The 40409-nt window shown below is 55.0% G+C and carries 44 protein-coding genes and 1 tRNA gene (1 of these 45 only partly in view); 5 read left to right on the forward strand and 40 right to left on the reverse strand.

The window, feature by feature from the left end; translation table 11 throughout:
• A protein-coding gene (locus MTHE_RS08855; RefSeq protein ID WP_217417059.1) for a THxN family PEP-CTERM protein crosses the window boundary here: on the forward strand, positions 1–7581 show its 3' portion. Its footprint begins 507 nt before the window's first position; only the last 7581 of its 8088 coding nucleotides appear in the window; its start codon lies off the left edge, out of view; the stop codon is at positions 7579–7581.
• Positions 7582–7656: 75 nt separating this feature from the next.
• Here MTHE_RS08855 and MTHE_RS08860 read toward each other — a convergent pair whose 3' ends face one another.
• From MTHE_RS08860 to MTHE_RS08890, 7 genes are all read right to left on the reverse strand, one after another.
• A complete protein-coding gene (locus MTHE_RS08860) occupies positions 7657–8301 on the reverse strand; it encodes a gamma carbonic anhydrase family protein (RefSeq protein ID WP_011696835.1) in 645 nt (214 codons plus the stop codon).
• A 158-nt stretch (positions 8302–8459) separates the two neighbouring features.
• Positions 8460–9518 carry a lysylphosphatidylglycerol synthase transmembrane domain-containing protein gene (locus MTHE_RS08865; protein WP_175265963.1) on the reverse strand — a complete coding sequence of 353 codons (1059 nt, stop codon included), beginning with the start codon at positions 9516–9518 and terminating at the stop codon, positions 8460–8462.
• Between the two features lie 128 nt (positions 9519–9646).
• Complete coding sequence (locus MTHE_RS08870) at positions 9647–10747, reverse strand: glutamate-cysteine ligase family protein (protein WP_011696837.1); 1101 nt, start codon at positions 10745–10747, stop codon at positions 9647–9649.
• Complete coding sequence (locus MTHE_RS08875) at positions 10728–11234, reverse strand: YkgJ family cysteine cluster protein (RefSeq protein ID WP_011696838.1); 507 nt, start codon at positions 11232–11234, stop codon at positions 10728–10730. The genes MTHE_RS08870 and MTHE_RS08875 overlap by 20 nt, the downstream gene beginning before the upstream one ends.
• A gap of 1 nt (position 11235) precedes the next feature.
• Positions 11236–12243, reverse strand: coding sequence for an ATP-grasp domain-containing protein (locus MTHE_RS08880; RefSeq protein WP_011696839.1), 1008 nt, complete (start codon positions 12241–12243; stop codon positions 11236–11238).
• Positions 12240–12848, reverse strand: coding sequence for a RimK-like ATPgrasp N-terminal domain-containing protein (locus MTHE_RS08885; RefSeq protein WP_232840860.1), 609 nt, complete (start codon positions 12846–12848; stop codon positions 12240–12242). Before MTHE_RS08885 ends, MTHE_RS08880 begins: the two co-directional genes overlap by 4 nt.
• A 197-nt stretch (positions 12849–13045) precedes the next feature.
• Positions 13046–15055 (reverse strand): thioredoxin domain-containing protein, encoded by a 2010-nt coding sequence (locus MTHE_RS08890; protein WP_011696841.1) that lies wholly within the window; start codon positions 15053–15055, stop codon positions 13046–13048.
• 332 nt (positions 15056–15387) lie between these two features.
• On the opposite strand from MTHE_RS08890, the gene MTHE_RS08895 reads away from it, so the two are divergent.
• Both MTHE_RS08895 and MTHE_RS08900 read left to right on the forward strand, forming a co-directional pair.
• Positions 15388–15951, forward strand: a complete 564-nt coding sequence (locus MTHE_RS08895; RefSeq protein ID WP_011696842.1) for an HVO_0476 family zinc finger protein — start codon at positions 15388–15390, stop codon at positions 15949–15951.
• Positions 15948–16580 carry a protein-L-isoaspartate O-methyltransferase gene (locus tag MTHE_RS08900; protein WP_011696843.1) on the forward strand — a complete coding sequence of 211 codons (633 nt, stop codon included), beginning with the start codon at positions 15948–15950 and terminating at the stop codon, positions 16578–16580. The genes MTHE_RS08895 and MTHE_RS08900 overlap by 4 nt, the downstream gene beginning before the upstream one ends.
• 164 nt (positions 16581–16744) lie before the next feature.
• Here the strand turns inward: MTHE_RS08900 and MTHE_RS08905 are convergent, their stop codons facing one another.
• The 31 genes from MTHE_RS08905 to MTHE_RS09055 form a co-directional block, all read right to left on the reverse strand.
• A complete protein-coding gene (locus MTHE_RS08905) occupies positions 16745–17698 on the reverse strand; it encodes a carboxypeptidase-like regulatory domain-containing protein (RefSeq protein WP_011696844.1) in 954 nt (317 codons plus the stop codon).
• Positions 17699–17880: 182 nt separating this feature from the next.
• A complete protein-coding gene (locus MTHE_RS08910; RefSeq protein ID WP_175265965.1) occupies positions 17881–19278 on the reverse strand; it encodes a hypothetical protein in 1398 nt (465 codons plus the stop codon).
• A gap of 134 nt (positions 19279–19412) precedes the next feature.
• A tRNA-Ser gene (locus MTHE_RS08915) sits at positions 19413–19510 on the reverse strand.
• Positions 19496–20533, reverse strand: coding sequence for an RNA-guided pseudouridylation complex pseudouridine synthase subunit Cbf5 (locus MTHE_RS08920; protein WP_175265966.1), 1038 nt, complete (start codon positions 20531–20533; stop codon positions 19496–19498). The genes MTHE_RS08915 and MTHE_RS08920 overlap by 15 nt, the downstream gene beginning before the upstream one ends.
• 4 nt (positions 20534–20537) lie before the next feature.
• Positions 20538–21056: a (d)CMP kinase gene (cmk, locus tag MTHE_RS08925; RefSeq protein ID WP_011696847.1), complete on the reverse strand. Its 519-nt coding sequence runs from the start codon at positions 21054–21056 to the stop codon at positions 20538–20540.
• Positions 21053–21658, reverse strand: a complete 606-nt coding sequence (locus MTHE_RS08930; protein WP_011696848.1) for a DUF106 domain-containing protein — start codon at positions 21656–21658, stop codon at positions 21053–21055. The genes cmk and MTHE_RS08930 overlap by 4 nt, the downstream gene beginning before the upstream one ends.
• Positions 21655–23268: a preprotein translocase subunit SecY gene (gene secY, locus MTHE_RS08935; RefSeq protein ID WP_011696849.1), complete on the reverse strand. Its 1614-nt coding sequence runs from the start codon at positions 23266–23268 to the stop codon at positions 21655–21657. The genes MTHE_RS08930 and secY overlap by 4 nt, the downstream gene beginning before the upstream one ends.
• Positions 23265–23639 (reverse strand): uL15m family ribosomal protein, encoded by a 375-nt coding sequence (locus MTHE_RS08940; RefSeq protein WP_011696850.1) that lies wholly within the window; start codon positions 23637–23639, stop codon positions 23265–23267. The genes secY and MTHE_RS08940 overlap by 4 nt, the downstream gene beginning before the upstream one ends.
• Positions 23640–23643: 4 nt before the next feature.
• Entirely contained in the window at positions 23644–24099 is a 456-nt protein-coding gene (locus MTHE_RS08945; protein WP_011696851.1) for a 50S ribosomal protein L30, read from the reverse strand.
• Between the two features lie 2 nt (positions 24100–24101).
• Positions 24102–24713: a 30S ribosomal protein S5 gene (locus MTHE_RS08950; RefSeq protein WP_011696852.1), complete on the reverse strand. Its 612-nt coding sequence runs from the start codon at positions 24711–24713 to the stop codon at positions 24102–24104.
• Between the two features lie 4 nt (positions 24714–24717).
• Positions 24718–25227 (reverse strand): 50S ribosomal protein L18, encoded by a 510-nt coding sequence (locus tag MTHE_RS08955; protein ID WP_011696853.1) that lies wholly within the window; start codon positions 25225–25227, stop codon positions 24718–24720.
• A 6-nt stretch (positions 25228–25233) separates the two neighbouring features.
• Positions 25234–25692: a 50S ribosomal protein L19e gene (locus tag MTHE_RS08960; protein ID WP_011696854.1), complete on the reverse strand. Its 459-nt coding sequence runs from the start codon at positions 25690–25692 to the stop codon at positions 25234–25236.
• 1 nt (position 25693) lies between these two features.
• Complete coding sequence (locus tag MTHE_RS08965; protein WP_011696855.1) at positions 25694–26080, reverse strand: 50S ribosomal protein L32e; 387 nt, start codon at positions 26078–26080, stop codon at positions 25694–25696.
• A gap of 6 nt (positions 26081–26086) precedes the next feature.
• The gene (gene rpl6p / locus MTHE_RS08970) at positions 26087–26620 is read right to left on the reverse strand and encodes a 50S ribosomal protein L6 (protein WP_175266104.1); all 534 of its coding nucleotides are present in this window, start codon (positions 26618–26620) and stop codon (positions 26087–26089) included.
• 6 nt (positions 26621–26626) lie between these two features.
• The gene (locus MTHE_RS08975; RefSeq protein WP_175266105.1) at positions 26627–27019 is read right to left on the reverse strand and encodes a 30S ribosomal protein S8; all 393 of its coding nucleotides are present in this window, start codon (positions 27017–27019) and stop codon (positions 26627–26629) included.
• 6 nt (positions 27020–27025) lie between these two features.
• Positions 27026–27169: a 30S ribosomal protein S14 gene (locus tag MTHE_RS08980; protein ID WP_011696858.1), complete on the reverse strand. Its 144-nt coding sequence runs from the start codon at positions 27167–27169 to the stop codon at positions 27026–27028.
• Entirely contained in the window at positions 27166–27675 is a 510-nt protein-coding gene (locus tag MTHE_RS08985; protein ID WP_011696859.1) for a 50S ribosomal protein L5, read from the reverse strand. The genes MTHE_RS08980 and MTHE_RS08985 overlap by 4 nt, the downstream gene beginning before the upstream one ends.
• Entirely contained in the window at positions 27672–28373 is a 702-nt protein-coding gene (locus MTHE_RS08990; RefSeq protein WP_011696860.1) for a 30S ribosomal protein S4e, read from the reverse strand. Before MTHE_RS08990 ends, MTHE_RS08985 begins: the two co-directional genes overlap by 4 nt.
• Before the next feature lie 5 nt (positions 28374–28378).
• Positions 28379–28729: a 50S ribosomal protein L24 gene (gene rplX, locus MTHE_RS08995; protein WP_011696861.1), complete on the reverse strand. Its 351-nt coding sequence runs from the start codon at positions 28727–28729 to the stop codon at positions 28379–28381.
• A gap of 5 nt (positions 28730–28734) precedes the next feature.
• Positions 28735–29133, reverse strand: coding sequence for a 50S ribosomal protein L14 (gene rpl14p / locus MTHE_RS09000; protein ID WP_011696862.1), 399 nt, complete (start codon positions 29131–29133; stop codon positions 28735–28737).
• Complete coding sequence (locus tag MTHE_RS09005) at positions 29130–29450, reverse strand: 30S ribosomal protein S17 (protein WP_011696863.1); 321 nt, start codon at positions 29448–29450, stop codon at positions 29130–29132. Before MTHE_RS09005 ends, rpl14p begins: the two co-directional genes overlap by 4 nt.
• Positions 29447–29737, reverse strand: a complete 291-nt coding sequence (rnp1, locus tag MTHE_RS09010) for a ribonuclease P protein component 1 (protein WP_011696864.1) — start codon at positions 29735–29737, stop codon at positions 29447–29449. Before rnp1 ends, MTHE_RS09005 begins: the two co-directional genes overlap by 4 nt.
• Complete coding sequence (rpmC, locus tag MTHE_RS09015; protein WP_011696865.1) at positions 29737–29940, reverse strand: 50S ribosomal protein L29; 204 nt, start codon at positions 29938–29940, stop codon at positions 29737–29739. The genes rnp1 and rpmC overlap by 1 nt, the downstream gene beginning before the upstream one ends.
• Positions 29918–30748: a 30S ribosomal protein S3 gene (locus MTHE_RS09020; RefSeq protein WP_011696866.1), complete on the reverse strand. Its 831-nt coding sequence runs from the start codon at positions 30746–30748 to the stop codon at positions 29918–29920. The genes rpmC and MTHE_RS09020 overlap by 23 nt, the downstream gene beginning before the upstream one ends.
• Before the next feature lies 1 nt (position 30749).
• A complete protein-coding gene (locus MTHE_RS09025) occupies positions 30750–31208 on the reverse strand; it encodes a 50S ribosomal protein L22 (protein ID WP_011696867.1) in 459 nt (152 codons plus the stop codon).
• 9 nt (positions 31209–31217) lie between these two features.
• On the reverse strand, positions 31218–31628 hold the full coding sequence (locus MTHE_RS09030) for a 30S ribosomal protein S19 (protein ID WP_011696868.1): 411 nt from the start codon (positions 31626–31628) through the stop codon (positions 31218–31220).
• A gap of 12 nt (positions 31629–31640) precedes the next feature.
• Positions 31641–32351, reverse strand: a complete 711-nt coding sequence (locus tag MTHE_RS09035) for a 50S ribosomal protein L2 (protein ID WP_011696869.1) — start codon at positions 32349–32351, stop codon at positions 31641–31643.
• Positions 32352–32361: 10 nt separating this feature from the next.
• Positions 32362–32610: a 50S ribosomal protein L23 gene (locus MTHE_RS09040; protein WP_011696870.1), complete on the reverse strand. Its 249-nt coding sequence runs from the start codon at positions 32608–32610 to the stop codon at positions 32362–32364.
• Positions 32607–33362 carry a 50S ribosomal protein L4 gene (rpl4p, locus tag MTHE_RS09045; protein WP_011696871.1) on the reverse strand — a complete coding sequence of 252 codons (756 nt, stop codon included), beginning with the start codon at positions 33360–33362 and terminating at the stop codon, positions 32607–32609. Before rpl4p ends, MTHE_RS09040 begins: the two co-directional genes overlap by 4 nt.
• A 12-nt stretch (positions 33363–33374) precedes the next feature.
• On the reverse strand, positions 33375–34382 hold the full coding sequence (locus MTHE_RS09050) for a 50S ribosomal protein L3 (RefSeq protein WP_011696872.1): 1008 nt from the start codon (positions 34380–34382) through the stop codon (positions 33375–33377).
• Positions 34383–35216, reverse strand: a complete 834-nt coding sequence (locus tag MTHE_RS09055; protein ID WP_011696873.1) for a putative RNA uridine N3 methyltransferase — start codon at positions 35214–35216, stop codon at positions 34383–34385.
• A 161-nt stretch (positions 35217–35377) separates the two neighbouring features.
• Here MTHE_RS09055 and MTHE_RS09060 point away from each other — a divergent pair, with 161 nt between their 5' ends.
• Together MTHE_RS09060 and MTHE_RS09065 are read left to right on the forward strand one after the other, a co-directional pair.
• Positions 35378–36175 carry a slipin family protein gene (locus MTHE_RS09060; RefSeq protein WP_011696874.1) on the forward strand — a complete coding sequence of 266 codons (798 nt, stop codon included), beginning with the start codon at positions 35378–35380 and terminating at the stop codon, positions 36173–36175.
• A gap of 12 nt (positions 36176–36187) precedes the next feature.
• Positions 36188–37453, forward strand: a complete 1266-nt coding sequence (locus tag MTHE_RS09065) for an NfeD family protein (protein ID WP_011696875.1) — start codon at positions 36188–36190, stop codon at positions 37451–37453.
• Here MTHE_RS09065 and argB read toward each other — a convergent pair.
• Together argB and oadA are read right to left on the reverse strand one after the other, a co-directional pair.
• Positions 37446–38315, reverse strand: coding sequence for an acetylglutamate kinase (gene argB / locus MTHE_RS09070; protein ID WP_011696876.1), 870 nt, complete (start codon positions 38313–38315; stop codon positions 37446–37448). The two genes, MTHE_RS09065 and argB, sit on opposite strands and share 8 nt — an antisense overlap.
• Before the next feature lie 131 nt (positions 38316–38446).
• Positions 38447–40150 (reverse strand): sodium-extruding oxaloacetate decarboxylase subunit alpha, encoded by a 1704-nt coding sequence (oadA, locus tag MTHE_RS09075; RefSeq protein ID WP_011696877.1) that lies wholly within the window; start codon positions 40148–40150, stop codon positions 38447–38449.
• Between the last annotated feature and the right edge of the window lie 259 nt (positions 40151–40409).

Raw genomic sequence — 40409 nt, forward strand, 5'->3', positions numbered from 1 at the left:
TGTCCGGGTGGAACACCTGTATCTGATTTTATAACTCAGGAGAAAAAGAAAAACGAAGCGTATCTTGTTGGCAGGGTTCTTCTAAAAAGACCAGCTATAGGTGTTGTGAAGACAGCATCTCTTGATGGTACATGTCCTGGCACGGATCCAGTTACTGCTGGTATAGGCGCTACGGTGACCTACTGTTATCAGGTCCAGAACACAGGAGATGTCAAATTAACAGATGTGAGTCTCACGGACGACAAGTATGGCACTATAACGCTTGATAAGACGACACTTGAGCCAGGCGAAACAGCAGAAGGTACATCGACACATACGGTCACGCCATCAGATTATCCGTTGTTGAAGAATATTGCAACAGCGACAGGCAAAACGCCCATAGGATCCACTATTAGTGCCGTAGATGACTGTAAGGTCAATGTTGTCTGCACACCTCTCACAGTTTCAGTTAGTCCGACATCGGGCGAGCTGAACTGCAATGTAAACGAGGTCGAGCTCGAAGCAACTGTTTCAGGAGGCAAACCGGATTACTCGTACCAGTGGTACAAGGACAACAGTCCGATAACAGGAGCGACCGGTTCGAGCTACACAGCGACAGGAGCAGGTAGCTACAAGGTCGTGGTGACCGATGCAAACGGTTGTACCGGGACGTCGGATGAAGTTCCAGTGACCAGTGTCGGTTCGCCGAGTGTGAGTGTTGGACCGACATCGGGCGAGCTGAACTGCAATGTAAACGAGGTCGAGCTCGAAGCAACTGTTTCAGGAGGCAAACCGGATTACTCGTACCAGTGGTACAAGGACAACAGTCCGATAACAGGAGCGACCGGTTCGAGCTACACAGCGACAGGAGCAGGTAGCTACAAGGTCGTGGTGACCGATGCAAACGGTTGTACCGGGACGTCGGATGAAGTTCCAGTGACCAGTGTCGGTTCGCCGAGTGTGAGTGTTGGACCGACATCGGGCGAGCTGAACTGCAATGTAAACGAGGTCGAGCTCGAAGCAACTGTTTCAGGAGGCAAACCGGATTACTCGTACCAGTGGTACAAGGACAACAGTCCGATAACAGGAGCGACCGGTTCGAGCTACACAGCGACAGGAGCAGGTAGCTACAAGGTCGTGGTGACCGATGCAAACGGTTGTACCGGGACGTCGGATGAAGTTCCAGTGACCAGTGTCGGTTCGCCGAGTGTGAGTGTTGGACCGACATCGGGCGAGCTGAACTGCAATGTAAACGAGGTCGAGCTCGAAGCAACTGTTTCAGGAGGCAAACCGGATTACTCGTACCAGTGGTACAAGGGAGATTCGCTGATAAATGGAGCAACTGGTTCGAGCTATACAGCCAGAGAAGCAGGTATCTACAAGGTCGAGGTGACCGATGCAAACGGCTGTACCGGGACGTCGAATGAAGTTACAGTGATCAGAGTCGGTTCGCCGAGTGTGAGTGTCAGTCCGGCATCGGGCGAATTGAACTGTAATGTAAACAGCATCGAGCTCACAGCAACGGTTACTGGAGGCGAAGAGCCGTACTCGTACCAGTGGTACAAGGACGACAGTCCGATAACAGGAGCGACCGGTTCGAGCTACACAGCGACAGGAGCAGGTAGCTACAAGGTCGTGGTGACCGATGCAAACGGTTGTACCGGGACGTCGGATGAAGTTCCAGTGACCAGTGTCGGTTCGCCGAGTGTGAGTGTTGGACCGACATCGGGCGAGCTGAACTGCAATGTAAACGAGGTCGAGCTCGAAGCAACTGTTTCAGGAGGCAAACCGGATTACTCGTACCAGTGGTACAAGGGAGATTCGCTGATAAATGGAGCAACTGGTTCGAGCTATACAGCCAGAGAAGCAGGTATCTACAAGGTCGAGGTGACCGATGCAAACGGCTGTACCGGGACGTCGAATGAAGTTACAGTGATCAGAGTCGGTTCGCCGAGTGTGAGTGTCAGTCCGGCATCGGGCGAATTGAACTGTAATGTAAACAGCATCGAGCTCACAGCAACGGTTACTGGAGGCGAAGAGCCGTACTCGTACCAGTGGTACAAGGACGACAGTCCGATAACAGGAGCGACCGGTTCGAGCTACACAGCGACAGGAGCAGGTAGCTACAAGGTCGTGGTGACCGATGCAAACGGTTGTACCGGGACGTCGGATGAAGTTCCAGTGACCAGTGTCGGTTCGCCGAGTGTGAGTGTTGGACCGACATCGGGCGAGCTGAACTGCAATGTAAACGAGGTCGAGCTCGAAGCAACTGTTTCAGGAGGCAAACCGGATTACTCGTACCAGTGGTACAAGGACGACAGTCCGATAACAGGAGCGACCGGTTCGAGCTACACAGCGACAGGAGCAGGTAGCTACAAGGTCGTGGTGACCGATGCAAACGGTTGTACCGGGACGTCGGATGAAGTTCCAGTGACCAGTGTCGGTTCGCCGAGTGTGAGTGTTGGACCGACATCGGGCGAGCTGAACTGCAATGTAAACGAGGTCGAGCTCGAAGCAACTGTTTCAGGAGGCAAACCGGATTACTCGTACCAGTGGTACAAGGACAACAGTCCGATAACAGGAGCGACCGGTTCGAGCTACACAGCGACAGGAGCAGGTAGCTACAAGGTCGTGGTGACCGATGCAAACGGTTGTACCGGGACGTCGGATGAAGTTCCAGTGACCAGTGTCGGTTCGCCGAGTGTGAGTGTTGGACCGACATCGGGCGAGCTGAACTGCAATGTAAACGAGGTCGAGCTCGAAGCAACTGTTTCAGGAGGCAAACCGGATTACTCGTACCAGTGGTACAAGGGAGATTCGCTGATAAATGGAGCAACTGGTTCGAGCTATACAGCCAGAGAAGCAGGTATCTACAAGGTCGAGGTGACCGATGCAAACGGCTGTACCGGGACGTCGAATGAAGTTACAGTGATCAGAGTCGGTTCGCCGAGTGTGAGTGTCAGTCCGGCATCGGGCGAATTGAACTGTAATGTAAACAGCATCGAGCTCACAGCAACGGTTACTGGAGGCGAAGAGCCGTACTCGTACCAGTGGTACAAGGACGACAGTCCGATAACAGGAGCGACCGGTTCGAGCTACACAGCGACAGGAGCAGGTAGCTACAAGGTCGTGGTGACCGATGCAAACGGTTGTACCGCAGAGTCCAGTGCGACAATAACAGAGGTCGAGTGTATTACTAAGATCATAGTCGACAAGGTTACAGACCCAAGCGGCTCGACTGAGAGCTTCGAGTTCACAGGCTCCTGGAGTGGAGGCACGACATTCTCTCTGACCGACGGTGCCGATCCTTACGATAGCGGGCAGCTTGAACCAGGCGAGTACACGGTAACCGAGATTGTGCCTGATGGCTGGGACCTGAGCAGCATAGAAATCGATGGTGATACAGATGGTGGATCCACCTCCACCACGTCAGGCTCCACTGCCACAATCGATCTTGATGCAGGCGAGACGATCAGAGTCACGTTCACCAATACCCTCAAGACAGGCGGTCAGGGCAAACTCGACGTCAGCGGATACAAGTTCAACGATCTGAACGGGAATGGTAATTGGGATACAGGAGAGCCTGGAATCGAGGGCTGGACGATTTACCTCTCGGACGGCACAACAACGATCTCGACTACTACCGGCTCAGATGGGAGCTACTCCTTCACAAACCTGCCCGCTGGAAAGTACACGATAACAGAGGAGGAGAGGGCAGGATGGAGCAGAACACTCCCTGCAGATCTCGGAAGCTATGAGATCAACTTTGACGGCGAGGAGGACAGGAGCGTAGCGGACCAGAACTTCGGAAATGTTCAGACTGTACAGCCGCAGGCCAAGCTTGCGATAACCTCCACTCCTCAGGATCCCTGCAGCAATACGCCTGTGGTTGTAACAGTGAGCTGTGAGAACCTGCAGGGCGATCTCTGCGGCAGCATCGCCAGCATGACTCTGTACTACGATTCCTCCTCAGTGGAGATGACGAAGGGTTCGAACGGCAGATGGACCGCGACGGTGCCAGGCCAGTCTGCAGGCACCACACTCAGCGTTTACGCAGTGCCGAAGGACTCCCAGGGCAATTTCATAGAATCGATAGGGACGACCGCGACCGTGGAAATAACCTGGGTGGACTGCGCAATCGATATCGAGAAGACTGCTGATAGGGAGACCGTGGAGCCTGGCGACACCATAACATACACTCTCACGGTGAAAAACACCGGCAGCGCGACGATAAATGATGCCACAGTGGTCGACACGCTCCCGCCAGGCACGCTGTACAAATCCGCGGATCCAGAGCCGTCAGGCGTCAGCGGCAGTGTCGTCACGTGGAACCTGGGGGCTCTCGAGGCGGGCGCATCTGTGGTCATCACCCTGACCGCGACGGTCGAGAGCGACGTATGCACGCGCCAGAGCTTCACGCCATCAGATGAGCAGAACCAGAAGCGCGGTCTGGCTCCACCTGTGACAGGAGAGGAGAGGCTCACCATAATGGCAGCATCTCCCGTCGACCAGGAGCTGATCGATTCTCTATATAGAAATATGACCAGACTGGAGGCGAAGCTGAACTACGTCAGGAAGTACAGGGACACGTTCGATAAGGTGAACGCCTCTCTGGTCATCAGCAACGTCACTCTGAACGGCTCTGTGTACAAGCTGATGAACTACACCAACACCACAACCGGAGATGTTCTCACAGAGGCCTACAACTCCTCAGGAGCTCTTGCATGGTCCCTCCTTGTGAGGCCTCAGAAATACGACTCCCTGCGCACAGAGTACGTCAACGGCAGGGTAGTCTCTGAGAACTACATCACAAGAGAGCCATGGGAGGGCCTCCTCATCGAGTACGACAGGCCATATCCAGGGTACACGAACCTCACGGTCACTTACTATCCGACGGGCGATACGCTTGTCGTCGTCAGGGATCTCTACGGGAATGTGATCAGCAGGGAGTACAAGAAGCTGCCAGGAGTGCCGCCTGTGCCCCTGGAGCTCGAGAACTGCGCCACGGTTAAGGGCAGAATAGGCGAGATAGAGGTGAGCGACAGCTCCTGCGCCATAGTCACTTTGATATGCCCATTACCGGTGCAGGGAAAGCTCACACTGGATAAAAGGCCCTCCGTCGAGGTCGCATCTGTCGGCCAGACGATCACGTACACATATACGATCACAAACGGTGGGGAGATAACGATCTCTAACATCTACGTATACGATGATCGGCTTGGCAGGATCAATGCAGATCCCATAACCCTCGACCCGGGAGATACCACCGAGGTCACCGCGACATATGTTGTAAAAGCCACAGATGAATCTCCGATAAAGAACATCGCAACAGCAAAAGGCGAGGATCCGAATGGCGATCCTGTGGTCTCGGACCCGGCTGAGGCTGAGGTCATGATCGCTAGTGAGGTCCTCTTCAACAAGACCGCTGAGCCGAAGGTGGTCGAGCCTGGAGACACGATAACGTACACGATAAGGTATCAGAACAGGGGGGGCACATTACACGACGTCCGCATTGTGGATTACTACCCGAACGAGGTTTATTTCATAAGCGCGACCCCTGCGCCGACGAGCGGGAACAATGTATGGTACATAGGGGATCTCGCTAGTGGCGAATCTGGCGAGATAGTGATACTCGTGGGCGTTGCACAGGAGCTGGGCAACATGAGCTTCAGGATGGACCAGAGCGTTAGCGGCTCAGGTTACGTCAACGTTTACAACAACCTCTGCACCACCCCGCCGAGGATAGTGAACAGGGCTGAGATGGTCTACAGGCTTACTCAGAATGGAGAGAGCACAAAGGTCACTACAGCCGCAGAGGTCCAGCTCGGACCGCCTGCCACATGCGCCAAGATCAAGGAGCACGGGAGCGGGTCGTACGAGACTGATGATCTTGTGAGATACGAGCGCGGAAACCGCACGATAACATGGAACAAGAGCCTGTCAGCGACGCATTACCCGACATCGTTCTCTCTTCCAAGAAACAGAAGCTTGAACTACACGACGCTCTGGGTCGAGAAGCAGAAGGCCAAGAACTACGCGACAGACGCATCATTCAGCGAGGAGTACACGTATGCCAGGGACATAAAGCGCGATAGCTCCCTCCAGATGGACGAGAACGGCTCCAGGCTCATGATCGATACGGAGTTCACAGGCATGGGTCATGTTGGAATACTCAAAGCCAGGGAGGGCAACCTGACGAAGAACGCCTTGGACAATGCTGTTTACGAGAGCAGGGAGGACTACGTCGGCAGCTTCAGGTTGTATCAGAAGGTCGATGAGTACGGCGAGCACCTCCGCTCCGAGAGCGAGGCGAGCGGCACGGGCTTTGCATCTGTGGATAAACGTCTTGGATCTGCCCAGCGCTCCTACGAGTCTGGCACTGGCAGCTACGAGAGCTCCCAGCTCATGGACACCCTTAGCAGCTACATGCACAAGGAGATCAGCCTCGAACACGCGCCTGCGAACTACACGTACTCACAGGGCATGGGTGTGAACTACACCGGCAAGTGGTACGAGGGGATGTGGTCAAAGACGGATAAGAGCCTGATCAGCGAGAGCTTCTCATCGCTTAACACCCTCGAGAAGGAGACGTACGCGAGGGGCCTGAACGAGATGGAGACCGAGGCGGAGTTCTCAGGAAAGGCTGACTTCAGGGTCCTCTACCAGGATCTGAGCGGCAGGGAGGGAAGAACTGTTGATCTCGTCGATCAGTACATCGGTGATTACAAGGTGAACCGCAAGGTCTCGATAACAGGTGTATCCAGATACAGCTACCCGCACATCTCTGTGAGAAAGGAGGGCTCCGTCGACCTGGCGAACAGCACATACGCTGATTACAGGATCATCGTTGAGAACGACGGCAACGTCAATCTTGGGCCTGTATACATCCTTGACATCTTCCCGCCTGGCACGGAGTACGTGGGATCATCTGCAAGACCTGGTGAACTGACATCAGAGTATGCGAACTGGACGCTCCTGCACCTTGGAATAGGCGATACCGCAACGATCTCGCTCACTCTCAACATAACAGAAGAGGTATCGAACCTGGTCAACAGGGTGATCGTTTCAGGAGCGCATGACGATGAATGGGTCACGGCCAGAAACTTCTCCTCGATAAAGGTCGACTGGCTCGAGTGCTGTCCGGCGGAGCTCACGGCAACTAAGACAGCGGCAGTGCACAACGACACTGTGAGTTACAGGATCTCGCTGAGCAACAGAGCGAACTACACGATGGTCGCGTTCGTGATCGATTACATACCATCAGATATGCAGCTGATCAACTACTCGCTCACGCCCTCCCAGATACGAGAGAACAGGATCGAGTGGGCGATACTCGATCTCAGGCCCGGAAAGAGGATCGATATCGATTACAACATGAGAGCGCTCAGGAGCGGCACGTTCACGAACAGGGCCAGGGTGGAGGCCTACCCGATCGATGGGCCAGGATCGGTCGAGGCAGATCTGGCGGCCAGAGCATACGTCGGAGTCGAGATAAAAGAGCGGGAGAGAGAAGGGTGGACAGTGCCGAAGTGCATGGGTCTGAACTGCACCGAGTCGTACAGGGACGACTGGATGTCATGCAGCACATGTGCACCGGAGTAGAGCAGAAGGACGGCGGGAGGTCATCCCGCCACTCATTTGTTTTCTCAGATGCTCAGAGTTGTTTTTCTGAGCTTCTCAGAGCAGGATGTTATCTGAATGCTGGTGGCTGCCCTGCTGGCCCCTTCCTTTTGCGAGCAGCTTCTCCCTGTGGAGGTACATCGCAGCCCTGTTCGCGTACTGCCTGTTCGTCGAGATCACCCGCTCCCTGAGCTCCGGCGTAACCTTTCTGATCTCTCTCGCTGGCACACCAGCCCACAGCGTCTCAGGCGGCACCTTCGTGCCCTCGAGCACAAGAGCGCCCGCAGCAACTATTGCGCCACTGCCCACAACAGATCCGCTGAGAACGGTGGCGCCTATGCCCACCATCGCCCAATCCTCTATATGAGAGGCATGCACAGTGACCCTGTGGCCGAGCGTGACGTGATCCCCTATGATACATGGCGTGTCCGGCTCCACGTGCAGCACCGAGCAGTCCTGGATGTTGCTCTTCTCCCCGACCTCTATGTAGGACTCATCTCCTCTGAGAACGCATCCATACCATACAGAACTTTCCCGCTTCAGAACAACCCGTCCGATAAGAACAGCGCCGGGGCTCACCCATGCGGTCTCATCCACAACCGGCTCGCACCACAGCGCCTCCCAGTCAGATCTCTCAGAGGGATACGGCAGATCGGGCGGTTCAGGCACTGAGGCTGCAGGCCATATGCTTTTTTCGCTCATGATGAAACAGGATAAAATGGATCCGAGATATCATTTGCGATCTGCAGCAGTGGTTTGCAGCAAACGTGTGGCTCAGGCTTATGGACAGGATCGGGATGGCAGCGCGTCCTGCGAGGCGCGAAGGGGCCACTGGCAGTGGATGTGATCATCAGGAGATTTCAGGCGGCGTGTTTCATCTTGAGCTGCGATGTTTTGTCTATTCTCTTCAGAAGGTATGCGGTCGCAGCGCCTCCCGCGATCGTAAGGAACCAGAGCTGTATCAGTCTGGAGAGTATTGTCGCAGCGACAGCGTAGCTGGTGGGAACCCCGATGGCGCTGAAGAGCGTTATCATCACTATGTCGACAAGCCCGATGCCGCCGGGAAGCACCAGAGGAAGCATCTGGATGAATATCATCACAGCGTAGACCGCGAATATCGCCCACATCGATACTTCGATACCCATCGACTTGAACGTGACAAACGCGACCAGATTCATGCAGAACCAGGCTGCGAACGCCCATGCTGAGCTCACAATGATCGTCCACCTGTGCTCCGTGAAGCCATTCATTGCAGAGTGGAATCTCCGGACTATGCCGATGCACAGGTTTCTGTCCACCCTGCGATTGAACACCTTCTCGATGAACTCGATCAGCCTCGATATGATCCCTTCAAGCCAGCCGCTCGAGAAGCATATGCCTACGAATATCGCATTGATGCCGAAGAGAACAAATGCGATTCCCGAGCACGTCGCGATCGCCCACGCTGGCGCGTTCGTCTCGAACACTAGGTAGACCATGCCGATCGCGATTCCAAAAAAGAACGGCACGGCAGTGATTATGCGCGTCGCGGCGACCGTTGCCGAGGACCGATCAATCCCAGGAGACGCAAGCTTCTCCAGGAAGTATATCCTTGCGGTCTCGCCTGAGAAGCTCCCAGATGGTATGAGATTGTTGAGGAATATGCAGGATAGGTACATCAGAAACGCATCCGAGACCGACATACTGCAATCAAATTTGATGGCAACACGCCTCCAGGCGAGGCCGTCGAAGAGCACGCCGAGGAGCGCCAGGATGAATCCGAGAGAGAAGATGCGGAGATCCACGGATCTCATGCTATCCGCTATCTCTGAGAAGCCGACATGGTAGAGGTACGTGAGATACAGCGATGTGCCGACCACCACCAGGGCGATCGACTTTCTCGCGTTCGGCGTGGGAAGCTCTATCCCATCTCGATACACACTGAATGGAACGATCTGAAGATAAAAATAGCTTATCGTCGTGAGGGCCTGCCAGCTCGATGAAGGTGAATGCTGCCGGTAAAAATATTGAGGGGGCACCGAAGAGAGGCGTTCCCGGTGAAAGGCGATCAGATGGAGAGCAGAGGAGTGTTCGTCCTCAGCGCACTCTCCGCATCCCTTAGAAGATCTTGCATGCCTTCCATCTGCCGGTATCTCCTAACAAGAACCTCTGCGAGGCTACCGTTATCGATGCGCTCTTTGATCAGCGGGAGATATGCCATCTCATCAGGAGACGCGTGCCTTTCCGCCTCTATGTAAAGCCTCTGGAGCTCGGGTTTCATCTCTGATGTGCCTCTCCTGATGGCGAGATACATCATCTCCCTCAGACTCTCTTCATCATCCTCCAGGGAGATATCGCTTCGCAGAAGTGCATTTAGGAAAGCGGTCACACCCATATCAGATCTTATGCACTCCTGCTCATCTATGGCTTTGACCTCAAGACATCTTCTTTTAAACCTGACGATAATCCCCCTGGAGTTCACCCACTCCCTGCAGAGCAGATCTGCGCCTCTTTCCTGGAGTTTCCTGTATATCACTCTGTTTATTATAACATAATCCCTGATGCTTCTGATTCTCTCAGGTATCACATCATGGCATATCTCCGGGATCTCCCGCTGGTTCTCCATGTAGAAAAGAAGCCTGTTATCCATGTATCCTGTGAATCTGCCCTCAACAAACGGGGATGCTGCAGATATCGCTATCAGGTAGGGCAGCAGGGCTCTCAGCCTGTTGAACATCTCCACCAGCATATCGCTTCCGGCGTATGAGATGTTAATCTGTAGAGCCTGAATGTTCAGCCAGCCGTGCTGTTTTATGTTGAAGAGCCTGTCATAGATGTGGTAGTACTCGGCCTCGTCATGCTCCCAGAAGGTAGTCTGGTCCAGTGTTAGAAGGGGATGCATCCCCAGCCCGAGGAATCTGTACTCCCCGAAGCAGCTGTAAAGCCTCCTGACTCCACCATAAAGCAAAGCCTCCAGCTCCTGAAGGCTCTCAGCCGGTGGCGGAACCAGCTCCAGGACGTGCTTCTGGAGCTCCTTTGAAAGGCGTAGAGCGCCAAAATCTATCTCGTGCTCGACCCTCCCACTCAATCTTTTTATGAGCAAATCTGAGATTGGGAGGGGATTGAAGCAGAGGTCGTTTATGGAGTACTCATGCTCTGTGCCTATCATATGAGATCTCCATGACCTTGAACGTCTCAGGCTCCTCTATTTTAAGAACAGCTGCGAGTTCATCCTCTCTCATATTCTCAATCAGATCGAGGATCTTCTCAACCGCCAGCTTTAGCTGTCTCTCGTACGCCTCTCGATCTCTGAGAAGATAACCTGCGAGGGGGCATATGCTCTCCCTCTTGAGGTAGATCTCCACCCTTCCGTCCATCATATCGAAGGTGAAGGGACCTGCTGAACACGTCTCAGGCTTGAGATGATGCAGCCTGCACCTTCCATTCTCCAGGAGCACGCATGACCCGTCATCCCTCGCCCTGAGCCTCTTGTAGCCAGCGTGTTCGATATCATCAGGGCGTAGACCTGCGGAGATCAGAATCTCCGCACGCTTCTCCGTAAGAGGCGGCCTTGCATCGATGCAGCAGATGCCACCGCATGAGCTGCAGATGTTGCTGAATACATCAGAATCTACATCAGAATCCACTTCGGTCACCTCATCTCTCGAAGTCGATCCTGTATGCCAGAGGTTCCTCGGATCCGAGCACGTTCTGGGTGGATGGGTCGAACCTCGCATCTCTCATGTAGCTCTGCAGCCCTGATGGCATGTAGCTGAGCGTGTCCGCATACTGATCGCCGTTTATGAGGTATGATATTATCCTCCTGTATATCTCAGGGTAGCAGACATCCTCACCGCCATCGAGCGATGGGTTGTCGTTGACCTCTATGACGTAGAGACGGCCGTTGCTCTCCTTGATGTCCACTCCGTACAGCCCCTTGCCTATGGCCTTTCCCGCCTCAATCCCCAGATCTATGATCTCCGACGGCACATCCTCCGGCGGAACGCTCTCCACCCCACAGTAAACGAGATGACCGTTCACAGATGCCTGGATCTTGAAGGTCTGGGCTGGGATGACATATCTGCATGCGTAGAGGAACTCTCCATTGAGCACGCCAATCCTCCAGTCGAAGCTGCTCGGCACGTACTCCTGCACCACGATCCAGTCCGAGAGCCTGAGGAACCGCTTCGCTATCCTCATGAACTCCTGGACGTTCGACGCCTTCTCGACCCTTGCCGAGAACGATGTCGAAGGTTCCTTTAACACCAGCGGCGTGCCGAGCCTCTCGAAGAGCGCCCTGGCGTACTCCGGCGCTATCTCCCTCTTGCTCGGGAAGACCGTCCTGGGTATGGGCAGCTTCTTCTTCATCAGGTGGAGGTACATGTTGATCTTGTCGGAGCATATCTGGATCGATGCTGGATCGTCTATTACAGGGATCCCGTAAAGGCTCGCGATTCTAGATGCGACATACGTCGCATTCATCGGATCCGTGTTGGCTCTTATGAACAGAGCATCGAGCTTCGGAATCCTGTTTATGTCCACCGGGAATATGAACTCCGCAGTGTGTCCCATGCTCTCGGCAGCATCTCTGCACTTTATGAGCGCGGTGAGCTGCTCTGAGCTGCTAAGCGTTTGTCTGTTGACGAATATTCCCAACCTGCTCAACTGCTCACCCTCTTCTCAAGGATGCTCTTCATCAGATCCCTCTCCTTTTCGGAGAGCTGGGAGTACATCACAGGTGCAAGTGATGACAAACGATATCCTCCAAGATCTCTGACGAGCACGAGGCTCACCAGTGGTATGTTGAAGACCGCATAGATCTTCTCAGCCAGCGTCTCTATCTCATCAGAGCAGTCGATCGTTCTTCCGAAGATGGAGGTGTACACTGCCACCTCTGCCTCATCGCTTATCTTCTGATAGCAGAACGGGTACTTGCCGTAGTTTGTCACGTGCTTTATCGCCTTCTTCGCGCTTGTGAAATCCTTCACGACAAAATGTTCAGAGGGTGTGGAGAAGTAGTTCAGCCCGTAGACTATCGCTGGAAGAGTTATGTATGCGTAAGAGACGACCCACTCGCATACAGGTATCCCTGCCATTCTTGCTTTCTCGAGACATATCGGCACAATGTAAGCATCGAGAACCGCACTGCTGCTTGGAACTGTCCTGATTCCCTCGAACTCGTTCTGCACTATCGTGTAGTATGGCTCTGTCTTGTAGAAGTAGCTCTCGTTGATTATGTATACTGTCCCATTTTTATTTAATGTATACATAATATTCTTCTTTGGAATAGTGTGACGTTTGTTCATACGAGCGGCCACCAGCTCTGGAAAACAGTCTGGATGCAGCCAGTTGGCCTTATCACCACTCCACTACGGTGTTTTTTATGGTATCTGCGCTCCATAAGGAGATCCTCGGCACCACAGTGTGCCGGACGGCTTTACTGTAGATGTCTGGAAGTATTTAGAGCTTACCCTGATGCATTCTCAGAACTTCTGAGTTCTCTAACATCGAGAAGCTCGATCATACTTCTTATATCTGTTGCCGGAAAGCTGCATGTGTATCTGCTGCAGACATACGCGGTGGCCTTTTTATCCACAGGTCTCAGAGAAGATGCCCACTCCGGAGGTCTATCACCTGATACCACGACCTTTCTCGGTGCGTAGACGGACCAGAGCGCGCGCAGCATAGTTCTTGTATTATCCGCATCGCCCACGATTGCGATCTCATGCGACGGGCCGAGCGCGAGATCGAGAGCGATCAGGAGTCCCACCTGCGCAGGCAGGGAGGCCATGCTGATGTGCCTGAGGCTCATCGAAGCGATCTCCTCCAGATCCGGCCTGCCGAGGATTTTCCCGAGCAGGAGCATGTCCATGGTGGCCATCGAATAGCCTGATGGGATCGCACCATCGCGGATCTCCTTTCTTTGCAGGATGATGTCACTCTGCTCCTTCATCGTGTAATAGAACCCTCCATCCGGATCTGAGAAATGGGAGACCATCTCATCACACAAGATCTCAGCTCTCTCCAGATACCTTCCGTCGAACCCGGCCTGGTAAAGCTCTATCAGCCCAAAGATGAGGAAGGCGTAATCGTCCAGAATCGACACCCTGCTTCCCTTATAGGAATGCATCAGCATGCCGTCTCTGTGCATGCTCGACAGCACGAAATCCGCTGCCTCGGATGCTATGCGGAGCCATCTCTCATCTCCCAGAACCTGGGCACCTCTGGAGAATGCCGCTATCATCAATCCATTCCAGTCCGCAAGCACCTTCTCATCTCTGAAGGGTTTTCTCCTCAGAGATCTTGCATCCAGAAGTTTTCTTCTTATGGGCTCGCTGGTGTGCTTGAACTCGCTCAATTCGCCTTTCAGCGAGATCCTGAGGACGTTCTTTCCATCGCTCCCGCCGATTGGCTCGAGGACGAACACCTCCAGCGCTTTTTTCAGATCATCACCAAGAGCATCTCGAAGCTGATCCATTGTCCAGAGATAATATCCTCCCTCGATGTTATCGCTCTCTGCGTCCAGCGCTGAGCAGAAAGCGCCATCGGGTGATCTCAGATCCTCAGCAACGAAACCGAGTATCTCATCTGCCACAATCGCGTAATCCCTCTTTCCTGTGGCCTGATACGCCTCAAGATAAACCACAGACATCAGCGCCTGGTCGTAGAGCATCTTCTCGAAGTGGGGCACGCCCCAGCTCGAATCAGTTGAGTACCTGTGGAAACCATATGCGAGCTGGTCGTATATGCCGCCGCATCGCATCTCCCTGAGAGTCAGCTCCACCATCTCCAGAGCTTTCATCTCCCCTGTTCTGTGCCAGTACCTGAGCAGGAACAGCAGATTCTGTGCCAGGGGGAACTTCGGGGCTCTCCCAAACCCTCCGCTGGTCCAGTCGAAGATCCCAGAAAGCTCGAGGTACGCTCTGCTCAGAGTACTCTCATCCGCATTCGACGCCTGGAGATGCGTATCAGCCTTTCGCATGGCGTTCAGCACCTTGAATCCGAGAGATGTGAGCTCGGATCTCCGATTTCTCCAGAGCTCCTCCACCAGCGGTATGAGCTCCCTCAGCCCCATCATACCGAGCCGCCCATCCTTCGGGATATATGTGGCTGCAAAAAAGGGAATGCCATCCGGGGACATTATGATCGTCAGAGGCCATCCGCCCCTGCCGGTGATGATCTGGCAGGCCTCCATGTAAATGGCGTCGATATCCGGCCTCTCCTCCCTGTCCACCTTCACGCATACAAATGCCCTGTTCAGCATCTCAGCGATCCTCTCATCCTCAAAAGACTCCCTTGCCATCACGTGGCACCAGTGGCACGTGGAGTACCCTATGGAGAGAAATATCGGCCTGTCCTCAGCTCTGGCACGCTCGAAGGCCTCAGGAGACCAGGGATACCAGTCCACGGGGTTGTATGCATGCTGGAGGAGGTAAGGACTTGACTCTCCAGCAAGACGGTTGGGCTTGCGATCCATATGTGGTTTAATGCTACATTCATGTAAATTGTTTTCTGTATTTGTTGGGTGGATGCATTTTGCATCACCATTTCCAGCAGTGCCCAGAAGATCACGCTCTGAAGGTTTTCAGGCTCACGTCACCAGATTATCAATACAATCAGAACGCTTCCATTGGGCGATCTACCTACCCGAAGACTGCTAGCGTCTCTGGATGTGTCCGAATAAGAGCTGAATTCAGAAATCTGCGGCTTGCTGCTTTTTGGGTGGAGGAGATACTCAATCCTTATTCGGACACGTCCGCGTCTCTGATAGTCATGTTTTTGTATTATTGTGTAGTTAAACACAAAAACATGGAAGGTGACATAATCTGCCCTGCCTGCGACTCCGCCACTGAGCACACTGTTTTACATGCGGGCAGGGATCTCGTGGTGAGGTGCGAGGTCTGTGGCACGGTGCACTCGGTGGCACCTCACCCTCATGTTAGGATGACGCCTCTAAAGGTCATCGTGAGCTCCGGACCGAACTCGAGAGTGTACCGCGTAAGTGTCCCTCGTAATGATATGCTCTCGGTTGGCTCTGAGATAGTGGTCGATGATGGGCGGAGCGATGTTGTTGTGGCGGAGGTAACTGCTATTGAGACAGACAAGAGGGTGAGCCATGCTCTTGCCAGGGATGTGAAATGCGTATGGTCGAGGGCCGTGGATGATGTTGTGGTCAAGATCTCTGTGTACAGGGCTGGCCGGACGAGATCATTCAGGATCATGACGAAGGGCGACGAGGTTTTCGCGGTCGGTGATGTCCGAGAGGTCGAGGGTCTCAGGTACAAGATAGTGAAGATCAAGGGGCGCAATGGTGGGTTTCCGGAAAGCTCTGAGGCCAGGGATATCATAAGGGTGTGGGGGCGCCAGCTTTGAGGAAGGAGAGGCTCATCGAGAGCCTCAGGAACTATGTGAGCGAGAGGGTTGTGGAGGCGATGTCTAGGGTGCCCAGGGAGCTCTTCGTTCCCGAGGAGCTCAGGCCCATGGCGTATGAGGATCGCCCACTCCCCATAGGCCACGGCCAGACGATATCTGCGCCCCATATGGTGGCGATGATGTGTGATCTTCTGGATCTGCGGGAGGGCATGAAGGTCCTCGAGGTCGGCGGAGGCTGTGGATATCATGCGGCTGTGATGGCGGAGCTGGTTGGCCCATCTGGGCATGTCTACTCGGTGGAGCGCATTCCGGAGCTGGTTGAGATGGCACGACGGAATCTGGAAAGGGCGAGATACAGAAACGTGAGCATGATCTTAGGAGATGGGACCCTGGGGTACAGCGAGCAGGCACCATACGACAGGATAAGCGTCGCGGCATCCGCGCCTGATATACCGGAGCCGCTGAAAGAGCAGCTCAGGCCAGGCGGAAGAATGGTTATCCCCGTCGGCTCATACTCACAGGACCTTCTTGTCGTTACAAAGAATCATGATATAAGGGTCGAGCGGGCCATGGGCGTCATATTCGTTCCGCTCATAGGGAAGTACGGCTTCAAGGACTCGTTCTGGTGAGATGCACAGCATCGGTGGAGCATCTCACCGATGATGCGCCTGCTGATTCTCAGATCTATTCAACGAGTGTCTCAAAACAGCCTGATGCACCCTGCACAGGCATAATCGGCCGTCACACCAGATTGCTGCACACCAGATTGCTGTTTTGAGACGATTTTGGAATTTCAAATGAGATTCTGAACACCATTTCCCTGTCCCTGGCTCGAGTATCCCTGGATCGCAGCTGGTACCGCTGAAATCCCGGTGTTCGTCTGTGTTGATGGAGCGGACACAGGCGAATACGAGACAGGAACAGGTTGCCCTGTTGGAATCCCCACGATCGTCGGTGCTGCAGATACCGTGCCGAGCCAGACCTTGGCCATCACCTGAGTGAACGTGTATCCAGGGGCAACTGCAGTTATCACATAATACCCGGAGGGCAGATCCATGCCGTAATACCCGAGCATATCAGTGGTTATGGTGAAGCTTCCCCCCTCCCCGCTGGAGATTACGACCCTTGCCCAAGGAATACCAGCGCCGTTCTGGTCAACCACACGCCCGACTAGGCTGTATGTTGTGGGATACCTTCCGGGATCGACGAGCACCGATACGTTATTTGTGAGCAGCCCGCCCACCCGCATGACGTAGAGATGGTTTGTCAGCAGATCAGCCTGGGCTCCTGTTATTCTGTACCAGCCAGGCATCATGAGACCTGTTGAGTAGACCATTCTGCCGTTATCATAAAGCAGGAGATTGCCCGGAACAGATGTGTATACCCACAGTATTATCGGGTCTCCGAGAATCACAGACGCCCGGGTTGTGAGCATGCTGCCCTGCTGAACGTATAGAATGTTCGGCAGCCTCAGCTCATCCTTTATGGTCAGCCCCTCTGCAATGGGATCCATCCTCTCGATAACCATCTGCTGAGAATCAAATGGAGCATACGGGTCCCACTCAGGTCGCTCCACAGCAAATGGGTTCAGGTAATCTGGCTCAACAGTCGTGACGGCCTGCTGCGGCGTGCTCCATGGGGTCAGCCAGTCAGGCTGCTTCGTTCCGGCAGCCCCGAAGGCCTCACAGGGTCCTGCAATGAGATTGAGCAGAATCGCGAGCAGAATGATGTGCTTTACATAGTCCATACCGACTCCCCAGCAGAGTAGAGAGTACTGGAAGATAAATATTGCGTGATGTCAGGAATTATTCGTAAAGCGCATGCAGCACGGCATTCAGCGAAATGCCATCGATGCACTCTGTCTTCTTTGAATACAACTCAACCTGTACATACGCTATCGATCTGTGCTCTCGATCTGCACATTTCATTTCAGCAGTCGAACGCATATGGGCCGCATGTTTTAGATGTATCTGATCTGCATCCGAATGTATGGCATTCAGAGGATGAGCCACTATCAGGCCAGACGTAGATGTATATGTAGTTAGACCAGTCGGTTGTGCAGTAGGCGAGTATGTGCCATCCCACCTTCTCACCGTAGAACCATGTCGGGAACCAGCCTGTGGTCTTGTAGCCGAAGCCCTTCACACTTGGAGAGCAGTAATATCCCCTGGGGAAGCTGCCACATGGGGCCCATTCGTACGACCAGTATCTTCCAGGGCGCCTGATGTTCGACCAGAGCGGGAGCCACTCGCCCTGAACAACACCGGCAGCTGTGACAAGCTTGTTCGGCCATACCTGTATGTAATATTCATTGCAGCCGCACCTCTTCTCTGGACAGCTGCAGGATGCAACTTTTGGGAATACTGGATTGAGATCAGCATAGCATTCATCTCCCGAGCATCCCGGATAGATCTTGTTTGAGTCCGGAAGGATCAGTTGCTCTGTGTTCACATCAGGAGGCGTTGGCGCGCCCTGAACGCTGGATTCAGAGGTTGATTGGACAGACTGGATGACATTAGAGCTCTGGACGTTGGATACGGATTGTATTATGTTCGTATTCGAGTGTATCACGGAGGTCGGCCAGACATAGATGTAGATATAGTTCGACCATCCGTTGCAGTAGTAGCTGATGATGTGCCAGCCGGGAGCGTCACCATAGAACCAGCCGCGCTTGTACCCGGGCCACGACCAGCCCCACCACCGGACCTTTGGGGCCGAGCTTGAGGGATACCATTCATATGTATACAGGTTCCCTGCGGAGGCTATCTGCGCCCAGAGGGGAAGGTATCCGCCAAGCCAGCATCCGCCTACAGTTCTGAGCCCTGAGGACGTCTGGACATAAAGCCTGTTTCTGGATGTCGATGAGCCCGGCCAGTACCAGGCACCGCTGGTGTCGAATGAAAGACCTGCAGGAGGTGTTGCTGAGCTGAAGTCGAGACTCCCATCAGGCTGGAAGCTATCAGCGCTCGGCTCCTGGAGCTTCAGATCCGTCGGGGTCATGCGCTCTGCATAGGGTCCCTGCGCCTCAGGGGCTGCCGAAAAACCGCCGAGGATGTTCTCAAGGCTTCTCCACGGCTGCTGGTCCGGCAGCTGCGAGCCTGTTGATGGTGATTGAGATCCAGGATACTGCGTGCTCTGCGGGTAGCCCTGCCCGCTCATCGCTGATGGGCTGTCGAGAGGTGTAAAATCGGAATAGCCCTGGACACCGCCATCGCCTATGGCACCGAAGGCGACATTGATGAGCGCAAACGCGATAAGGATACAGGCATAGAGCTTCAACGTGACCCCGACCTCATATGCTACTCCAGGAAAATATGAGCACTTCATCTATATATATTTTGGGAGGGGCCCGGTTTCCCTGGAACCCAGCTCGAACCTCGCGACCGGAAACCACACGAGTGGAGAAGCTGAACGGTTACCGCTCAAAAGAGGATCCGATAGTATTGCATGTTGTATAAAAGCGCCGAGGGTGAGATTCGAACTCACGAGACTCTTTCGAGTCACCAGCTCTCCAGGAGGCTCACTCCAGGCTGGCGCCCTACCACTAGACGACCTCGGCACTGTGCTTCCAGCGTCTTGGGTAAACACCGGGATCCATTATCACCCTTTCGGTCGACGCGACTATTCCGCTCTTCGCCACCATCATCTCATCGCTCGAGAGCTTCGCCCTGCCGATTGCAACCGCCTCACCCTTGAGGGTGTAGATAACAACGAAATCACCCTTGTTTATATCTGTTTCCAGGCTCAACAGACCCGGAGCCGCCAGGGGTGCGCCGTGGCAGATCGCATCAACTGCATTATCAGATATTACGAGACCGGGAAGATGCCTGAGGGCCCTCTCAACCGGCAGAACAGCTCTCCTCAGAGCGCTCTCATCCCCGCTCTCGCGCCAGATCTCGTACGCATCTTTGAGATTGTGCAGCGTGACGAGAGTCTCGTCCTCCGCGAATGGCCCGGCCTTTGTCCTTCGCAGCTCCTCCATGTTTGCGCCGCATCCCAGCGCGAGCCCCATGTCGTAGCATAGCTTTCTGATGTACGTTCCGGCCTCGCATCCGACCTTCATCAGCACCCTCTGGCCCTCGATCTCCAGGACATCGATGTAGTATATCTTCCTGGTTCGCAGATTTCTGGCGACGCTCGACTTCAGTGGGGGCCTCTGGTATATCTCACCCGAGAACTCCTCACAGACTTCCAGGATCTTTTTCCTGGGGACCTGCTCATGAGTCCTCATCAGACAGACGTACTCCTTGCCGGCTGTGAGCAAAAACTCCACAACCCGTGTCGCATCACCGGTGAGCACCGGCAGTATGCCTGTCACCCTCGGATCCAGGGTGCCACTGTGCCCTGCCTTCTCCAGCCCCAGAATCCTCTTGACCCAGGCGACGACCTCGTGGCTCGTCGGCCCCGAGGGCTTGTCGAGATTTATCGCGCCGAGCCTTAGATGCTCCTGGAGAGGTCGTCTATCTGGAAAGCAGCCATAAGATGAATTCGTGGAGCCCTCACGCCTCACCAGCCTATCCCGGATGCGCTCTGCGGGAAGCCTGGCTCTGGGGATCCCTGCTCTGTGAGATCTGGATGTCATAATTCTATTTCAGCGCCCTGATAGCTGCGAGTGCGATCGAGAGCGTGCCTCTCTCGTCCCATCTGCCTGTATCGATTATGAGATCGTATATGCTCAGATCGTTGATGTCTATGTTGTAGTACATCTTGTATCTTCTGGCCTCGCACTCCTCCCGCGCCCTGGCCTCTGATAGGGCCTCCTCAATAGACTTGTTCTCCCTCTTTGCTATCCTGCTGGCCCTCACGCTCAACGAGGTCTTGAGCATGATCTTCAGGTCTGCATCGAGCATGTGTCCTGCAAGCCTGCCCTCGAAGATCCCGCTGCCACTCTTCGCCAGACTCCGCTGTGCATCATCTATCAGGTAATCGATCTCCGGGCCCTGCTCTGCGAGCCTCCCGAGCTCCTTCAGCGAGAGGCCACGTTCGGCTGCGATTCTCCTGAAGAGATCGCCTGAGTTGACCCATCTCACGCCGAGCACCTCGGAGAGACCCCTCGCAAGCGTGCTCGTTCCAGAGCCGGGTGGCCCGCTGATTGTTATTATCATTCCATACCGCCGATGTCAAGCGCTTTTCTTATTATCTGGGATATCGGGATCGAGCAGACGAAGTACCAGTAGAACCAGTAGAGTATCGGCCCCCAGACGATGTGTTTGATGTTCTGCTCTCCCCAGAACGGGAAGACCATGGTTATGCTGTGCTGGTCTATGTACAGATACGCCCACATGAAGAGCGGCACAGAGACGATTCCGATGTACGCCATTGGCTTGAGCTGCATCTTCATCATCTTCCCCTGGTCGCCCATCATCTCGAGCTGCTTGTTCTGGAGATGCTGAACGCGGGCCTGATCGCCTGCGAGCTGGGCTGCCCTCAGCTCAGCCTGGAACTCCCGCATCCTCATCTGCTGCTCCCTAAGGAAATCCCAGTCCATCGTGTACTTTTGTATGAGGCTTGCGTACAGGCCTGTTATCGCGGCGAGCACGAAGAGCACCATGTGGAACGGCAGTATCTCTGGAAGCCATCCTATGACCAGCTCCATGGCCATGCCTATGGCAACTCTGAACTCATGGCTCACCATTATGCCGATTGTCAGCGCAGCGCCCACGCTGAGCGCAACCGTATCGATGGACTCTGCTATCCTGGACCTCATGCGCTCTCTCCGAAGATACGCTGCATCATCGGGTACATCTCCTGGATCTGCTCGCTGGCGATCTGCTCATAGAGCCTGTACATGATCGAAACCGCTAGCAGAAGGCCGGTACCTCCAGCGCCTCCAAGCGTTCCCAGAAGGCTCGCTATCACGGTGAGCAGCCCGATAATCGCGCCGCCTATGACAGTCACCTTTGGTATGTATCGCTCCATGAGCCGCTCTATGCTGACCGGGCTTCTCCTGTATCCCGGTATCTGGAGGCCAGATGCATGAATCTTTGCAGCAATGCTCTTCGCCCCCATCCCGGTCGTCTCGATCCAGAATATGGCGAATATTATGCCTCCGATTATCAGGAATGCTGTGTCGGTGAGCAGGTGCAGCCAGATCTGCCATCCGGCTATCGGATTTATTCCAAGCTCCACCAGTCCTGGTGTGGATTGTGACACCATGCTTGGGATCCAGTCGCTCGGTCCGTGTATCGGCGAGAGATAGTACATCAGCCCTGAAACAGGTTGAGGTGATGTCGCGCTTATCGGAGCACCTGTGGCGGCATCGAACTTCGCCGATGAGAGGAACGTCCCGAGCCAGCTCTGGTATCCGGTGTAGACGATTCTGACTCCCTCCGCGGTAGTCTCAGCTGTCGTCACCGTACCGAGCTTTGCAGTGAGCAGCGCGCCGAGCATCTCGATGTTGGCCTGAAGCGCCCTCACGAGGATCATCGGCAGAACGCTAGCGTATACGAGCTTTACAGGGAACCTGCCTCTGGCCCCCCTAACCCTGCTGTGTGCAAGCGGGATTTCGATTCTGGTGCTCTCGACTAACACGACCAGAAGGATTATCCCCACTGTGGATATCAGCGCCAGGAGCCCGCCTGTAACGAATATGAACTTCAGCCCCTCCGCTGTGAAGATCTCATCCAGCCCTATAAGACCCAGCCTGATAATCGATATCCATTTGGGGACGATTCCGATGGGAAGACCACCGTCGCCTGTGGCCCAGTTGAACAGACCTGTGACAAGCTGCTGACTCACTCCCGCAACTATGAAGAGACCTACACCGGAGCCGATTCCCCATTTGGACACGACCTCATCCATGTAGAGTATCAGAACACCGCCCAGGCAGACCTGGAGGAATATGATCAGCGAGATGATGGATAATGATACACCAAGCGATGTGGCAAGTGCCTGGTCCGGAAGCAGGTAACCTCCGGTGATCTGCGGGAGAGCCTCGACGACGATCATCACGAAGACCAGGGCCTTCTGGGTTCCCTGGAATATGGCCTGATCTCTGGGATCCCTCAGATTGAGCTTTATTATCTCAGCGCCAACGAGAAGCTGAAGGACGATGGACGCGGTGACTATCGGGCCTATACCGAGGAGCATCAGCGATCCGAAGGAGCCCGCGAAGAACGCCCTGTAGTAACCGAAGAGATCGATGGAGTGCTTGGAGAGGCCGAAGAGAGGGATGTTGGAGAGCACGAAGTATAGCAGAAGTATTCCGACTGTCCATCCCAGCTTCCTCTTGAAGTGGACATGGCCAGCAGGCCTCTCCACGGCAGGGAGTCTCCTGACGAACGGCTCTATCGCGTAGAAGAAACTTTGCTGGTTCATACTATCACGGCTTCACCGCCAGCAGCTTCGATCTTGCTCCTAGCTGAGCTGGAGAAGGCAGCTGCGGCGACTGTAAGCCTTCTTGTGACCTTTCCCTTTCCCAGAACCTTCACACCGTGCAGCTCTATTCTGCCCTCCGGCCCAACCATCTCGTTCAGAACGCCAACATTGATAGTCTCAATGTCGAAGGAGTTTGGCCGCACGAACCCGTGCTTGCCCATGGGCTCTCCTCGTATTATCGAGCGAACCCAGTGGTGCTTGCATGTGCCAGCGTTGCCACGCCCACCTCTTGAGCCTCCACCTCTCTGGTTCTTGTGCTTTCCATGATATGTCCTGTGACCGCGCTTCTTCTTCGTATGCTCCCTGACCATGATGTCACCTCATCTTCTTTATGAGCTCGGCAATCGATTCGTGATACCCAAGCTCCCCACCTTCCTTGACGGTCTTTTTAATCCCGCGGTGACCCTTCCTCGGAGGGTGGAGCCTGAACACAGGCTTTATGCCGAAGTCCTTCAGGCTTGCAGCCCCTGCGCATACAGCCTCTGCAAGCTCGCGTATGCTCTTGTATGGAGAGATCTCGCGCACAACCTCGTCAGTGAGACGCCTGTTCCCGCTGAGTCTGCCACGTTTTTCGAGGATCATGGTGAGCAGATCAGCATCTGCTTTTCCCCAGGCGACGTAGTCCTTGACCACCTGGATCATCCCGCGGTAGTGTTCATCCTCTCTCACGAATACGCAGTGATTTACTCTATGGAGACGCAGCATGCTCAGGGTATCCCTGATTGCAGGCTTCGTGTTGACCTCTCCCCTGAGCCTGATTATCGCATACATCCTCAAGACCTCACAGTTATGGTGTTAAGGAGCGCATTGTAGGTCGCCTTGGCGAAGTTCAGGGTCGTTCTCGTCGAACCCTCTGTCCTGGTCCAGACATCCTTTATGCCGGCCATCTCCATGACCTTCTTGGCCACATCTCCTGCAGCCAGTCCGAGACCCCTGGGCGCGGGCATGAGGTATATCCTGACGCTGCCAGAGCTTCCAGATACCTTGTATGGTACAGTGTGCGCCTGGCCGCAGCCGCACTCCCAGCTTCCGCAGCCCCTGTTGATCCTGACCACATTGAGCTTTGCGTTCTCTATGCCCTTCTTTATGGCTCCGCCGACCTGGACGTCCTTGCCGTGGCCTATGCCGATGTATCCATCTCTGTTCCCTACTATGACCGTGGTCCTGAACTTCACCCTTCGCCCGGAGTCGGTCATCCTCTGCACCATGGTTATATCCAGGACCTCATCTTCGAGGCCAGGGAGCAGAAGATCTATAATCTGGTGCTCTTTGATGGGAAGACCTGACCTGACCGCCTCCTCGAACGTCGTGACCTGCCCCTCATAGACAAGTCTGCCGAGCCTGGTCTTCGGTATCCATTCCTCTTCTTCATAACCCTTGATCACGATCTCACCCCAGTATCTTCTCCCTCGCGGCCTCGAACTGTGAGACCACATCCACTCCGGTGTAATCCCTTATGACCTCTCCACGGATTCTTGAATCGTCCGGGAAGACCTCCGGGCTGTGGGGCACGTCCACTCCAGCATCAACAACTCCTTTAAGGGCGGCATACACCCTGCTCCCTCTGGAGTTCGAGTGCAGACCTATGTCGAGTATGCCCTCGTTATACCCCAGTGCGAGCATCTTCTTGCCGAACAGCAATCCTGTAAGATAAGCTGCAGGCACGTTGCCTGTGCTGTGCTGGAACCCGTAGTTCCTGAGCTCCTTCGAGCTGACTGTGAGCAGCGTCCTGTCCCCTTTGAGCTCAGCGATGATCAACTGTATCGTGATGTTTGCATTGCCCTTCCTGACAACAACCCTGGGCTTTCTGGAGAGGATAAGCCTGTATCTGACATGATAGTTGGTCCTCCCCTCTCTCCGCCTCCTGAAGGGCACCCTGTATCGCGGTCCTGTAGCCAAATAGCATCACTCTCTCATAAGGCCTTTCGCCTTGATGTAAGCATCGAGATGTGCAATGCTCCTGTACTCTCCGCCTTTCGCCTTTCTGTACAGCAGCCTGTATGCGTGTCTTTCTATCTTCTCACTATCCCTCATCTCCCGGAGATGCCTCCGGAGTGCTCTGATCCTGCTGATCCAGATCTCCTTCGGTGGAGCTCTGGCGCCCTTCGCACCCCTTCTGCGACCGGGCCCTTTTCTGTGGCCGTACGCCCTTTTCTCCGCCCTCAACCTGAACCTGGCGCGGCTGTTGCCCTTCTTGGGCTTCGCCTTTATATTACCTGCCTCAATATGAGCACGTATATCCTCTCTTGTGATGGCATCGGCCAGCTCACTTGCCACCTCCGGGTCAGGGTTAATCCACACCCGACTCTCTCCGACACCGAGCTCGCTTGCTGCCAGCCTCCTCTGAACTGTGAAGTTGGGCAACTCACTCGCCTCCACTCTTTGCCTCGGTCTTCGGATTCAGTATCTTCAGGTTCATCTCCCTGGCCATGGCCTCGATCTTCTCCCTCTTGCGCATTCCGACGGTCCTGGCTATCCTGATCGCACAGCCCTCGGCCCTCTTGAGGTCCTTAACACACCTCACTAGAACCTCTCTGAATCCTGAGGGGTGTAAACCTCGAACCGCCCTCGGGCTCCCGAAGCCGGGTCTCACCAGGCGCCCCTTCGCTCTGACCTGCTGTCTGAGCTTGTTGTGCAGCCCCCTCGGCCTGCGCCAGCTCTCGCCGAGCCTGGCCTTCTTGTGGGAGTCGTAGCGCCTGAACTCCGGCTTCTTCGCCTTCTGCCTGGCTCTCACCCTGAGCAATCTGTCCATCCCTGCTCACCTCTTCTCCACCAGGTATATCCCATCCTGGAATATCCTCACATCGAATCCTCTGACCCTGGTGGCCTGCTCTATGTTTGCCATCGTCTGGCCCACTGCCTCTTTGTCCATTCCCCTGATCAGTATCTCGTCCTTGCCAACCTCGACATTCACATCTCCGACGATTGTTGCGAAGCGCGGCTTCCTCTCGCCGAGGAAGTTGCTGATGGCAACCTTCCCATCGGCTACCTTCACCTGAATCGGGAAGTGCGAGTACACCACCCTCATCCTGTACTCGAAGCCGTCCGTGACACCCCTGATCATGTTCTTGATGTGTGCAGCTATGGTCCCTACCATTGCCAGGTGCTGCTTTTTTCTCGCCACTGATCTGATCAGTATCTTCGAATCCTCTCTCTTTATCTCTATGTCTGGATACCAGAGCTCCCTGGACAGCTCACCCTTCGGCCCCTTCACACGCACACTACGGCCTGATATCTGGACATCAACGCCATCCGGGATATCCAAACGACGAACCACCTCTTCGACCATGATCATCACCTAGTACACATAGGCCAGCAGATGGCCGCCTATCCCGCGCGCCCTGGCATCGGTGTGTGGCATCACACCCTGGCTGGTGCTCAGTATCAGCACCCCGAAGTTCCTGGCGGGGAGGAAGCGTCTCTCCCACTTCTCCAGCTCTGCGACCTTGATGGCAAACCTGGGCTTTATGACACCACAGCGGTTTATCCTGCCCAGCAGTTTGACTTTGAACATCCCAGACTTCCCGTCGTCGATGAACTCGAACTCGCCGATATACCCCAGGTCTGCCATGACCTTCAGAGTCATGGCTATGAGCTTGGATGCCGGCTTGATTATACACTCGGGCTTGCCGACGTTCTCAGCGTTCTTTATTGTGGACATCGCATCAGCGAGCGGATCTAGCAACATAATCTTCACCTACGAGTATTTCTCGAAGCCCATCTCTCTGGCTATCTCGCGGAAGCACTGTCTGCACAGATATATGCCGTACTTCCTGACCAGCCCGGGCTTCCTCCCGCAGCGCCTGCATTCGTTAGCGCCTCTACCAAATTTCTTCTTCATGCAGCCTCCACGACCCGAACTCCAAACCTCTTCTGGACGAACTCGACGGCCTCATCCCTCTTGACCTTATGCGAGTTTGGAAGCTTTCTGCGGGCCACACGTCTCTCTGCTACACGGTATCCTGCTCTCATCAGCGATACCGCAACATCCATGCCGAAGATCCCTATCTCCGGATCGTACTTCATTCCCGGAAAGTCCGTGTGCTCCTCGATTCCGAAGGCGAAGTTGCCGTTCTCATCGAACTGGCTTTTCTTTATCACGCCTCCGGCCACCTTGAACGCCGTCTCCAGGAACTCCTCAGCCGCCCTGCCCCTAAGCGTCACACGCGTGCCTATCGGCTCTCTCTTCTTTATCCCGAAGGCCGGAAGGGTCTTCTTAGCCCTGGACCTGATTGGAGTCTGGCCGGTGATCTCGGAGAGGATCGTCTCCGCATTGACAAGCCTCTGGCCGCTCTCGCCCACGCCTATGTGTACAACTACCTTGCCTATTCTGGGCTCCAGGTTCATATTCCAGCCTCCAGCTCAATAACAGGCGCATCTCTGCCTATCACGAAGACGTAGTCGATGATCGTCTCTATATCCCCATCATCCGTAGATATTGTGACCCTGTTCGGCATCGAGCTTCTCACAATCTGCACGGATTTGATGCGACCCGTCATTCCTGTGTGCGATCCACCGGTCACCATCGCCAGGTTCCCGACCTCGAACTTTATGATATCCTCGATGCTCCTCTCTGGCAGCGAGATCAGCAGCGAATCGCCAGTCCCGACATCACCCTCTGCGATTATGTTTGATCCATCGCTGAGGTTCAGCTGCATCCTGTTGCCCTTAAGGGTGGTTTTGTTCTCTACCCTGACAAGCTTTCTTGGCGTATCTGGCTGGATCTCTATGAGCACAAAGTACCCCTTCGTGCTCTTGACCATTCTGTACTGTTTGTTGAGAGCGGGAACTGTTATGACATCGAAGAGTCCCACAGGAAACCTCGCATCCCTTCTCACAGTCCCATCCACCAGCACCCCGCCCTCGTGGAGGATCCTCTTGACCTCGCGCGCGTTATCTGCCAGCTTTAAAAGATCTCTGACAACGACCATCAGAGGCAGACTCTCCTCAGCTGAGTGCGGACCAGGTCTGGGCGTTGCTATCCACTTGCTGGTCTTCCTTGGTATTAGCCAGCTTCTGGGTATCGTGACTCTTTTCCTGTGCACCTGGATCACCTGGAGAATATCTTCTCGCGCTCATCGTCGTCGAGATCAAGCTTCGTGATCATGACGTTTGATGGATGTATGGGGCGTGGAACCTCTGTCCCGTCAGCACGGAAGTTGCTGACGCCGGCGACCGTTATCACGCATCTCTTCAGATCCACACTCAGAACCTCGCCCTCGACGCCCGCGTTATCGCCACGCATAACCTTCACCGTATCGCCTTTCTTGACCTGAGCGCTCCTCTTCTTGTACTCTTTCCTGAGCTCGGGACTCAGCATCGCGTGCATGAACCTCTGTCTCATGTGGAGCGGAGCGTTGAATCTGGCCTTCCGCTGCTTACGTGGTTGTTTGCTGACCATAACCATCACACTATTATCGCTGCTGATGAGGCGATCTTCCCAAACCGCTCTGCCACTTCCCTCGCCACAGGTCCCTTGATCTCGGAGCCCTTCGGAACGCCGGCGTCATCTGTTATGACAGCAGCGTTATCCTCGAACTTGACCCTGAGACCATCGGGCCTCCTGAACTCCTTCTTCTGTCTGATTATCACAGCGTTGAATATCTGCTTCCTCATCTCGGGAGTTCCTTTCTTCACAGAGACAACAACCATGTCACCTATGCCGGCGCATGGCTGCCTGTTTTTGACACCGCGGTACTTCTTCACAGAAACAACGAACAGCGTCCTGGCGCCTGTGTTGTCCGCGCACTCAAGATATGTCCCGGTGTTTATCGATCTCGGGATCTTGGCCTTGTTTCCCCTCATCGCATGACCTCCACTACGACAAACGACTTGGTCTTGCTGAGAGGCCTGCACTCAGCTATCCTGACCCGCTCCCCAACCTTCGCATCCAGGCATGGCGGGTTGTGCGCATGGATCTTGGACCTGCGCTTCTCGTACCGCTCGTACTTTGTTATCCGCTTTTTGAACTCTCTCATGACAACCACGGTTCTGGCCATCTTATCGCTGACCACGATCCCCTCGAGGACCTGGCCGCGAACCGGTAGCCTGCCGTGGAATGGACACTTTGGATCGTTGCAGGCCTGCTGGGGCGCGCTCACGTCCAGTCCTATATCTCTCATATCTTCCACCTCGATATTTGCATCCTTTTATTTATTCTGTTCTCGGGTTGTGAGATCAAAACAGAGCCCGCGATCCTCACCTTCTGCCCATCAGGCAGCGTAAAGATGAAGCTTGTGTGGGCCTTTGGGACGCGCCTCAGGCCGCGCTGCGTCTCGATAACGAAGGTGTTCCTCGTCTCATCCACCACCAAGCCTCTCATGCCAGCCATGGTGCGGTTTGGGGTATCGATCACCTCGACCGTCAAACCTATCAGCTCATGTCTGGCTATGTTCTCGGGACCGATCATCACTTCCTGACGCGCTCCCTCTGCACGGTCTTCATCCTGGCGATCGTCCGGCGGATCTCCCTGATCCTTCCGGGCTTCTCAGGAGCGCCACCTGCCCTCACAGCACCCCTCTCGCGTATCAGCTCCACCTCAAGCTTTCGGAGCTCCTCTTCGAGCTCCTCTGAGCTCATGTTCCTGATCTCATCGATCCTGAATATCGCCATGGGTCTCAGCCTCGCTCATTTCGGTCCTGCTCTCCGGCTCCTGAGGGGACTGCCCCTCCTCTGTTGTCGGAGGCGTCTCAACCGGCTCGTCGAGGAGCCTGTCCAGCTCGCTCTTCTTCTCCCCGGCCTGCTGCTCCTGAGTCTCAGCAGCTTGTGAAGGCTCAGCTTCGAGTACAGCCTCCTCTACCACAGGCTCCTTTTCAGGCTCCTTTGGCGGTGCATTTATCTGGAAGTCGTCCGGCAAAACAGCGCCTGGCGGGACGATCCTGACCTGGCAGCCGATCGCGCCGAGCTTCTTCACAGCAACGGCATAGCCTGTATCGACTATCTCCTCAGCCGGCTTACCTGAGTGTTTTATGTACCCAGCGAGGAACTTCTCGACCCGCGACCTCGGGCCGGTCAGTTTGCCGCTGATCACTATCTCGCATCCGAGCGCACCAGAGTCCATGACCCTGCGCAGCATCGACTGTCCTGCCTTCCGGAAGTACCAACCGTGCTCCAGCGAGCTTGCGAGCCTGTTCGCTACAACTCTGGCGTTCAGGTCGCTCTTCCCGACGTCCTGGACATCTATCTGCGGGTTGTCTAGTCTGAACCTTCTCTCAAGGTCCCGCGTTAGCTTGCGTATCAGCTTCCCGCCCTTTCCTATGACCATGCCGGGTTTCTCAGCATAAACCGTGATCTGTGTGCCCATTGGGGTGCGGTTCATGACCATGCCGCCGTATCCAGCCCGATCCAGCTCTTTCGCGAGATACTCATCCACGAGCGCCTTGGTGAACCCCTCCTGGACGAACTTCTTCTCAACAGCCAAACTACCTCACCTCTGTCAGTATCATCTCTATGGATACGGTCTCCTGGTTCTTCGGAGTGGCCCTGCCCATGGCCCTCGGCATCCATCCCCGGAACGTCCTTCCCTTCTTTGTGTTGGCATACCCAATAACCAGCCTTTCCTTCTCGAGACCCTTATACTCCGCATTTCCAATCGCATTCTCCAGCACTCTGAGCACCGCCCTGGCCGCTTTCTGGGGGAACCTCCCGGCTGGCCAGCCAACAAGACCATGCCTGTGGGGCACATTCCTGTTGTACCGCCTGAACGGCACCGCCCTCTTCAGAGCTATAACGTCCTGGAGGAACCTCTCCGCAGCCTCGACCTTCATTCCTCTTATCGCCCTGCAGATCTCCCTGGCGTGCTTCGGAGAGATGGGCAGTTCCACGCCCATCGCCCTGGCAAACCGCCCCTCCGGGGTAATTGAGTAGTTCAGTCTTCCCACGAGCACACCTCACTTGAGCGGCACGAACTTGCTCGACCGCGTTGCTCCGACGCCTGCAGCGCCGTGAATCACCCTGGCCCTCGTCAGAGCGTACTCTCCAAGATAATGGCCAATCATCTCAGGAATGATCTCCACGCGCTGGAAGGTTTTCCCGTTGTGTATCTCCACTACCTTCCCGACCATCTCAGGGAGCACTATCGCATCCCTCAGGTGCGTCTTTGCAGTTCCTCTGGCCCTGAGCTTCGCCATGAACTTCCTGTGTTCCTTCGAGAGCCCTCTCCTGAGCGTCCTCCGCTGTCTTGACGGAAGAAGCTCTGCGATCTCCTCCAGGCGCATCTTTGCAAGCTCAGATACCCTGTAGCCTCTGTAGGTGAATTCCTCCTTCCTCTTGGGAAGCTTGGATCCCGCTTTCTTCGCCACAACTACCTCCTCCTAGCGTTTGCCCGTCCTGCGAGCTGCTATCGATCCGACCTTACGCCCAGGAGGTGTGCCCCTGCTCACGGTCTTGGGCCGGCCCGGATGCTGGCGTCCTCCGCCTCCAAAGGGATGGTCCACGGCGTTCATGGCCACACCCCTGACCCTTGGCCACTTCACGGCCTTAGATCTGTATTTGTAAAAGCTCTTCCCCGCCTTCACCAAGGGCTTCTCCGTTCTTCCACCACCTGCGACAACGCCTATGGTCGCCAGGCAGTTTGGATTCAGCCACTTCATCTCTCCACTCGGAAGCTGGACCACGGTCGCACCCACGTCGTGTGCTACAAGTATCCCGTAGACACCGCTGGCTCTGGCGAACTGTCCGCCATGGCCCGGCTTCGACTCGATATTGCATATAGGCATGCCCTCAGGGATGCTCGCCAGCGGCAGGGTGTTGCCGGGCTGTATCTCCGCAGCAGGCCCACAGGCGATCTCCTGACCAATGTATGTGCCTTCGGTGGCGAGAACATACTGCTTCTCCCCATTCTCGAGCCTCACGAGCGCCACGGGAGCCGTCCTGGCAGGGTCGTGCATTATATCCTCCACGATACCGCGAACAAGATCTCCGCTGAACTTGATGTGCTTTATATCAGCCCTGTATCTGTGTGATGGCGCACGGTATGTGGGCGTTCCCTTGCCCCTGTTCTGTGATATTATTCTCTTGCCCATCGCAACCACCTTACAGCAGGCCCAGCCTGGTGGCCAGCTCATTTGCGGTCTTATCACCAGCGAGCCTTACAACAGCCTTCTTCTCGCCCCGGGGTGTTATCATGGTTCTGATATCGACAACCTCAACATCATACAGATCCTCGAGCTCCTTCTTGATCTGCGGCTTTGTTGCTCTCAGATCCACAATAAACTCTATGGTGTTGTCCTTATCGATCATGTTGGTGACCTTCTCGGGGACGTAAGGACACTTTATTATCATAGTCTCTCCTCCAGAACCTTTAGGGATGGCTCGCTCCACACTGTAAGCCTTCCAGCGTGGGTCCCCGGCGCCAGAAGCTCAGCATTCAGTCTATCAGCGGTCACGAAATCGACTCCTGGAAGGTTGCGCGCAGCTCTTCCTATACCATTATCGGCCGCTGCCACGATCAGAATGCTCCTGGGCTGCCTGAACCTTCTTCCTCTGATCTTGCCCTTTCCGGCCCGCACCTTCCGTCCGTTCTTCGCCCTCATAACGTCATCCCAGAGGCCCGCAGCCATCAGAAACCTCCTCAGCTCTGAGGTCTTTGATATGCTCTCGATCTCGCCCCTCACCACTATCGGCAGCTCGCCACTGAAGAGATGTCCCCTGGCTGCCACAATATCCGGCTTCGCCGTCGCAGCCACAGCAGATCTTATCGCCTTGATCCTCTCCTTCTCGTTGATCTTCTCGCTCAGGACCTTTGATGGCACTGGAGGATGGGATGCACGCCCGCCTCTTGCCATGGGAACAGCAGCGGCTCTTCTTCCTGTAACAATCCTCGGCACCCTGGATACTCCATGGCCCGGTCCCCACGATCTGGCTGAGGTGTTCATACCAGCGTAGAAATGTGGCCCATAGGGCTGCAGTCTGTTGGCCTGTGCTGCAAGCACAGCCCTCTTTATGAGATCCGGCCTGTACTCCTCATCAAAGATCGCCGGTAGCACAATCTCGCCGACCGGATTTCCTGATATGTCGATAATCTTAGCGTTCATCGCGATCCCCGATCAGACTCCCTGCTTGGACTCCTTGCTGACATACAGTATCTGGGGCGCCTTCGGCGCGAATGCAGCGCCTGGCCTGATCGCCCTGCGCATCCTGACCAGCCTCTTCACAGGCCCCGGAACGCTTCCCTTTATCAGCATGTACTCATTTCTCACAACACCGTAGCCGACAAAGCCACCATCGGGGGTTATGTCCGTGCCGTTAGTGCCTATTGCCATTATTCTCTTGTTGAACTCGGTCCTCTGATGGTACCCAGTCTGGCCGAGCTGCGGAACCCTCCAGCTTATCCTTGCCGGGTGCCACGGCCCGAGGTTTCCGACATGTCTGAGCTTGCCGGTGCGCGAGTGCTTCCTCTTCTGGAGCATTATTCCCCAGCGCTTCACCGGCCCCTGGGTTCCCTTTCCCTTTGTCACGGCAGAGACATCAATCCATTCGCCAACGTTGAAGATGTTGCTCACAGCCACCTGGCTGCCCAGAAGCCCCTCAGCTGCTTTGAGCTGCTCCTCCACAGATCGCCCTGTGACAGGTATCTCCATGATATCCGGCACCTTCTTTGGTACGCCCGTCAGCAGCCGTGGATTCGTGTGGGCGAGAACTCTGATCTCGCAGAGCTCATCCACCCTGGACTCGATATCCTCGAGGGATGCCCCCCTTCTTGCCTTTGGAATCGTTATCGCTCTCTCTAGATCCTGGCTTAGGTTCTCAGCCCAGAGCTCCCCAGCAGGTCTAATTCCGCCGTTGTAGGGCTCATACACCCTGAGCGCTGCTACGCTCATGGGCGGCACCTCCACCACTGTGACAGGCACGCTGATCTCCATGCCCTCTGTGAGGCTTCTCGGCCTGTCATCTATCATTATGACATGTGTCATGCCAGCTTTGTATCCGGCAAAGCCGGCCATCCCGGCCCTCTCATCTGCGACCCAGGATCTTATCCTTGGAACCTCGCTCTTGGCCCTCTTCCTGGGACTGAAGGCCAGTGAACCCCGCCTCGGTCGGTGTATCGTTGCCATTTACTCCTCCAGACGCACCAGGTTCAGCAGGGCAAGCGTCGAGATGACTGCCTCCTCGACGCGAACCGTCTCAGTTCCCTGATGCGGAATTGTGTTGATCACGCAGCATCTCTCCAGCATCTCGCGGCTCAGAAATGCATCAACGCCCCGTGCGGGGGAGCCGAACACCACCGCAAGCCCTCTCGAGCCTGATCTCTCTATGTGGTTGAGCAGATCACAGCTCACCGGAGTTCCCTTTCTGGAGGTAGCCACGACGAACTCGTCCCTGGAGCGAAGGTACTCCTCTGCGCTGTCCACAACGATCGTCTCGTAGCCCCAGTATCCGGGTATCTCACTCCGGTCCACAGGCTCGGCGGCGAGTGGACTCAGCGAAAAGATCCTGACGTTCAGGCGCTGCCCCTTCTGGAATCTTCTTTTTGATTTAAGGGGTACAGGGCGGTCGAGGCCGACCTCAACCCATGCGCCTCCATCAGATCCGACGCTTTCTACTACCATTCCGACTCTTATCTCGCCTACCTTGAGCGTTGAGCTTCTGGAGCCCACTGGATGATGGGCGGTTCTAAGCGGCGGCAGAACTCCCGCGTGCCTCAGCTCTCTCATCCTGGGAAAGAGCAGCTTCCGCAAGTACTGTGGAGTTTCTGCGTACCGCAGCACAGTGCTTATGAACCTGGAATCGTCGAACTCATCATCGCGATACACGACGATCCGGTCGATGCGGAAGACCGCCGCAGCCCTTGCGATAAGCCCTACCTTCGCGGTGCGAAGGCGCAGATCCGCCGTCTCCATCGTGTACGAGGACGGTATCAGTATGGACCGCTCGCAAGGACCGCTCATCAGATGTCCTTCTTTCAGGGGAGAGACCCAATATAAAAAGGTTTGCATGATCTGCTGCTGTTGAATGCGCTCCGGGAAAGATCGTGGATCAACTGCCACGCAGCGCGCATAACACAGCTTTTAATATACAAGAATGGCTAAAAGCATTATGAGGTGTTCATGTGGCTTTATTCGATTCACAGCTTCCGATAGTAATAGTCATTCTGCTCATACTTCTCAGCCAATCGATGAAGATTGTAAGAGAGTACGAGCGTGTCGTCATCTTCCGTCTTGGCAGGTACAGCGGCGTCAAGGGCCCGGGGCTCTTCTTCATAATCCCTATCATAGACAGGGTGCAGCTCATAGATCTCCGTGTCGTGACGATAGATGTGCAGAAGCAGGTCGTGATAACAAGAGATAACGTGACAGTGGATGTTGATGCCGTGATATACTACCGCGTTATGGATCCGGCAAAGGCCGTGATCCAGGTGGAGAACTACAGGGTGGCGACCGCCCTTCTCTCGCAGACAACGCTGAGGGATGTGCTGGGACAGATAGATCTGGACGATCTCCTCTCGAAGAGGGAGGAGCTGAACCTCAAACTCCAGGCGATTCTCGACAGGCACACCGATCCGTGGGGCATAAAGGTGACTGCGGTCACGCTGAGAGATGTGAGCCTGCCAGAGTCCATGATGCGCGCGATAGCGAAGCAGGCGGAGGCTGAGAGGGAGAAGCGGTCTAGGATAATCCTGGCGGATGGAGAGCTCCAGGCGTCCAAGACCATGGCAGAGGCGGCTGCGCTGTATCAGCACGCGCCCATTGCCATAAAGCTCAGGGAGCTCCAGACGCTGGCGGAGATCGCCAGGGAGAGGAACCTGATAGTTGTGACTTCAGGCGCTGATGTGGGGAGCACCACAGGTATTGTGGCAGGCATCCAGAGAGCAGTTGAGGAGACAGGTAGAGGTGAGAGCAGGGCCTGAAAGTGATCTGAGATGGGGTTGCACCTGAAGTCGCTATTAATTCTGCTGCTATTATCATCCCCCTGCCTCGGGGATGTCGTCTCTCTCCGGATAGATGGGGCCATAACTCCGGCGAGCGACGATCTTGTGAAGACTGCTATAGGCTACGCTGAGAGCTCGAACGCTGATGCATTGATTCTGATGCTCGATACACCCGGAGGCGGCCTGAGCGAGACACTGGAGATAATAGCTGTTGTGGAGAGAACCGAGATACCTGTGGTGGGATACGTCTCCCCATCAGGGGCGAAGGCGTGGTCTGCGGGCACAATGATACTGATCAGCACAGATATAGCAGCAATGGCCCCGAACACGATCATAGGCTCGGCCCAGCCGGTCAGGCTTCTTCCCACAGGTGCGACTGAGCCTGTCAACGACACGAAGACGACAAACGCGATAGTTGCGCTCATCGAGGAGAAGGCCAAGATCCATGGGCGGAACAGGACCGCGGCTAGGGAGTTCGTCCTGAGCAACCTCAATCTCAATGCTGAGGAGGCGCTGGAGTATGGGGTGATCGAGCACGTCTCCCCCGATATCAGCAGTCTCCTCAAATCCATCAACGGCAGCTCTGCGAAGAATAGAACTCTTGTGACAGAGGGCGCTGCGGTAGTGATCTTCGAGCCGGACCTCAGGCTCAGGGTGCTGATGCTTCTATCTGATCCAACAATCGCCGGATTGCTGCTGCTCGTCGGCCTCTACGCTCTCATCTTCGGAATCTCAAATCCGGGCCTCGGAGCGGAGGTGTTTGGCGTTATAGCGATCGCGCTTGGGCTCATAGGTCAGGGGTTCGATGTCAACATCGGCGCTCTGTTTCTCATAATCCTCGGCATGGGCCTGATTCTGGCAGAGCTGCACACCCACGCCATGGGAGTTCTGGGCGTTGCCGGACTGATCTGCATCGTCCTGGGCACACTTCTCTTCGCACCCATAGGGTTCCCGGAGTGGTATCTGCCAGGGGAATACCAGCGGTCTGTTATCAGGCTCTTCCTGCTTCCGTCCCTGACGATGGCCGGATTCTTCGCGTTTGCAGTTTATAAGATAGCTGAGGCAAGGCGCAGGCCGACTTTTGAGGAGACTGCTGGGCAGTACGCAGAGACGATCGAGACACTGGATCCAAAAGGCTATGTCATATTCCGCGGGGAGTACTGGAAGGCGGAGGCTGATGAGAGAATCGAAAAAGGAGAAACAGTCGAGGTTGTGGGAATCTCCGGCCAGACGCTCAAAGTCAGGAAGGTCAGGTGATGTTGCTGATCATCGTGCCTATGCCTGCATCTGTCAGAAGCTCCAGTATGATCGCATGCGGTATCCTGCCGTCGATTATGTGTGCCTTCTCGACGCCGCGCTCAACAGCCCGAACACAGGCCTCGACCTTCGGGATCATACCACCCTTTATAATACCCCTCTCAACAAGCCTCTGAAATTCAGAGGGCGAGAACTGTGAGATCACCCTGCCCGGATCGTCTGGATCCTCCCTAACTCCCTCGACATCTGTTATTGATATCAGCTTCTTCGCACGCAGGGCGACTGCCACAGCTCCGGCCACAGTATCAGCGTTGACGTTCAGGCTGTTCCCATCTCTGTCGATGGCGATGGGCGAGATCACTGGGATGTAGCCCTTTCCTGCAGTGATCATCAGAATCTCCGGATTTATCTCCTCAACCTCCCCGACGTAGCCAAGATCTACGTTCTCCCCATTCACATTCATCGGCGGCTTCTTCCTCGCCACTATGAGCATGCCATCCTTCCCGGAGAGCCCAATGCCCTTACCACCATGCTTGCCTATGAGAGAGACGAGTTCTGCATTGATGTTGCCCAGAAGCACCATTCTCGCTATCTCAAGCGTCTCCCTGTCAGTAACCCTGAGACCCGCAACGAACTCTGCCTTCTTCCCAAGCCGCTTCATAGTCTCGGAGATCTCAGGCCCTCCCCCATGAACGACCACTGGATGTATGCCTATGTATTTGAGTAGGATTATATCCTGTATGAAGTTCTCCAGGATCTCGTGGTTCGTCATTATCGAGCCGCCGATCTTTATCACCATTATCGAGTCGTAAAACTCTCTTATGTACGGCAGAGCCTCTATGAGCACCTGTTCCTTTTTCATACCGCAGCCCCTATCGAAAATCTGGTTTGGTTTTGAGAGCAGCCCGAACGTGCTTCAGATCTGCTCTGAACCAGAGCAATCGATTTGAGCACATCCAGGACGCTGCCATTTTAGATAGCCTCCGGCTGAGGTCACTCTATGGACATAAGCACATCGCCCGGAGAGACCGTCTTACCTGTTTCTATGTAGATCTCCTTCACAGTACCGCTTCTGTCCGCGTATACTGGGTTCTCCATCTTCATCGCTTCGAGTATCGCAACCACGTCGCCTTTGTTTACTCTGTCGCCCTTCTTCACCTTGTACCTTATCAGAACCCCCTGCATCGGCACTGTGACTCCATCTCTCGGAGCCTTCGGCTGCGACTCCTGTATGCTCATGCCAACGGGAGCGACCTTCACGATATACGCCTCTCCATCAACCTCAACATTAAATGCAACAGGCGCGCCGCCCTTCACAGCCGCCGCAGCTTTCGTGTCCTTCTTGACAAGAGGCTCCTCGGTCGCCTGGCCCTTCAGGAACTTTATTGCGATCTGCGGGTATAGAGCGTATGTGAGATAGTCTTCCTCCTTCTTCGCGAGGCCCAGCGCATCGACCTCCCTGACAGCAGCCTCATACTCTGGAGGCAGGAGATCAGCAGGCCTCACGGTTATCGGCTCCTCGTCCTCAAGGATCTTCATGCGTATCTTCGGATCGATATCCGCAGGAGGTCTCCCGTACAGACCCTTGACGTAATCGCGGACCTCCTTCGGGACGACCTTGTATCTCTCGCCTGTGAGAACGTTGAGAACCGCCTGGGTCCCGACTATCTGGCTCGTCGGCGTGACAAGCGGCGGATAGCCCAGGTCAGCTCTGACCCTTGGGATCTCGGCCAGGACCTCATCATATCTGTCGATCGCCTTCTGCTCGATCAGCTGCGACACAAGGTTTGACAGCATGCCTCCCGGAACCTGATACACGAGCACATTTGTGTCTATCTTGGCTGCTATCGGATTGAAGACTGGGGCGTACACATCCATGAGCTTGTCGAAGTAGCGCTTTATCTCTGTGAGCAGCTCCAGATCCAGGCCGGTATCGTATGGAGTCTCTCTGAACGCGGCCACGACACTCTCTGTGGAGGGCTGTGAGCTGCCTCCCGAGAGCGGGGATATCGCTGTATCGAGGATGTCCGCGCCTGCCTCAACAGCTGCAAGATAACTCATATGGGCCAGTCCCGCGGTGCAGTGGGTGTGCAGGCAGACGGGCAGGTTCACCTCGCGCTTTATCGACCTCACAAGCTCACTCGCATAGTGGGGGGATATGAGACCCGCCATATCCTTTATGCATATCGAGTCGCAGTCCATCTCCGCCAGGCGCACGGTGAACTCTGTGAACTGCTCTATGGTGTGAACCGGGCTTATGGTGTAGCAGACTGCGCCCTGCACATGCGCGCCCATCCGCTTAGCGACCCGGATGGACTTCTCCATGTTTCGTATATCGTTGACGGCATCGAATATGCGGAAGACATCCACGCCGTTTTTGGCTGCCTTCTCGACGAACTTTTCCACCACATCATCGGCATAGTGCCTGTATCCCACAAGGTTCTGCCCTCTGAGAAGCATCTGCATCTGAGTGTTGGGCATCGCCAACTTCAGAGCCCTCAAACGCTCCCAGGGATCCTCATTCAGGTAACGTATGCACGTGTCAAACGTAGCACCGCCCCAGACCTCCATCGAAAAGTAGCCGACTTGGTCGAGAAGCTCCGCAATGGGTAGCATATCCCTGGTCCTCATCCTGGTCGCGAGAAGCGACTGGTGTGCGTCTCTGAAGACTGTCTCGGTAAGCTTTACCCTGCCCATATAGATCCCCCAAGCATCATCGCTCTTTCTTTAAAATACCTTCGATCGCATGGCAGGACCTGTCCGTATAAGAGCTGTGGCCAGAAATCTGGATCTTCTCCCCTTCTGCGCATCATAAACATCTAATCCTTTATTCGGACACGTCCGCACGCAGGACCTGTCGGAAAAAGAGCTGAATTCAGGGATCTGTGGATTGCTCCTTTTGAAGACACTTAATCCTTATTTGAACAGGTTCGCAACAGCTCAGGCTAGCCGACAT

The organism is Methanothrix thermoacetophila PT (assembly GCF_000014945.1).
Taxonomy (GTDB): domain Archaea; phylum Halobacteriota; class Methanosarcinia; order Methanotrichales; family Methanotrichaceae; genus Methanothrix_B; species Methanothrix_B thermoacetophila.

Coding starts and splice junctions, on each gene's coding strand:
- MTHE_RS08860 (WP_011696835.1), bottom strand. CDS start 8,301: ATGAGCGAAAAAAGCATATGGCCTGCAGCCTCAGTGCCTGAACCGCCC.
- MTHE_RS08870 (WP_011696837.1), bottom strand. CDS start 10,747: ATGATAGGCACAGAGCATGAGTACTCCATAAACGACCTCTGCTTCAAT.
- MTHE_RS08885 (WP_232840860.1), bottom strand. CDS start 12,848: ATGTATACATTAAATAAAAATGGGACAGTATACATAATCAACGAGAGC.
- MTHE_RS08890 (WP_011696841.1), bottom strand. CDS start 15,055: ATGGATCGCAAGCCCAACCGTCTTGCTGGAGAGTCAAGTCCTTACCTC.
- MTHE_RS08895 (WP_011696842.1), top strand. CDS start 15,388: ATGGAAGGTGACATAATCTGCCCTGCCTGCGACTCCGCCACTGAGCAC.
- MTHE_RS08905 (WP_011696844.1), bottom strand. CDS start 17,698: ATGGACTATGTAAAGCACATCATTCTGCTCGCGATTCTGCTCAATCTC.
- MTHE_RS08910 (WP_175265965.1), bottom strand. CDS start 19,278: ATGAAGTGCTCATATTTTCCTGGAGTAGCATATGAGGTCGGGGTCACG.
- MTHE_RS08920 (WP_175265966.1), bottom strand. CDS start 20,533: ATGACATCCAGATCTCACAGAGCAGGGATCCCCAGAGCCAGGCTTCCC.
- cmk (WP_011696847.1), bottom strand. CDS start 21,056: ATGATAATAACAATCAGCGGGCCACCCGGCTCTGGAACGAGCACGCTT.
- MTHE_RS08930 (WP_011696848.1), bottom strand. CDS start 21,658: ATGAGGTCCAGGATAGCAGAGTCCATCGATACGGTTGCGCTCAGCGTG.
- secY (WP_011696849.1), bottom strand. CDS start 23,268: ATGAACCAGCAAAGTTTCTTCTACGCGATAGAGCCGTTCGTCAGGAGA.
- MTHE_RS08940 (WP_011696850.1), bottom strand. CDS start 23,639: ATGGTCAGGGAGCATACGAAGAAGAAGCGCGGTCACAGGACATATCAT.
- MTHE_RS08945 (WP_011696851.1), bottom strand. CDS start 24,099: ATGTATGCGATAATCAGGCTCAGGGGAGAGGTCAACACGAAGCCTGCA.
- MTHE_RS08965 (WP_011696855.1), bottom strand. CDS start 26,080: ATGGACAGATTGCTCAGGGTGAGAGCCAGGCAGAAGGCGAAGAAGCCG.
- MTHE_RS08980 (WP_011696858.1), bottom strand. CDS start 27,169: ATGAAGAAGAAATTTGGTAGAGGCGCTAACGAATGCAGGCGCTGCGGG.
- MTHE_RS08985 (WP_011696859.1), bottom strand. CDS start 27,675: ATGAACCTGGAGCCCAGAATAGGCAAGGTAGTTGTACACATAGGCGTG.
- rplX (WP_011696861.1), bottom strand. CDS start 28,729: ATGGTCAGCAAACAACCACGTAAGCAGCGGAAGGCCAGATTCAACGCT.
- rpl14p (WP_011696862.1), bottom strand. CDS start 29,133: ATGAGGGGAAACAAGGCCAAGATCCCGAGATCGATAAACACCGGGACA.
- MTHE_RS09005 (WP_011696863.1), bottom strand. CDS start 29,450: ATGAGAGATATAGGACTGGACGTGAGCGCGCCCCAGCAGGCCTGCAAC.
- rnp1 (WP_011696864.1), bottom strand. CDS start 29,737: ATGATCGGTCCCGAGAACATAGCCAGACATGAGCTGATAGGTTTGACG.
- rpmC (WP_011696865.1), bottom strand. CDS start 29,940: ATGGCGATATTCAGGATCGATGAGATCAGGAACATGAGCTCAGAGGAG.
- MTHE_RS09035 (WP_011696869.1), bottom strand. CDS start 32,351: ATGGGCAAGAGAATAATATCACAGAACAGGGGCAAGGGAACGCCCACA.
- MTHE_RS09040 (WP_011696870.1), bottom strand. CDS start 32,610: ATGATAATAAAGTGTCCTTACGTCCCCGAGAAGGTCACCAACATGATC.
- rpl4p (WP_011696871.1), bottom strand. CDS start 33,362: ATGAACGCTAAGATTATCGACATATCAGGAAATCCGGTCGGCGAGATT.
- MTHE_RS09050 (WP_011696872.1), bottom strand. CDS start 34,382: ATGGCAACGATACACCGACCGAGGCGGGGTTCACTGGCCTTCAGTCCC.
- MTHE_RS09055 (WP_011696873.1), bottom strand. CDS start 35,216: ATGAGCGGTCCTTGCGAGCGGTCCATACTGATACCGTCCTCGTACACG.
- MTHE_RS09065 (WP_011696875.1), top strand. CDS start 36,188: ATGGGGTTGCACCTGAAGTCGCTATTAATTCTGCTGCTATTATCATCC.
- argB (WP_011696876.1), bottom strand. CDS start 38,315: ATGAAAAAGGAACAGGTGCTCATAGAGGCTCTGCCGTACATAAGAGAG.
- oadA (WP_011696877.1), bottom strand. CDS start 40,150: ATGGGCAGGGTAAAGCTTACCGAGACAGTCTTCAGAGACGCACACCAG.